60 protein-coding genes and 3 pseudogenes (1 of these 63 running past the window's edge) are annotated in these 55,500 nt (G+C 53.2%); 28 read left to right on the forward strand and 35 right to left on the reverse strand.

Annotated elements, in window-relative coordinates:
• Nucleotides 1–36 precede the first annotated feature (36 nt).
• Nucleotides 37–918, forward strand: coding sequence for a sigma-70 family RNA polymerase sigma factor (locus tag JMJ04_RS33750; protein ID WP_201374779.1), 882 nt, complete (start codon nt 37–39; stop codon nt 916–918).
• 168 nt (nt 919–1,086) lie between these two features.
• On the opposite strand, the gene JMJ04_RS33755 is transcribed toward JMJ04_RS33750, so the two are convergent.
• The 3 genes from JMJ04_RS33755 to JMJ04_RS33765 are packed head-to-tail and all read right to left on the reverse strand — an operon-like array spanning nt 1,087 to nt 4,619.
• The gene (locus tag JMJ04_RS33755) at nt 1,087–1,710 is read right to left on the reverse strand and encodes a helix-turn-helix domain-containing protein (RefSeq protein ID WP_201374780.1); all 624 of its coding nucleotides are present in this window, start codon (nt 1,708–1,710) and stop codon (nt 1,087–1,089) included.
• Nucleotides 1,604–4,033, reverse strand: coding sequence for a Tn3 family transposase (locus JMJ04_RS33760; protein ID WP_201374781.1), 2,430 nt, complete (start codon nt 4,031–4,033; stop codon nt 1,604–1,606). The genes JMJ04_RS33755 and JMJ04_RS33760 overlap by 107 nt, the downstream gene beginning before the upstream one ends.
• Nucleotides 3,936–4,619, reverse strand: coding sequence for a DUF4158 domain-containing protein (locus JMJ04_RS33765; RefSeq protein WP_201374782.1), 684 nt, complete (start codon nt 4,617–4,619; stop codon nt 3,936–3,938). Before JMJ04_RS33765 ends, JMJ04_RS33760 begins: the two co-directional genes overlap by 98 nt.
• Before the next feature lie 227 nt (nt 4,620–4,846).
• Between JMJ04_RS33765 and JMJ04_RS49115 the strand changes: the two are divergent.
• A pseudogene (locus tag JMJ04_RS49115) lies at nt 4,847–5,104 on the forward strand (site-specific integrase); the annotation flags it as partial.
• A gap of 142 nt (nt 5,105–5,246) precedes the next feature.
• A complete protein-coding gene (locus JMJ04_RS49120) occupies nt 5,247–5,525 on the forward strand; it encodes a site-specific integrase (RefSeq protein WP_420799561.1) in 279 nt (92 codons plus the stop codon).
• 200 nt (nt 5,526–5,725) lie between these two features.
• Here JMJ04_RS49120 and JMJ04_RS33775 read toward each other — a convergent pair whose 3' ends face one another.
• The 5 genes and pseudogenes from JMJ04_RS33775 to JMJ04_RS33795 all read right to left on the reverse strand — a co-directional run bounded on the left by JMJ04_RS33775 (nt 5,726) and on the right by JMJ04_RS33795 (nt 9,476).
• Entirely contained in the window at nt 5,726–6,064 is a 339-nt protein-coding gene (locus JMJ04_RS33775; RefSeq protein WP_201374784.1) for a hypothetical protein, read from the reverse strand.
• A 261-nt stretch (nt 6,065–6,325) separates the two neighbouring features.
• On the reverse strand, nt 6,326–6,973 hold the full coding sequence (locus JMJ04_RS33780) for a dihydrofolate reductase family protein (RefSeq protein WP_151757672.1): 648 nt from the start codon (nt 6,971–6,973) through the stop codon (nt 6,326–6,328).
• 137 nt (nt 6,974–7,110) lie between these two features.
• The gene (locus tag JMJ04_RS33785) at nt 7,111–7,797 is read right to left on the reverse strand and encodes a helix-turn-helix domain-containing protein (protein WP_201374785.1); all 687 of its coding nucleotides are present in this window, start codon (nt 7,795–7,797) and stop codon (nt 7,111–7,113) included.
• Between the two features lie 201 nt (nt 7,798–7,998).
• A pseudogene (locus JMJ04_RS33790) lies at nt 7,999–8,677 on the reverse strand (IS5 family transposase); the annotation flags it as partial.
• A 37-nt stretch (nt 8,678–8,714) separates the two neighbouring features.
• A complete protein-coding gene (locus JMJ04_RS33795; RefSeq protein ID WP_201374786.1) occupies nt 8,715–9,476 on the reverse strand; it encodes a glucose 1-dehydrogenase in 762 nt (253 codons plus the stop codon).
• A 195-nt stretch (nt 9,477–9,671) separates the two neighbouring features.
• Between JMJ04_RS33795 and JMJ04_RS33800 the strand changes: the two genes are divergently transcribed.
• The 3 genes from JMJ04_RS33800 to JMJ04_RS33810 all read left to right on the forward strand — a co-directional run bounded on the left by JMJ04_RS33800 (nt 9,672) and on the right by JMJ04_RS33810 (nt 10,896).
• Entirely contained in the window at nt 9,672–10,040 is a 369-nt protein-coding gene (locus tag JMJ04_RS33800) for an ArsR/SmtB family transcription factor (protein WP_201374787.1), read from the forward strand.
• A 75-nt stretch (nt 10,041–10,115) separates the two neighbouring features.
• A complete protein-coding gene (locus JMJ04_RS33805) occupies nt 10,116–10,424 on the forward strand; it encodes a transposase (protein WP_201374788.1) in 309 nt (102 codons plus the stop codon).
• A 73-nt stretch (nt 10,425–10,497) separates the two neighbouring features.
• Entirely contained in the window at nt 10,498–10,896 is a 399-nt protein-coding gene (locus JMJ04_RS33810) for an IS3 family transposase (RefSeq protein ID WP_201374789.1), read from the forward strand.
• A gap of 42 nt (nt 10,897–10,938) precedes the next feature.
• Here JMJ04_RS33810 and JMJ04_RS49125 read toward each other — a convergent pair whose 3' ends face one another.
• The 8 genes from JMJ04_RS49125 to JMJ04_RS33845 form a co-directional block, all read right to left on the reverse strand.
• Nucleotides 10,939–11,193 (reverse strand): IS66 family transposase, encoded by a 255-nt coding sequence (locus tag JMJ04_RS49125; protein WP_420799543.1) that lies wholly within the window; start codon nt 11,191–11,193, stop codon nt 10,939–10,941.
• Nucleotides 11,153–11,401: a hypothetical protein gene (locus tag JMJ04_RS33820; RefSeq protein WP_201374790.1), complete on the reverse strand. Its 249-nt coding sequence runs from the start codon at nt 11,399–11,401 to the stop codon at nt 11,153–11,155. Before JMJ04_RS33820 ends, JMJ04_RS49125 begins: the two co-directional genes overlap by 41 nt.
• Entirely contained in the window at nt 11,358–12,482 is a 1,125-nt protein-coding gene (locus tag JMJ04_RS33825; RefSeq protein ID WP_201374791.1) for an IS66 family transposase, read from the reverse strand. The genes JMJ04_RS33820 and JMJ04_RS33825 overlap by 44 nt, the downstream gene beginning before the upstream one ends.
• Nucleotides 12,483–12,671: 189 nt before the next feature.
• A complete protein-coding gene (locus JMJ04_RS33830) occupies nt 12,672–13,184 on the reverse strand; it encodes a transposase (protein ID WP_338001084.1) in 513 nt (170 codons plus the stop codon).
• On the reverse strand, nt 13,072–13,548 hold the full coding sequence (locus JMJ04_RS47365) for an IS5 family transposase (RefSeq protein WP_236038757.1): 477 nt from the start codon (nt 13,546–13,548) through the stop codon (nt 13,072–13,074). The genes JMJ04_RS33830 and JMJ04_RS47365 overlap by 113 nt, the downstream gene beginning before the upstream one ends.
• Before the next feature lie 880 nt (nt 13,549–14,428).
• Nucleotides 14,429–15,106, reverse strand: a complete 678-nt coding sequence (locus tag JMJ04_RS33835; protein ID WP_201374793.1) for a Type 1 glutamine amidotransferase-like domain-containing protein — start codon at nt 15,104–15,106, stop codon at nt 14,429–14,431.
• 38 nt (nt 15,107–15,144) lie between these two features.
• Nucleotides 15,145–16,143: an IS630 family transposase gene (locus tag JMJ04_RS33840; RefSeq protein ID WP_236038758.1), complete on the reverse strand. Its 999-nt coding sequence runs from the start codon at nt 16,141–16,143 to the stop codon at nt 15,145–15,147.
• A gap of 81 nt (nt 16,144–16,224) precedes the next feature.
• Nucleotides 16,225–16,806, reverse strand: coding sequence for a TetR/AcrR family transcriptional regulator (locus tag JMJ04_RS33845; RefSeq protein ID WP_201374794.1), 582 nt, complete (start codon nt 16,804–16,806; stop codon nt 16,225–16,227).
• A 173-nt stretch (nt 16,807–16,979) separates the two neighbouring features.
• On the opposite strand from JMJ04_RS33845, the gene JMJ04_RS33850 reads away from it, so the two are divergent.
• The 7 genes from JMJ04_RS33850 to JMJ04_RS33880 all read left to right on the forward strand — a co-directional run bounded on the left by JMJ04_RS33850 (nt 16,980) and on the right by JMJ04_RS33880 (nt 22,947).
• A complete protein-coding gene (locus JMJ04_RS33850) occupies nt 16,980–17,576 on the forward strand; it encodes a class I SAM-dependent methyltransferase (protein ID WP_201374795.1) in 597 nt (198 codons plus the stop codon).
• Between the two features lie 35 nt (nt 17,577–17,611).
• On the forward strand, nt 17,612–18,817 hold the full coding sequence (locus JMJ04_RS33855; RefSeq protein WP_201374796.1) for a serine hydrolase domain-containing protein: 1,206 nt from the start codon (nt 17,612–17,614) through the stop codon (nt 18,815–18,817).
• A gap of 116 nt (nt 18,818–18,933) precedes the next feature.
• Nucleotides 18,934–19,602, forward strand: a complete 669-nt coding sequence (locus JMJ04_RS33860) for a DUF998 domain-containing protein (protein ID WP_201374797.1) — start codon at nt 18,934–18,936, stop codon at nt 19,600–19,602.
• A gap of 126 nt (nt 19,603–19,728) precedes the next feature.
• The gene (locus JMJ04_RS33865) at nt 19,729–20,673 is read left to right on the forward strand and encodes a TIGR03621 family F420-dependent LLM class oxidoreductase (protein WP_201374798.1); all 945 of its coding nucleotides are present in this window, start codon (nt 19,729–19,731) and stop codon (nt 20,671–20,673) included.
• A 126-nt stretch (nt 20,674–20,799) separates the two neighbouring features.
• The gene (locus tag JMJ04_RS33870; RefSeq protein ID WP_201374799.1) at nt 20,800–21,435 is read left to right on the forward strand and encodes a hypothetical protein; all 636 of its coding nucleotides are present in this window, start codon (nt 20,800–20,802) and stop codon (nt 21,433–21,435) included.
• Nucleotides 21,436–21,720: 285 nt separating this feature from the next.
• Nucleotides 21,721–22,323, forward strand: coding sequence for a DUF2269 family protein (locus JMJ04_RS33875; RefSeq protein ID WP_201374800.1), 603 nt, complete (start codon nt 21,721–21,723; stop codon nt 22,321–22,323).
• A 264-nt stretch (nt 22,324–22,587) separates the two neighbouring features.
• The gene (locus JMJ04_RS33880; protein ID WP_201374801.1) at nt 22,588–22,947 is read left to right on the forward strand and encodes a cupin domain-containing protein; all 360 of its coding nucleotides are present in this window, start codon (nt 22,588–22,590) and stop codon (nt 22,945–22,947) included.
• A gap of 488 nt (nt 22,948–23,435) precedes the next feature.
• Here the strand turns inward: JMJ04_RS33880 and JMJ04_RS33885 are convergent, their stop codons facing one another.
• The 3 genes from JMJ04_RS33885 to JMJ04_RS33895 form a co-directional block, all read right to left on the reverse strand.
• Nucleotides 23,436–24,065 (reverse strand): hypothetical protein, encoded by a 630-nt coding sequence (locus JMJ04_RS33885; RefSeq protein ID WP_201374802.1) that lies wholly within the window; start codon nt 24,063–24,065, stop codon nt 23,436–23,438.
• Nucleotides 24,066–24,233: 168 nt separating this feature from the next.
• Nucleotides 24,234–24,599: a hypothetical protein gene (locus JMJ04_RS33890; protein WP_201376130.1), complete on the reverse strand. Its 366-nt coding sequence runs from the start codon at nt 24,597–24,599 to the stop codon at nt 24,234–24,236.
• 20 nt (nt 24,600–24,619) lie between these two features.
• The gene (locus tag JMJ04_RS33895) at nt 24,620–25,216 is read right to left on the reverse strand and encodes an LLM class flavin-dependent oxidoreductase (protein ID WP_201374803.1); all 597 of its coding nucleotides are present in this window, start codon (nt 25,214–25,216) and stop codon (nt 24,620–24,622) included.
• Nucleotides 25,217–25,427: 211 nt separating this feature from the next.
• Here JMJ04_RS33895 and JMJ04_RS33900 point away from each other — a divergent pair, with 211 nt between their 5' ends.
• Nucleotides 25,428–26,039 (forward strand): TetR/AcrR family transcriptional regulator, encoded by a 612-nt coding sequence (locus JMJ04_RS33900; protein WP_201374804.1) that lies wholly within the window; start codon nt 25,428–25,430, stop codon nt 26,037–26,039.
• 510 nt (nt 26,040–26,549) lie between these two features.
• Here JMJ04_RS33900 and JMJ04_RS33905 read toward each other — a convergent pair.
• Nucleotides 26,550–27,464: a peptidoglycan-binding domain-containing protein gene (locus tag JMJ04_RS33905; protein WP_236038760.1), complete on the reverse strand. Its 915-nt coding sequence runs from the start codon at nt 27,462–27,464 to the stop codon at nt 26,550–26,552.
• Nucleotides 27,465–27,832: 368 nt separating this feature from the next.
• Between JMJ04_RS33905 and JMJ04_RS33910 the strand changes: the two genes are divergently transcribed.
• Nucleotides 27,833–28,474, forward strand: a complete 642-nt coding sequence (locus tag JMJ04_RS33910; RefSeq protein WP_201374806.1) for a hypothetical protein — start codon at nt 27,833–27,835, stop codon at nt 28,472–28,474.
• Nucleotides 28,475–28,544: 70 nt separating this feature from the next.
• Here JMJ04_RS33910 and JMJ04_RS33915 read toward each other — a convergent pair whose 3' ends face one another.
• A complete protein-coding gene (locus JMJ04_RS33915) occupies nt 28,545–29,780 on the reverse strand; it encodes a hypothetical protein (RefSeq protein WP_201374807.1) in 1,236 nt (411 codons plus the stop codon).
• Nucleotides 29,781–30,463: 683 nt separating this feature from the next.
• Between JMJ04_RS33915 and JMJ04_RS33920 the strand changes: the two genes are divergently transcribed.
• Nucleotides 30,464–30,652 carry a hypothetical protein gene (locus JMJ04_RS33920; protein WP_201374808.1) on the forward strand — a complete coding sequence of 63 codons (189 nt, stop codon included), beginning with the start codon at nt 30,464–30,466 and terminating at the stop codon, nt 30,650–30,652.
• A gap of 21 nt (nt 30,653–30,673) precedes the next feature.
• On the opposite strand, the gene JMJ04_RS33925 is transcribed toward JMJ04_RS33920, so the two are convergent.
• Complete coding sequence (locus tag JMJ04_RS33925) at nt 30,674–31,411, reverse strand: GNAT family N-acetyltransferase (protein ID WP_201374809.1); 738 nt, start codon at nt 31,409–31,411, stop codon at nt 30,674–30,676.
• An 87-nt stretch (nt 31,412–31,498) separates the two neighbouring features.
• On the opposite strand from JMJ04_RS33925, the gene JMJ04_RS33930 reads away from it, so the two are divergent.
• Both JMJ04_RS33930 and JMJ04_RS33935 read left to right on the forward strand, forming a co-directional pair.
• Nucleotides 31,499–32,071 carry a GNAT family N-acetyltransferase gene (locus JMJ04_RS33930; protein WP_201374810.1) on the forward strand — a complete coding sequence of 191 codons (573 nt, stop codon included), beginning with the start codon at nt 31,499–31,501 and terminating at the stop codon, nt 32,069–32,071.
• 195 nt (nt 32,072–32,266) lie between these two features.
• Complete coding sequence (locus JMJ04_RS33935) at nt 32,267–33,472, forward strand: FUSC family protein (protein ID WP_201374811.1); 1,206 nt, start codon at nt 32,267–32,269, stop codon at nt 33,470–33,472.
• An 11-nt stretch (nt 33,473–33,483) separates the two neighbouring features.
• Here JMJ04_RS33935 and JMJ04_RS33940 read toward each other — a convergent pair whose 3' ends face one another.
• Nucleotides 33,484–33,651 (reverse strand): hypothetical protein, encoded by a 168-nt coding sequence (locus JMJ04_RS33940; protein WP_201374812.1) that lies wholly within the window; start codon nt 33,649–33,651, stop codon nt 33,484–33,486.
• Between the two features lie 20 nt (nt 33,652–33,671).
• Complete coding sequence (locus JMJ04_RS33945) at nt 33,672–33,959, reverse strand: MBL fold metallo-hydrolase (RefSeq protein ID WP_201374813.1); 288 nt, start codon at nt 33,957–33,959, stop codon at nt 33,672–33,674.
• A gap of 343 nt (nt 33,960–34,302) precedes the next feature.
• Between JMJ04_RS33945 and JMJ04_RS33950 the strand changes: the two genes are divergently transcribed.
• The 5 genes from JMJ04_RS33950 (at nt 34,303) to JMJ04_RS33970 (ending at nt 40,075) form a co-directional block, all read left to right on the forward strand.
• On the forward strand, nt 34,303–35,835 hold the full coding sequence (locus tag JMJ04_RS33950) for a zinc ribbon domain-containing protein (RefSeq protein ID WP_201374814.1): 1,533 nt from the start codon (nt 34,303–34,305) through the stop codon (nt 35,833–35,835).
• Nucleotides 35,836–35,951: 116 nt separating this feature from the next.
• Nucleotides 35,952–36,341, forward strand: a complete 390-nt coding sequence (locus tag JMJ04_RS33955; protein WP_201374815.1) for a secondary thiamine-phosphate synthase enzyme YjbQ — start codon at nt 35,952–35,954, stop codon at nt 36,339–36,341.
• Nucleotides 36,342–36,694: 353 nt separating this feature from the next.
• A complete protein-coding gene (locus JMJ04_RS33960; protein ID WP_201374816.1) occupies nt 36,695–36,934 on the forward strand; it encodes a nucleoside triphosphate pyrophosphohydrolase family protein in 240 nt (79 codons plus the stop codon).
• A 324-nt stretch (nt 36,935–37,258) separates the two neighbouring features.
• Complete coding sequence (locus tag JMJ04_RS33965) at nt 37,259–38,980, forward strand: M3 family oligoendopeptidase (protein WP_201374817.1); 1,722 nt, start codon at nt 37,259–37,261, stop codon at nt 38,978–38,980.
• A gap of 156 nt (nt 38,981–39,136) precedes the next feature.
• A complete protein-coding gene (locus tag JMJ04_RS33970; RefSeq protein ID WP_201374818.1) occupies nt 39,137–40,075 on the forward strand; it encodes a DMT family transporter in 939 nt (312 codons plus the stop codon).
• Nucleotides 40,076–40,215: 140 nt separating this feature from the next.
• Here JMJ04_RS33970 and JMJ04_RS33975 read toward each other — a convergent pair whose 3' ends face one another.
• From JMJ04_RS33975 to JMJ04_RS34000, 6 genes and pseudogenes are all read right to left on the reverse strand, one after another.
• Nucleotides 40,216–40,671 carry a DinB family protein gene (locus JMJ04_RS33975; protein WP_201374819.1) on the reverse strand — a complete coding sequence of 152 codons (456 nt, stop codon included), beginning with the start codon at nt 40,669–40,671 and terminating at the stop codon, nt 40,216–40,218.
• Nucleotides 40,672–40,892: 221 nt separating this feature from the next.
• Nucleotides 40,893–41,669: pseudogene (locus JMJ04_RS33980) on the reverse strand (IS6 family transposase).
• 329 nt (nt 41,670–41,998) lie between these two features.
• A complete protein-coding gene (locus tag JMJ04_RS33985; RefSeq protein ID WP_201374820.1) occupies nt 41,999–44,620 on the reverse strand; it encodes a family 43 glycosylhydrolase in 2,622 nt (873 codons plus the stop codon).
• Nucleotides 44,621–44,914: 294 nt separating this feature from the next.
• On the reverse strand, nt 44,915–44,992 hold the full coding sequence (locus JMJ04_RS49130) for a transposase (RefSeq protein WP_201376131.1): 78 nt from the start codon (nt 44,990–44,992) through the stop codon (nt 44,915–44,917).
• Nucleotides 44,989–45,282, reverse strand: a complete 294-nt coding sequence (locus JMJ04_RS33995) for a transposase (RefSeq protein WP_201374821.1) — start codon at nt 45,280–45,282, stop codon at nt 44,989–44,991. The genes JMJ04_RS49130 and JMJ04_RS33995 overlap by 4 nt, the downstream gene beginning before the upstream one ends.
• A gap of 259 nt (nt 45,283–45,541) precedes the next feature.
• Nucleotides 45,542–46,237, reverse strand: a complete 696-nt coding sequence (locus JMJ04_RS34000; protein ID WP_201374822.1) for an IclR family transcriptional regulator — start codon at nt 46,235–46,237, stop codon at nt 45,542–45,544.
• Between the two features lie 228 nt (nt 46,238–46,465).
• Here JMJ04_RS34000 and hppD point away from each other — a divergent pair, with 228 nt between their 5' ends.
• From hppD to JMJ04_RS34015, 3 genes are read left to right on the forward strand one after another with little or no spacing between them, the layout of a single operon-like run.
• On the forward strand, nt 46,466–47,569 hold the full coding sequence (gene hppD, locus JMJ04_RS34005) for a 4-hydroxyphenylpyruvate dioxygenase (protein WP_201374823.1): 1,104 nt from the start codon (nt 46,466–46,468) through the stop codon (nt 47,567–47,569).
• A gap of 1 nt (nt 47,570) precedes the next feature.
• Nucleotides 47,571–48,458, forward strand: a complete 888-nt coding sequence (locus JMJ04_RS34010) for a fumarylacetoacetate hydrolase family protein (RefSeq protein WP_201374824.1) — start codon at nt 47,571–47,573, stop codon at nt 48,456–48,458.
• A 52-nt stretch (nt 48,459–48,510) separates the two neighbouring features.
• A complete protein-coding gene (locus JMJ04_RS34015; RefSeq protein ID WP_201374825.1) occupies nt 48,511–49,668 on the forward strand; it encodes a homogentisate 1,2-dioxygenase in 1,158 nt (385 codons plus the stop codon).
• A 113-nt stretch (nt 49,669–49,781) separates the two neighbouring features.
• Here JMJ04_RS34015 and JMJ04_RS34020 read toward each other — a convergent pair whose 3' ends face one another.
• Entirely contained in the window at nt 49,782–50,162 is a 381-nt protein-coding gene (locus tag JMJ04_RS34020; RefSeq protein WP_201374826.1) for a hypothetical protein, read from the reverse strand.
• A gap of 236 nt (nt 50,163–50,398) precedes the next feature.
• On the opposite strand from JMJ04_RS34020, the gene JMJ04_RS34025 reads away from it, so the two are divergent.
• A complete protein-coding gene (locus JMJ04_RS34025; RefSeq protein WP_201374827.1) occupies nt 50,399–51,985 on the forward strand; it encodes an MGH1-like glycoside hydrolase domain-containing protein in 1,587 nt (528 codons plus the stop codon).
• A 152-nt stretch (nt 51,986–52,137) separates the two neighbouring features.
• Here JMJ04_RS34025 and JMJ04_RS34030 read toward each other — a convergent pair whose 3' ends face one another.
• The 3 genes from JMJ04_RS34030 to JMJ04_RS34040 form a co-directional block, all read right to left on the reverse strand.
• Complete coding sequence (locus JMJ04_RS34030; protein WP_201374828.1) at nt 52,138–52,527, reverse strand: response regulator; 390 nt, start codon at nt 52,525–52,527, stop codon at nt 52,138–52,140.
• 144 nt (nt 52,528–52,671) lie between these two features.
• Nucleotides 52,672–53,319 (reverse strand): DUF4291 domain-containing protein, encoded by a 648-nt coding sequence (locus JMJ04_RS34035; protein ID WP_201374829.1) that lies wholly within the window; start codon nt 53,317–53,319, stop codon nt 52,672–52,674.
• Nucleotides 53,320–53,473: 154 nt separating this feature from the next.
• Complete coding sequence (locus JMJ04_RS34040; RefSeq protein ID WP_201374830.1) at nt 53,474–54,043, reverse strand: COG4315 family predicted lipoprotein; 570 nt, start codon at nt 54,041–54,043, stop codon at nt 53,474–53,476.
• 295 nt (nt 54,044–54,338) lie between these two features.
• Here JMJ04_RS34040 and JMJ04_RS34045 point away from each other — a divergent pair, with 295 nt between their 5' ends.
• Nucleotides 54,339–55,211, forward strand: a complete 873-nt coding sequence (locus JMJ04_RS34045; RefSeq protein WP_201374831.1) for a cytochrome c oxidase assembly protein — start codon at nt 54,339–54,341, stop codon at nt 55,209–55,211.
• A gap of 73 nt (nt 55,212–55,284) precedes the next feature.
• Here JMJ04_RS34045 and JMJ04_RS34050 read toward each other — a convergent pair whose 3' ends face one another.
• Nucleotides 55,285–55,500 carry the 3' end of a carbohydrate ABC transporter permease gene (locus JMJ04_RS34050; RefSeq protein ID WP_201374832.1) on the reverse strand. Its footprint extends 681 nt past the window's final position, so only the last 216 of its 897 coding nucleotides appear in the window; the start codon falls outside the window, past its right edge — the gene reads right to left on this strand; the stop codon is at nt 55,285–55,287.

Below are 55,500 nucleotides of genomic sequence, written 5' to 3' on the forward strand. Positions count from 1 at the left end.
TTAATTATATAAGATAATAAAGCTAAGGAGTGCAACTTGACCCATAACGAAGACGAACATCAATGGCTGGCGGAACAGTTTGAAGCCTCTCGGAGCCACCTGCGAGCGGTGGCTTACCGGATGCTTGGATCTTTGAGCGAGGCGGACGACGCCGTGCAGGAGTCCTGGCTCCGTCTCAGTCGTTCCGATACCAGCGAGGTCGAGAACCTGGGCGGCTGGCTGACAACAGTCGTAGCGCGGGTCTGCCTCGATATGTTGCGCTCGCGCAAATCGCGGCGCGAGGACCCCCTGGACGACTACACACCCGACATGAACCGCGAGGACGGCATCGATCCCGAGCAGGAGGTGCTCCTGGCTGACTCAGTTGGCCTCGCGCTGCTCGTGGTCCTCAATACCTTGAGTCCCGCCGAGCGCCTCGCGTTTGTGCTCCACGACCTATTTGCTGTATCTTTCGACGAAATCGCGCCCATCGTGGGCCGCTCTCCTACTACAGCCAGGCAACTCGCAAGCCGCGCCCGCCGTCGGGTACGTGGAGGTACGTCAACGCCAGATACTGACCTCACGCACCAGCGAGAAGTTGTTAGAGCCTTCCTCGCGGCATCGCGCACTGGTAACTTCGACGCTCTTCTCACCATGCTTGACCCGGACGTCGTGTTCCGCCTCGAGCCAGCACAAGTGTCTCTGGATACACCAAAGGAGATTCGTGGCGCCGCAGCTGTGGCCAAGCAGTTCTCTGGTCGGGCCAGAGAGGCGCAACCAGCACTCGTAAATGGAGCTGTGGGTGTCGTCGTAGCACCGCGTGGCCACCTGCAACTCGTGCTCGGCCTCACACTTGCACACGGAAAGATCACCGAAATCGAGGTTATCTCCGACCCCGAACGCCTACGCCAACTCGACCTGGCGGTCCTGGACGACTAGCAAGCCATCGTTGGCTTGCAACTATGTATAGCCCGATGCTACTATAAAGTACGCGTCTACATATAATGCGCAGCCGACGATGGCTTGCAGCTATGTGATGTAGCGTCGGGCTTGATTCTGGCTACATCACGCTTTCTTCTCAGGACCTATGGATGATGCTCTTGTTGGTTACTCGCTTGCAAGGAGTTGTTTCACCTGTTCGCGCGCCTTGTCAAGAGTGACGCCTGATGCCGTAAGCAAGACCTGGCTGGCGAGATCCTCTATCTCCTCGCGCAGTATACCCAGCAACAAGTGCTCGGTACCTATATAGTGATGCCCAAGTGAACGCGCCTCCTGGACTGCCAGTTCGAGACTGGCTTTGCCTTGCTGTGTCATACCAAGCTGACCCTCAGCTACGGCTGCCTCCCCCTTTGGTCGTAATACTTCAAGCTCTGCCCGTACCTCCTCTGGCTGAACTTGTAGTTGCGTGAGGGCCCTGGCCCCAATGCCCCCACCTTCACTCATGAGTCCCAACAATATATGTTCTGGACCCACCCCAGCATGGAGATAGCGATGAGCTTCTTCATTGGCCAGCGATAAAACTTTCCGAGCGCGCTCAGTAAATTTAGTCATTGGATGATTGAGCCCTGGTACTGCGCTTACTATGATGCGCTGACTCTCTACAAAGCGCTCTACGTCTTCTTCCTTAAAGCGATACTCTCCAGCGATGCGATAGGCTATCAGTTCTCCCCGCGTAACCAGTCGTCTGACTGTAACAGGTTCGATAGATATGCTGGAAACGAAGCGGAGCAAGCCGCTCTACATCCTCTGATCTAACCTCTTGCCCACTGTTGCGCAGTTCCTCCAACGCATCTTGTATGTACCAAGTGTTCCACAAAACGATCATATTGACCATAAGCCCTAGCGCACCCAACTGATCCTCCTGACCCTGGTGATAGCGTTGACGTAGCTCACCACGCTGACCATGAAAGACATGTCGAGCAACACTGTGCCGTCCCTCTCCGCGATTGAGTTGGTTTTGAATGCGTCGGCGATAGTGCTCATCATCAATATAGTTGAGTAAATAGAGGGTCTTGGCAATCCGGCCCACTTCAGAAATAGCTCGTGCCAGCGTCGTTGGTCGACCGCCGCGTTGGAGAGCCTGGATAAGTGTCGAGGCATGCACGGTTCCGACCTTTAAGGATCCAGCGACACGTAAAATATCATCCCAGTTCGTGGAGATCAAACGTGTGTTGATTCTATGCCGTGCCAGACCGTTCAGAGGACCATAATTCGCTGCTGGATCAATCCGCCAGAAGCGCGTTTCTTTCATCTCAGCAAGCCTGGGGCTGAACTGATACCCCAGGCACCAAAATAAACCGAACATTAAGTCCGAATACGAGGCAGTATCACTCATAATTTCGATGGGCGTCAATCCACTTTCTTGTTCCAGGAGGGCTTCGAGCACATAGACAGAATCGCGGATCGTACCTGGAATGACCAATCCACCCAGGCCCGTAAATTGGTCAGAGGTATAGTTGAGATAGGTCACGCCTCGTCCTTGTCCAAAATAGTGTGGGCTGGGGCCGGTATTGGCAGATCGGATGGGGACCACAAAGCGGATACCATCTACGGAAGCGACGTATCCACCACCCCAAATCTGTGCCAATGGGATATCGCGTTGTGCCTGGACCAAGCAGGCATTAGCGCGGGTAATGGTTTCAGCACGGACAAAATGATGCCGGACCCAGGATAACCGATCCCGTGTGAGGGCCGGAATCTCCGGCTGAATAACTGGCCTCAAGCCGATGTTGCATGCCTCGGCCAGGAGGACGGCACTCAGGGAAAGGGGTAAATCTTCGACATGGGCACTACTGTCACTGACATGGGTAAAGTGAGAGAAAAAACCTGTCTGTTGCGCTACTTCGAGAATAACTTCTGGTAAATCAACAGGTGGCAAACGCGCTCCGATATACTCTCGCAAGCTGTGCAAACTCCCCGACTCCTCCAGGCGTTCGAGGCGCTCCAGGTTGGGAACATCCGCTCCATCACTCTGCTCAATCTGTAAGGCGGCGTTGCTGGGAACATGGGCTGCCGTTCGCTGATACGCTTCCTCCAACTGCTGTCCGAGGCTCTCCAGAGCACGTTCGGCGGATATCTCCCGGCCCAGCGTTTGACAGATCTGCGCTCGAATCCCTTCCCATTGTTCGGGTTGCAGTAACTTCGCACGCGGATCGCCCCAGTGTTCGCTGGGTTCGACAAAAACATCATGGCGGCGTAATCCTTCGTGCAGACGCTCAACAACACACACGGTATATGCTTGGTGATTCACACGTGTTTCTGGCTGGCCCGGTTCTGGCGAGGAATTGCGTTCCAGGACATAGCGTTGCCAGGATCGTGGGATCACGGCACGAGGAGCCCGTTGCATGAGTGCTCTCGATCTCCCTTCAATCCGCTGGAGAAACTCAACGGCTTGGAGGGTTGGTCTCCCTCCTGGAGTGGACTCGAATTCTAGGGTGTGCCAAAACGTAGGGAGAAATCGCCGCATCATGAGATAGCGGCCTAGCAGTTCTTGTGCGTAGTTGTCATCCGGTGGACGTGTGAGTTCTCCGACCGTGGTCACGGCTGCTCGCAAGTGTTCTGCAGGGACATCAGTGTAGATGCGCGTGAGCAGCGTGACCGGATCTTGTGTCTCATCAAGGACGATTTGACAGGCTTGGGCAAGAACCTGTGCTGCTGCGTCGAGATCGTGAATGGTGCGGAGTCGTTCTTGCTGCCCTTCCCGTGTCGCGGCAGAGTTCGTGGTACGCATGAGGAGATCAAAGAGGTCTAACGCATCATCATGAACGACGACTAAGTAGGTAGAGGTGAAGGCGAGTAAGGTCGCGATCCGACGATCGTGAGCGAGGTTGCGCAAATGCTGAACCAGAGCCGTTGTTGCATGACGTGCCAAAGCTTTGAGTCGCCCTCGTGGCACAAAAGAGAGGTCGAGATGCTCCATCTCGAAGAGGCGAATGGCTTCGACACGATGCAAGGCATCAACAAGTGCAGGACCACTCACCCGTGTGGGTCCACGACGGAGACGGTCCAGTGGAGTTTGTCGTTCTCCGGCGGGAACCTCCAGTAACGTTTCCAACAATGCCCTCTGAGGTGGGTGTCGGGATCGCAGCGAGAAGCTGCCAGAGCCTCCTGGACGCGTGTTCACGCACACTGGAAATGGCCCGCTCCAGCACACTGACCCCTGGGAGCAGCACTTTGCGGTCGATGAGATGCGCCATCGCCAGGTCAAAGAGCACCGTCAGACGTTCCTCACTCCACCAAGCGCGGGTATAAAGCCAGCGCAGGAAACGAAAGTGTTCCGGTTGAGAGGCGAAATCCTGATAGCCATACTCGGCCATGATTTCGTGGACGTGATCGTAACGCATCTCGCCTTCACGATAGCGAGAGAGCACCGTCACATCGGCAATATTGAGCTGGGAAGCAAGGGTAAGAACAACGTTGTGAGGAACATCAGTCGGATCGGAGAGAAATGTCCCCAGGAACCGAACGGTACAAAGCTGGAGGGCAAGACCCAGGCGTGTATGGGCGTGACGCCGAGGTTCCAACAAGGCACGGTCACGATCATCGAGATGAAAGTAAAGAACCAGTTGTTCTGGAGACGGTTCTCCTGCATAGCAACCATAGCGACTCCGTTGTTCCGCTGTCAAAAATTCAACTGGCATATTCTCCTGTCCCTTTCTACATTCCCCGTCAAACCATCTATACATTTACACACTTCTGCTAAAATACCTGAGCAGACATACCTTGTACAGATTTAAGCACGTACCATAGGACCAATGTCTGCTAATACTCGTCAAAATCGGGCAAAAAGCACTTCTGCTAATACTGGCAGGGAGCGTGATTGATGAAACGAACTGCGCAGCCGCTACTCTCTGAAGATGGCCAACAAATGGTGGACCAATACAGGCAGATACTCCAGCAACTGGAAGATCTTTCACCAGTGACCACGCGCAACTATCTGAGTGATCTGCGCCAATTTATCACCTGGTGTAAAGCCTATTGGGTTGAGGGACAACAGGGACAAACCTTTACCCCGCAAGCAGTAGCTCCTGCGCTCTTGATCCACTACCGAGAGTATCTCCAAACCACGCTCGTCCTAAAACCATCAACCGTCAACCAGACGCTCATGAGCCTGAAACGCTATTTCGCTTGGACTAGAAAAACGCATCTTATTCAGGCTGACCCTGCTGGCCCCATTAAATTTATCCCGAAGGAAGCATCTCCACGAGGCATTAGTTGCTATTGTCAATGCTGTTGGAACCCTTCGAGATCAAACCATTATCACGCTCTTGCTCCATATGGGCCTGCGTGCGCAAGAACTGTGTACCCTAACACGTCAGCAGATTCATCTCAGCAAGCGAAATGGGACACTGCGGATTCTGGGAAAACGCAAAAAGTTCGAGAGGTTCCGCTCAATACCACTGCTCGCTTGGCCTTATATCAGTATTTGGAGATGCTTCCACGAGAAGAACAGTATCTCTTCCATCAGAGAAGACATACCGCGCGCTTACAGGACGAGCACTGGGACATTTAGTGACGAAATATGCCACTCAGTCTCAAGTTTCTGATCTAAGCTCTCATGATTTGCGCCACCGTAGAAAGCGAGATTTCGCCCCGATGTCCCTGAGCGCATGCCACTCGTCGGCTCCACTCATGATGCGGCCAACAGAAATTGTAGGTACAGCCAACCAGCCACATTGCCCGCTTTGAGTGCCGCAAGGCGACGATTCGCGTGGCGAGAGCGACGGGTTAGACTGGTGAGACGCTCTCACATCGTCCCATTGAAGCGCTCAATAAACACAGTATTGGGTTGGATGCCTCCCGTCGGGAGAGCCAGGAGTTCCTCTGCCCGCTCAATGGTGCCTGGGGCCATATGTCGAATGACCTTGACCACCTGATGTTTCGCTGTTTTCTTGACGACTGTGCCAATCACGATCTCTGGCCACTCCTGCAAGCGGCAGCGTCCGCGTTTGTCTGATGGTTTGACTTTCTCGCGGAACGGCCGCCGGATACTGTTGGGGTAGGCATCTGGCGAGTTGCCATGGTGAAATGTACTTTGTCCAAACGTCAGTAATATATCTTTTCTTTGAATTTTCCTGTCCAACACTCAGCAGTTTCTTTCTCTCAAGAAACTGCTGAGTGTCAAAACCGTTGGGAAAGTGAGACCCAGGGGGGTGCAACGAGCTAGAGGGGAACTTCGGCGGTGTACCAGCTCGTTGCTTGCCCGCATGTGTCACGGCGTTTGTCAGTGCTCAAAACCAACGACAACCGCGACACATGCCCCTCCGCTCTCTCTGTAGGACGGTTTAGGCCACCGACAAACGCCGTGACGGCCAACGACGTTATCGCGACATGGTTCTTTCTGTTCCTACTTCTCAACATCGTATGTGACATGAAGAACGTTTTGAGAAGACGAGACCGTTTCCCTGATCTTCACCTTGATATCGGGGTTCATGTTCGCAAAGAGCGGGGTGCCTTGACCAAAAAGGACCGGCACATAGTGGATCGTGAACTCGTCAATCAACCCTGCATTGAGATATTGCTGGACCACGTTGGCTCCTCCCGCTATTCTGATATTTCCATTGCCAGCAACCTCTCGCGCTTGACGAAGCGCACTCTCTGTACCGTCGTTGACAAAGTAGAATGTCGTGCCACCGGGGCGCACCCACGGTTGGCGTACTTCTTTGGTCAGGACAAAGACGGGAGTATGGAAGGGAGCCTCCTCAGGCCAGGAAGGCTCGCCGCAACTGAACATAATCTTTCCCATAATGCTCACGCTGGTACGTTGAAAGGTTTTTTCCTGCATGCTGTTCTCTCGACCTGTCTCGCCACCTTCGCCAATTTTGAGATTCTCGCGAAAGAATTCCTGCTGAAACACATAATGCATGAGTCCCATCCATTTTTTCGACCACTGCTTGTATTCCGGGTCGTTCATATGGGCAGGATCCATCCCTTCTGGAGCGGTGAAGCCGTCCAGAGACATCACCATGTCGAAAAACACTTTGCTTGTTTGCATAGCTCAATTCTCCTCTGTTTTTGATTGATCATTTGTGCGCAAGTCTTCCCTCGAAAGAGGCTTGAGATGCGCAAACAATGGTCACTGGGAGGAGTATACAGCTCATCAAAAGGCTCTGTCTTGAACAAAATGGACAGCTAACCCAACTCCCCTTTGCTGCCGAGACGAGCAATATGAGCAGGTGTGTATCCGATGAAGTGCTTGAGCGCTCTGGTCATATGTGACTGATCGGCATAGCCCGCCTGATATGCTGCATTAAGAAGTGAAACACCCTGCTCCAGAAGCGTTGCTGTCTGCTTCGCCCGCTCGATCTGGGAAATCATCTTGAACGTTAACCCGCTTGCAAACAGGAAACGGCGCCTTACTGTGCGCAACGATATATCCTGGGGATGACCGGCTAAGACCGCCTTCACGACTGGATCTGACACCAGCAAACGCTTGCGTACCAGCCAGTCGACAAACGTCTCGGCATTGTCGTAGTCAGGAAAGTGAAAACGGGAGCCTGCAAGGCTGAAGGATGCATTCGCGGCAAAAGACAAAATGGCCTGCTCATCCAGGAGATCTCTTACGGGCGCAGCAGGCAAAAAGGTGCCAAGCGGAAACGTGATGCCGAACCAGGAGGTCCCCTCGGCCTGGGTGACAGGAATCGCCCTGGTCAATGGTCCCACAACCGTGACGTTGACGCTTTCATGCTGTTTAAGAAAGAGCAAATGCCAATGGCTAGAAGCCGGGCAAACAGGAGCATAATCGAGGCCGGCCTGGCCACGCCAGACCGCTTCTATATACGGGGAGTCCGACCCTCTTCCCTCAAAGAAAGAACTCATATTTTTGCCTCCAATGGACCAGACGTGAACACAAACAGGTTACCACAGGCTGACAAAAAAACTTCTTCAATCTTGCTCAAATCCGGGCGTCCGGGGGACGGCATGCTCTGTGGACAGAATGGTGAAGAAGATTCTCAAAAGAACCAGAAGCAGGCGGGAGCGATTGAGCCAGGAATGGGTGCGTTCCACGGTCCACCGTCAAGCGCGAAAGCCAGGAATGTGAGCCTTATCTTGCTTCTCTCTTGACCTCGCCCACGAATCTGAGGCACGTACTGAGAAGCTTTGGCCTGCTAATAACTGTCGGGATAGTCGTAGCCAGCATCCAGACACAAATGCTCTGGATGTTCGGGAGAAAGGTCCGGTCGGGTCACGACGATTCCCTCCAAGGTCGCAACTAACAACTTCATGTCATGGCGATTGGCTCAGGCAATGACTACTGTCAGAGGAATTCCCGCTCCATCGGTCAAAAGACTGCGTTTGACCCCTAGTTTGCCGCGATCCGTAGGATTTTTGCCGGTCGCGGTACCCCCAAAGGAGCTTTCGTCATCGCTCCATCAACCGCTTGCCAGTGCCATTGGATGCCGATCAACTCATCATATTCACTGAGTCCTGCTTGCCAAAGCGCCTTGAAGAAATCAGCCCGCCCCCATTCTTGAAAGCGATCATGAACGGTGGAAGAAGCCCCTAACTCCCGTGGCAAGGCGTTCTACTGGATGCCCGTCCGCAGGACATAGATGATGGCCTCAAACGCTTATCGATTGGGCATCCGGGGGCGTCCTCCACGCGCATGTGAGGGAGCAACAGGGATCAACGTCTCGACTTGCTCCCAGAATTGATCGTTGACTTTCCAGGGAAGGTTCGTTGCATATGCGCCCCTCAAAGGGGCGCATATGCAACGACTCTTAGATAAGAAGCCCCTATTGAATGATGAAGCCGCCGTCCAGAACAATATCATGACCCACGACGAAGGAGGCTTCCGACGAGCTGAGCCAGAGGACGGCATGAGCCACCTCTTCAGGAAGGCCAATGCGACCAATGGGCAACGTGCCTGCAACACGTCGATCTCGCTCCTCATCTGTCTCTGCTGCACGTTTGGATAAGGGGGTGCGAATTGGACCGGGGCTGACCGCATTAATCCGAATGCCAGATTGGATATATTCTAAAGCTGCTACTTGTGTTAAAGCGAGGACACCCGCTTTTGCAGCAGCGTAGGGAGCCATCATCGGCCTTGCGACATGTCCTCCGAGATTTGAAGACATATTGACAATGGTTCCACTCCCCTGGGTGAGCATCTGTTGAAGCTCGTATTTCATACTCAGCCAAGTTCCTTTGAGGTTACTTGCCATCGTCTCATCCCAGAGAGCCTCCTTGATCTCAGTGACGGCTCCTGTTCCTACAGAGCCAGCGTTGTTAAAGGCAATATCCAATCGGTCGTAGCGAGCCACAATCTGTTCAAGTAATCGAGCCATATCAGCTTCAACCGTGACATCAGCCTGAATGAAACAGGCATCGCCTTGCTCTGCTTTGAGCAGGGCAGCGGTCTTCTCCCCAGCTTGCCTTTGGCGACTAGTAATCACGACCTTAGCACCTTCACGGGCAAATGCCATTGCGGTCGCCTGTCCAATGCCCGTACTTCCTCCCGTGACGAGCACAATGTTGTCAGCAAATCTCTTCATCATTCAGTTCTTTCTTGTTCGCTCTGATTCTCAAAGAATCATCATTACCTGGAAACATCCCTTTTTCTTCTCTCGTTTCTGACCATGCTGTATCGCTTACTGTATCGAGGTCTATACATTCCAATTAAATTTGGAATGTATAGATAATACGCCAACAAATTCTGGAGTGTCAAGAGAATCTGTGCTATACTACCAAACATGGAAGAGGAAAAGAGGCCATCTCTGGCAAAAATCGCTGGGGCTCTGAGCGATCCGATTCGTTTACAGATTCTGGACATTCTTGCGAAAGGACGTGACGCTTCTTGTGTCTCGTCTCCGCATCCTTCTCTTCCTCAAGCAGTCTGTCCCTATCTCGATCTACTACCAAAGTTAGGAAATATTTCCACCTCGAAGCTGTCGTATCATCTCAAAGAACTTCGGCAGGCTGGACTTCTTGAGGAGTACCGTCTGGGAAAGCAGGTGTTTTATCTGGTCAATCACAAGACGCTGGAGCATTTGCTAGAAACAATCAAAGCGCGCTATCTTTCTCCATCGGTTCCTTTCCTTCATGATTCAACCGAGAAATAGCCACCCTGATTCTGTGTATAATGACCCTAGAAATTCAGACAAAATTTGGTCGGCTTGGAAGAGAATCACAGACACATGCAAAAACAGAAACGGAAGCAGTATACAGCAGAATTCAAGGCACAGATCGTCAAAGAGATCTTGAAGGAGGAAAGGACCGTCAGCCAGTTATCGGCAGAGTACGGGATTCATTCCAGTCAACTCTATAAGTGGAGAGATCAAGCCCTAGCAGGTTTGCCAGGTTTATTTGACGATCAATCAGAAAAAGCGCTGGCCGAAAAAGAGGCAGAGTGGCAGAAAGAGCGTGAAGCTCTCTACGCGGAAATCGGACGCTTAACCACGTTTTTTCCGTGGTTGGAAAAAAAATCTCGAACACTCTTTCAGTAGAGGCGAGCGACGGCAGCTGCTGGATTGGGAGTACAAGGAGCTGCCGATCACGGCTCAAGCCAGGCTGTTGCACTTGAATCGCAGTAGCTTGTATTATCAGCCCCAGCCCCCATCGGCTGAAGAAGTCGCGCTCAAACATCGGATTGACGAGATTTTTACCCAGTGTCCGTTCTACGGGTACCGCAAGATTGCTGAGCAGTTGCATCGGGAAGGGCGAGCCGTGAATAAGAAAACCGTCGCTCGGTATATGCAGGAGATGGGGCTCGCAGCCATTTTTCCCGGTCCCAATCTCTCCAAGCGAGCGCATCAAGCCGGGATTTTTCCCTATTTGCTGAAGAATATCAAGGCAGAAACATCAGATCATATTTGGGGCATCGATATCACCTATATTCGTTTACATGGGGGATGGATGTATTTGGTAGCGGTTCTGGATTGGTATTCCCGATATATTGTGAGTTGGGAGTTGAGGTAAGCTGAGGATACGTGTAAAACCCGTAACTGTTCAGAAGGGGAATCAAAGGGTTGGGAAAACCGGATGACCAGTAAGGGCCTCTTCCAAGGCAGCAAACACCGGCAGCCCTTGCTTGCGCAGGGTCGAGAGGTAGCTACGCAGGCGACAAAAGCGTGCGATCCCTTCGGGAGTGCGGAAGCAGCCCGAGATCTTTTGTTGCACCTTGATCATGCGCAGGTCGCGCTCAGCCTGGTTGTTATCAAAGGGCACCGCGAAATCAAGCAGGAAGCGCAGGGCATCCCACTTTGCGCTGGGCAAATCGGTCCAGCAGATTGCGCGCCGGGCTTTGTCTGGGCTTGCCTGGCATCCGCTTGTAGTGGTCCGACTTCTTTGGCTTCGCCAGCAGCGGATTGACGTGGTACCCAGCTTGAACCAGGTGGTCGTAGCGAGCGAGCAAAGCAGCAAGCACCGCTGTCTCCAACTCAGGCTGGCCTCGGACGCGGGCCTGTTCGACGGTCTCTTTCATGTCCAACAGCAGCTTTTTCATCTCCCGCGCCCAGTCTTGCTTGAGTTCCTCCTCGATGAAGGTCACGCAAGTGATGCACGTTGCACAATGCCTCGGTGAACTGGTAGCCATGATAACTGGGGAGGGCGTCGTGCACTGAGATGCCTTTGAACAGCGGTGCGATCCCAATCGCGTCCATGCCCTCGCGCCCTCGACTGGGGTGCGCCCCATAGTGGGTCAGGTGTTCGGTCGAGCACACATGCACCCACCAGCCGCTTGTGCCGCAACGCATCCCGGTTTCATCCTGATGAAGGACTCGAGCCTGGAGCAGCGCCGCTTTGAGCTTCGTTTCCCAATCGGCCAGATGTTGGTGGCAACCCTGAACAGAACGAGCAATGCTCGCGGGAGAGAGCTGGACGCCGAAGAGATCCTGGAGCAGTTGGCTGGCGCGTGCGTAGGGAACGGCCTGACCAGCGACCAGATACGTTGCCACGCTCTGAATGCTTGTCCCATACTGCGCTGGTGCCAGTACGTCTGCAGGAAAGGAGGCGCGGGTCAGATAAAAACAGGCGGGACACTGTTTCTCCTCGACCTGATGCTCCCTGACCCAGAGCCGTTTGACCGGCAAGTCGATCACCTGCCGGCGTTCGGCGATCCTCGCCGGACACGTTCCGAGGTCTTGGTGACACTGGGCACAGCACTTGACCCGATGGATCAGGAACTCATCCGGAGCCTCGACCTGACGCAAGGCGTGCCCCTCGTGCCCTGGCTGACCTCCGGGCTTTTTGCCGCTCTTCTTGCGCAGCGATTTGGGCGCGCGGGCAAAGCGATCAGAGGAGGGAGGCAGACTGCTGTTGTGGCTGTCTTTGGCCTGCCGCTGTTCAAGCGTGTTAGCTCGCTCCCGCAGGCCCACGATCACTTCGTCGAGGCTGGCGACCAGCCTCTGATATGCTTCCAGGTTGCTGATCGCCAAGCGCAAGCCAGCACGCAGATCGTCATTCGCCTGCCGAGAGCGGCGCAGGTCATCTTCCAGGTGCCGGACCTGCTCCTGCAAACGCTGGTTCGCTGCCCGAAGGTCATCGAGTTCTTCATCTCTGTTCATGCCTTTACCTTAACTGCCAGTCCGCAATGACATAGCCCTTCTGAACAGTTACAAGACGTGTGAAGCGAGTCTGACGGGCGTGCATGCCACATGAAATGTTTAAACCTCTTTGTGATTTGCCAAAATTTTTAGCCGTCTCGGACAACAATATGGGTCAATTTCATAAGTGGTCCAGACTGAGATAGTGTTTTAAAACGGTCGCGATGGGAAAGCTGGCACGAGCGTGGTGAGCATACGGTAGCTGGCAGAGAGCTTGATAAAGGCCTCACTGCTCTGTGGGAGCCCCTCGTGATCGCGGCAAAGCCTCCTCCAGCGCACGATCCAGGAGAAACTGCGCTCAATGATCCATCGCTTGGGCTGAGGCCGCAAGCCTGTGGGAAACAATGCGTCCCAGTCCACCTCCTCCCCTTCGGGCACGAGCAGGCCTCGTTTGGGGAGCGTGACTGCATGGATGGTCTCAATCGTCCAGCCCAGCGTTTCTTTCACCCAGGTCAGAAAGGTTCCGCCGTAATGACTATCGCCCCAAATGAGCTGCAGACGGGGAAGCGCATTCTTGAGTGGCTCGAGCAGGGCAGTGCCGCCCTGGTGATCAGAGGCCTGGGCTCCTGTCACCTTCACAGCCAACAGATTGCCCTGCGTATCGACGAATGCATGACGCTTGCGGCCCCACGTTTTTTTTCCCGACGGCGTAGCCCTTTTCAGGACCCCGAACCGCACTCGTTTTGATGGATTGACTGTCGATGATCGTCGCACTTGGCTCTTCCTCTCGGCCTTGCCTGGTGCGCATCCGCATGCGTAGGGTTTGCAGAATACGATCCCAAACGCCTTCGCGCTCCCAGCGGTGAAAATTGTAATAGACGCTTTGCCACGCGGGAAATTCATGGGGCAGCATGCGCCAGGGACATCCACTGCGCAAAACGTACAAAATTGCATTGACGACCTCGCGCCGCGAGACAAACGGCTTGCGGCCCTGCAGGGATGGTTGAGGGATCAGGGGTTCCAACAGTTCCCACTGCTCATCCGTCAGATCGGAGGGATAGGCTTTCCTCCCCAGTGTCACCTTCATACGCCTTCTGCACTTTCTTTCTGCTTCTTCGACTCGTTACATCAACCCCTTTCTTCTTCCTCTCGGCGAGATGACCACTTTCAAACACTATCTGAGAAACTGTTTTGGAATGCGAGGCGGTAATGCTACATGGCCAAAATAGCAAGATCGGAGAAGTTTTTGCGCAGATTTGACGGTAGAAGGGGTCAGCGTATCAAAACCTGAATTAACTCGATTCCCTTTCGAGAGAGACAACGACGTACACAACGAAGGATTTTTGAGCTTCTCTCCTTAGAGGAAGAACGGTTATCTTGATGCATATGATTTAGTAAAGCACGCATACTGAGAAGAAGAGGGGAGCGCACCAGCGCAACAACGGTTCACCAAAGATTCTCCGACAAGATCTCAGGCAAAATGTGACCATTTTTCACTCGAAGCAGTGCGAATCGTCTTCTCCGATGAAAAGCTCCTTGTCGGAGAATGGCTATTCTCCGCCGAGCATTCAGCGATGAGTTGACTGGAAGCCTTGCACCTGAACATGAACGACGTCCATGACTCTCAGTGTCTTTATGGGTGAAAAAGGAAAGGAAAAGAGCGTTCTCACAGGGTTTCCCGCCACTGCAATGTTTGCGCATCTCGACCAGGAATACGCGTGAATATCCCTTGTGGATGAGGGGACAACGCTTGCTGATCTGCTCGGCCTACAGCGGTCTTCACAAAAATTGAGCCAGCGATCACCAGGCTCCTGAAACCTTTCTGATGAGCAAGGCAGTTTGTGAGTCACGTTGATAATCGGTAGAAGTGGAAGCCTTGCCAGAACCATCCTTGACGAAGAGCGACGCAGAGTTTCAGCAGAAAAACATGTCTCACGGGGAAAACGAACTCCTACGATACTCGGCCCCTATGAAATGAGTACTACAGATGATGGAGGGAAGGTTCGTCGAGCGTCTTGATGAAAGACCACCACAGGTTCAAACCCAACGGCAAGCACCACGTCGTCTTGCACATATAACCCTGTTTTTTCGTCCAATGCAATGATCGGATGTTGCAAGCGCTCAGCAAAACTGCGGATCTGCTGATCATCTGTCGGTTGATAATGGCACCAGACGGAAGCGCCCTGAAGCAAATCCAGTCCAGTCGCGTCTTCCAGTCCAACGTCGTTCCGATCAAGCAATGATGCGGTGGAAATGTCTCTGCCGCAAATAATGGCCCCGGCACTGCCTCCATAAACGATGCCTCCAGAATGGAGGAAGTGCCGTATGACCTGATCAAATCTCGCTTCTTTGAGATCACGCAGGAGTTTAAATGTATTGCCTCCACCGATATACAGTGCTGCAAAGGGGTTCAGATCATCTACTGTCTTTGCCGAGACATCACTCCACATCGTGATGTGATCGAGACCTAAAGGGGTAAAGACCGATCCAATCCACTCGTAGCCAGAGGCATAGGGCCTTTGCTGAGGGTCCAGAGCCAGTGGTAAATAGACCATCGGCCCCTTGGCTGTGAGTTGAACGAGTAACTGATCAAGCAAGAGAGAGTCTTCCGCACTCCCCCCACCTGAGAGAAGCAAGCGAGGCATGTTTTTCCTCCATCGTTTTTGGTCCGAGACGATCGGCCTTACTGCTCACCACCCAACAGGAAAGCTTCTCTCTGAGAGGTCTCTTCCGCTTGGAAAGACGAAAGGGAGGTTGAGCGGTAACCACAATGAGTAAACCATCCAAGGGCATCGTGAGCGGTAACAGTGAGGAGCGCTTGTCCTATAGCTTCTTGTAACGTCTCTGGAGTGCGCGCCCCCACACGGCGTAAAAAAGCTTTCAGTTTCGAGAATGCCTCCTCAATCGGCGACAAATCGGGAGAATAGGCTGGCAGAAACAAGAGTTGGCATCCCCGTGCTTCGATGGCTTGCCGCACCTTTTCGCTGGTATGTGTGTTCAAATTGTCCAAGATAACCATTTGTCCTGCTTGTAAACTTGGTGCCAGCATCTGCTCAATATAGAGTTCAAAAACGGCAGTATCTGCAGAGCCTTCAAGAAGGAACGCCTCTCCCATTCCCAGAAGCGAGAGCGAAGCCAGAAGCGTGTTATTGGCTCGTCTATTACGTGGAACTGCACCATACACTCGTTTCCCTTTCGGCGATCGAGCATATAAGCGGGTTAAGGCAATGTTGGAGCCGCATTCGTCTACAAAGACCAGCTTGCCCGCATCAAGTGTCTGAGCTTGTGCTCGCCAGACCGCGCGATCTGCTTCCTTCTGCTCACTTGCTCGTAACGTCTTTTTCTTTCGGGTCCAGTTCAAACGTTGGATCGCTCGGCTCATCGAGGCTGTGCTTACCCGAATACCCTGTGTAGTTTCCCAGATCTGACAATGCTCTTTAAGTGTTACGTCTGGATGGGCATCGAGCTGCGGTTGGAGTCCAGCAAGCAGAGCAGTACCTTTCTTAGTAGGGCGCCCTGGAATGGCTTGGGGTTTGACATCGCCGGTCTCGCGTCTCAGTTTAAGATAACGTTTGAGTGTCGCTAATGAGAGAGCAAATATCGTCACGATTTCCGCTCGTGGTCGTCCTTGATCCACTGCGCGAAGCACGCGCTGTCTCAGATCATATGAGTAAGCTTTCATGTTTTTATTATGGCATAAAAGCTCAATCTTTGTGAAGGCCGCTGTAGCAAGAGAATCTCAGGTATGCTCGCCGATTGCTGCTTACTTTTCCTTGAGCATGGCCCACACGCCGGGTAGCGCCAGTTGCTGAAAAATGCTATCCATCTGCTCTGGTGGATAGGGCATATCAGCCGTGACCCACCACTTGAACAGTGTGAGAAAGGCCCCGGCCAGGTACTCGGAGACCACTGGCAGAGGAATCGGCGGAGAGCGTCTTTCTGCGCAAAGGGTGCTGAGCGTCGGTTCAATCATGCGGCAAAGCGCCGCCTGTAACGCGTCCAATAAGGGTTTGCCCGCGCTACTACATATCAGTGCCCGCAGCTGCTGATTCGCAGAAGCATACGCGTGCACAAAGAGTTCCAGACTAGGGATGATCCGTTGTCCCTGCGCGGCCTGGGCGATGTGACCAGTGAGCATCGCCAACTCCTGCTCTACAATATGGTTGAGCACATCCTCTTTATCGAAATAATGGGCATAAAAGGTCGTGCGACCAATCCCCGCGCGATCCAGAATATCCTGGATCAGAATCTTCTCATAGGATTTTTCTGTCATAAGTTCCGCAAAGGCAGCACTCACCAGGCGCTGAGTGCGTTGGGAACGTCGATCTCTTTTCTGCTGTTTCACGGATGTCACATCTTTTTTTGCGAACAATCAGGGGCATTTGTTCGGTAGAGAACGGTTCTCCTGATGTGTGCTTGGCTCCGAGGGCTCTTCCTTGTATTCTTCTCTCTAGAGAATATCACATTCGGTAGCAAATACGCTGTTCTTCAAAATGAACAGAGAAAGAAAAGAGATGTATGAAAGACAACTCCTCCACACTTGATGTGGAACTCTTCGAGCGCTGGGGATCGACGTACGAACGTTCCTGGATGCAGCAACGCCTGTTTGATCCGGTCCACACTGCCGTCTTACAGCAAGCAGCCAGCCACTTCCAACCGGCGAATGTGCTGGATATCGGCTGTGGGAGCGGGAGGCTCTTGCGGAAAGTCCATGCCTATTGGCCGGAGACACACCTTTTGGGGGTCGATCCGGCGCAAAAAATGCTAGAAGTCGCGCGCAAACTCACCCCGGAGGCTCACTTCTACCGGGGTTCTGGTGAGGCATTGCCCCTGGAGGATGCCTCGGTCGATCTCGCGCTCTCGACCATCTCGTTTCATCACTGGCGCGATCAGGCCGCCGGTGTGCGTGAGGTCGCCCGCGTGTTGCGACCCGGAGGCTACTTTCTGCTCGCCGATTTCACTGCCCCAGCCTGGCTTACATGGCTGTATCCACGTGTGCACAGTACGGCGCAGATGCGCGCGCTTTTTGAACAGGCGGGTCTGGAGGTACAGGCCCAGCTAGGTCCTGTTGCGCGCTTTGTGCGCATTACCATCGGCACACGCGCCAGCAAATGATTGATGCCGAAACATCGGTAAGGAGGAAAGAGATAATGAAAACCGAAAGTTTGTCCAGTGAGCGGCTGTTACACCTGGGCAGGATCATGGAGGGCTATGTGGAGCGCGGCGAGGTGCCTGGCATTGTCATGGGCGTTTGCCGACGTGGCGAGATCCATATCGATGTCGTGGGCAACACGTCGCTCGGTGGTTCTGAGCCGATGCGGCGCGACACGATCTTCCGCATTAGTTCAATGAGCAAGCCCATCACAGCGGCAGCGACGATGACTCTGGTAGAAGAAGGCAAAGTGCACCTGGACGATGCGGTGGAGAAGTGGCTGCCGGAACTGGCTAACCGCAAGGTGCTGGGGCGCATCGACGCGCCGCTTGACGAGACGGTGCCCGCGCAGCGTCCAATCACGGTGCGCGACCTGCTCACCTTTACGCTGGGCTTTGGACTCCTGTTGGCGCCAACAGGGGAATATCCAATCCTGAAGGCCGCCAACGAGTCGCAGATCGGGATGAGGCCAGCCGCCAGCCCCCAGGCAATGCCCGATCCCGATGAGTGGCTTCGCCGTCTGGGCACGCTCCCACTTATGTACCAACCTGGGAAGCGGTGGCTCTACGGGATAGGGTCCAACGTGTTGGGGGTGCTGATCGCGCGCGTCTCCGGTCAGCCCCTGGAGACATTCCTGCGCGAACGGCTCTTCGAGCCACTTGGTATGAAAGACACCGGCTTCAGTGTTCCGGCTGACAAACGAGATCGACTGGCAAGCAGCTACACCTCCAACCCGGCCAGCGGGGCTCTCGAACTCTTTGATAGCGTCCAGGAGAGCCAGTGGGGCCATCCACCCGCTTTCCCGTCCGGGGCCAGCGGGCTGGTCTCGACGCTTGACGACTACCTGGCCTTCGCTCAGATGATGCTCTCAGAAGGCAGGCATGGCAGCGAACGCACCCTGTCGCGGCTCTCGATTGAGGCTATGATTACTGACCAGTTGACGCCTGCCCAGAAAGCGGTGTCGAGCCCTCCGCTTCCTGGCTTCTTCGAGACGCATGGCTGGGGCTTCGGGGTCTCTGTGGAGACCCGGCGAGACGATCTTGCCTCGGTTCCAGGCCGCTATGGCTGGGATGGTAGTCTGGGCACCTCCTGGTTTTGTGACCCCAAAGAGGTTTTGATAGGCATTATACTCACCCAGCGCGCCATGGCCCTCGACATCTCCCGCGATTTCAGCACTCTGGCTTACCAGGCCATCGCTGATTGAATGGGAGGAAGCGGTCAGCACACCCTGGCCTTCTTCGGTATCTTCAAATGGGAAAAGCGTAGGTACGAGACTTTCTAGAGAATGGTTCTATGGTCTTACTGCAAAGGAAAAAACACATGAAAACTTTAGCGCAAAGTACTGGAGAACAGTCAACGGCGACGGGACTGCTCCTGGTTTGCGGTGCCCTTGGTTCGCTGTGCAACATGCTTGTCCTTCTCATCCTTGGAGCCACACGTTCTGGCTACAATGCCTGGCAAATCCCCGACAGCTCGCTCGAACTAGGGCCTGGTGGGTGGATCCAAATCACCAACTACATCGTCAGCGGAGTGCTCCTGCTCGCTTTTGCCATCGGGCTCAGGCGCGTCCTGCGCACCGGACGTGGTTCTACCTGGGGACCCATCCTGCTCGGCCTCTTTGGCCTCAGTTTCATCGGGATTGGGATCTTCGTGACCGATCCGGTGCTGGGGTACCCATCCGGAGCGTCGAGCATTACAACCATTCCCGGAACCATTCATAATCTCTTTGGTCAGCTGCAGTTCATCTCGCTGGCTGCGGCTTGCTTCGTGCTGGCACGGCGCGAGGCCGCCGATCCAGCCTCGCGTGGCTGGGCCTGGTATTCGGTTGCCACAGGTCTGCTGGTCGTCGCCTCTGATGTCGTCTTCGTCCTCACCTTCAAATTGTTGGACGGGGGTCCAGTAGGACTCATTGCACGAATTGGCATCATTGTGAGCGGGTGTTGGATCGCACAGCTTTCGATCCGCCTGATGCGCAAAAGGCCTCGATAGCTTGAGCCGTGGAACAGCCCAAGGAGCAGGCATACGTAGCCTGGCAGGTGATAGATCATGTTTCATTCGCTTTTCTGGCACATCGAGTACCGAAAACTTTAACTATAGAAGGAAGAGAAAGATCGTATGAGTACGACCCATCCCTTTCGTTTTGGGGTCACATTGCTTGGGGCCGCCACCAGGCAGGAATGGATCGCCAAAGTTCACAACGTCGAGGATCTTGGTTACGCAGTTCTGCAGGCGCCAGATCACCTGGGAAACCAGTTCTCTCCCACGCTAGCGCTCATGGCAGCAGCAGAGGCCAGCACAACGCTGCGTTTGGGAACGCTGGTCCTCGACATCAATTACCGGCACCTTGCTTTGCTTGCCAAAGAGGTTGCTACACTTGATCTGCTCTCCGAAGGACGCTTCGAGCTTGGACTGGGTGCAGGATGGATCGCCAGAGAGTCCCAGATGGCAGGCATTCCCTTCGATCCCGCAAGTCAACGTGTGGGTAGGCTAGAGGAAGCCGTTCAAGTGTTCAAAGGTCTCTTCTCCGATGGGCCGATGACCTTTGCTGGTCGCTCCTACTCGCTGAACAGATTTGAGGTCTTTCCCAAACCTTTCCAACATCCCCATCCCCCTCTGCTGCTCTCTGGTGGAGGGAAACGGATGTTGTCGATTGCTGGCCGCTACGCCGACATCATTACCCTCAATCCTCCTGTGGCACCAGACGGCAATAGCCTTGACATGACCGAGGCGACGGCGGAGGCAACGACACAGCAAATCGCCTGGATTCGCGAGGCGGCAGGAGACCGCTTCGCCCAGATTGAGCTTGGCAACTTTGTGATTGGAGGGGTCAGGACAGAGACAGAACAGCGACTCGATCCAAGGATCTCTGCGCTCTTTCGGTCTCGGACCACCAGAGAGCAGCAGTCCCCCCAGGGCATTTATACCCTGGTTGGCTCGGTGGATCAGATTTGTGAACAGGTGCTGGCGAACCGTGAGCACTTTGGCATTTCTTACATCAGTGTCTTCGAACCGGACCTGGAAACCTTTGCTCCCGTTGTCGCACGGCTCTCGGGCAAGTAAACGCAGGCGACGAGTGAAACAGAAATGATCAAGAGTGCATTTCACTCGCGCCGTGACCCGCGAGCGGAGAACAGACAACGTGAGCAAGAGAAAAACGATGTCAAACAAGGAGAGAGGAAATACACTATGTCATCAACAACACTGTATCGCTTGAGCGGGATCAGCTTACTCATAGGGGGCTTGTTCGCTGCTCTTGCTGCCGTTCCCGTCTTCTTCACGGGTGAAGATCCTACCAGTCCTATCGCCGCCACAGCGGCTCTGCTTCGCATCATTGGCGACATGTTGATCGTCGTAGGGTTGCCTGGGATGTATAGCAGACAAGCCCAACGAGTAGGTCTCTTAGGGCTGATCGGTTTCCTGTCCACACTTGTCTACGTTCTCATCACGGGAGTAGTTAATGATACCATCGCAGCCGTCATTCTGCCGTTCCTCGCATCGGCGGCCCCTTCCCTCCTGAAAGGGTCGCCCCCACAAGGATTACTGATCCTTTTTCTTGTCGGAAGTCTGCTGGGAGTAGTGGGTAGCGTGTCGCTCGGCGTAGCGATGCTGCGCACCACCGTCTTAACGCGCTGGGTAGGTCTACCGCTCATCCTTGGGGTAGTGCTCAACTTAGGCGGGAGCTTCCTTCTCCCGGCAGTTGGCACGACTGGCACTGTGCTATTCCTCCTCGGGTTGGCCTGGCTCGGTTTTGGGGTGTGGTCGTCTCGACAGCCCACGAGCCAGCCTGAGCTTCCACCAATGCCATTCGGGCCTGAGATGTGAAACACAGGCACGGCTCTCCGGCAAGGAAACGCTCTCTCAGCGAAAAAGGCGTTGATCTAGAATTCATTGAGAAAGAGGGCCTGTCCCATTTGTTCCAGTTTGCGCCTATCCCCGAAGCAAAACCCGTGATTGATCGTTACGTCGAGCGTCTCAAACATGCTACCGTGTCCCCCTCTTAAGCACACATTGAGGTATGAGTAGGATCTCTGCCAAAGTGACTTATAGTGGCAACGTGAACAGAAACTGCTGGCGCAACTGCCTGAAATGCTGTTAAGGAGAAAGATCATGAGCATCTATACCATCGTCCTGTTTGTGCATATCATCGGAGCCATTGGCTACTTTCTGAGCATTGGTAGCTGGCTGTTCATTCTGGTGGGCCTGCGGCGAGCACAGCGCGTCGAAGAAGTGCGTGCCCTCATGTATGTGAATGACCTGTCAGGCCCGTTCGGCGACGGCAGCGGACTCGTGCTGCTCATCGCAGGACTCTACCTGGCCCTGTCGGTCTGGAGCTTGCTGACGAGCTGGATTCTCGTCGCGCTGATCAGCTTGATCCTGGTCCTCCCAACCAATGCTGTGCTCATCGGGCCACGGAGAAGAGCCCTCATCAAGCAACTGGAGCATTCAGCCCCAGAGGGGAAGATTTCTCTCGCGCTCTCTCAGCACATCTACAACCCCATCCTCTGGACGACATCGCAAACCACGGCGGTTCTGCTGCTTGGGATTGTCTTCCTGATGACGACCAAACCAGACCTGGGAGGCTCTCTCATTGTGATGGCTGTCGCTCTGGTGTTCGGGCTACTCTCAAGCTTGCTCATCTCTCGGAGAAGACATACTTCACCACAGGAGGCGGCGGACCACCGGGTACCGAACAACGTGTCGGCTAGCTAGCAGTCTGTCGGAGAAAAGGAGTCCTGCCACGTTTCTTCGAGCCTGTAAAAAAGAGGCACTACCTCTATAGGTGGTCTTTTTTGCCAATGGTCATTAACCATTCTGCTGCTATAAAATGGAAACACGCTGGAGACAAGGAAAGAGAGAGACCATAATCTTGGAACAGGCCCATGGTACGAGCACGCCAGCCGTCGCTTCAGGCTCTCCTCATCTGGCTGGGGAAGAATGAAACGAGATATACATAAGAAAAAAAGGAGATGGTTCATGGAGAAAGTTCGCCTCACTGAGAAATTCGCATTGTTCGAGCAGCATTGGACTCCGAAAATTGTTGGGGAGTTGAATGACTCATATGTCCTTCTTGCGAAGCTGAAAGGCGAGTTGTTCTGGCATATACACGAAAGGGAAGATGAGCTCTTTCTGGTGATCAAGGGCAAATTGCTCTTGAAATTGCGTGATCGTGATGTCAGGTTGGAAGAAGGAGAGTTTTTTATCGTTCCGAAAGGAGTTGAGCACCTGCCAATAGCAGAAGAAGAAGCCCAAGTGTTACTGCTGGAACCAAAATCTACAATGCATACCGGCAATGTGGTGAATGAGCGGACGGTGATGGACTACGAACGTCTTTGAGCGTATTTTACAAACGCTTCATCAAGATATGCTGGTAAGTATAAGTAGAAGATTCAAAAAGGGGGACTACGACCAGGCGCTTGATCTGGCAGTGGGGCTGGGCGACTGTCTGCCACCTGAACATCTGGCGCGCTTCGTGTGTCCGGGACATGTTTTGAAAAGAAAACAGGCCATGTATGCAGTCTGATATGAGCAATTAGGAACTGCTCATCAGGCTACATTTTGGTGAGATGGAGGTTCCTCAGAGCGAGCAACGAGGTCTTTTCCTCCTCATGAAAGTTTCTGCTAGATAATACATGAGTTGTATCAGAACACCAGACCCCTGCATTCCCGCTTGGTGTCTGGTGTTCTGATGCAAGCATGCGAAGGCCACCCAAGCTCGGCAATGAGGTGACGGTAGCGCTCAAAGGTAGACTTGGGCGTATCATCACCACGGAATAAGCCGAACTGAAAATGCTTGTCGGATTGCGAACAGAAATCCGCTTCCCCTATGCAAGATGATAGAAAATGGGCATGGCCCCAACCTGGTTCACATTGAGATTCGCCTGCATATAAGTCCTGAAGCTCTTCTTAGTAACCTGCTGCCACAGAAAGCTCAACAGTCCATTCCAGCGCGCGTGGTTGATGATGGTATAGTCGGACTGCTCTCCCTCCAGTGGGAGGAGGAGGGTGGAATTGTCCATCCCTGTCTCCACGGCATACCAGCCAGCCAGATAGTCCCAGAGGGCCAAAGTCACTTGTGAGTCTTCACCTACAAAGTAGTTGAAGAGAAAAATCCCTTTGCGCCTCTTCTCGACATCCCCAACGCGCTTCACGTTGCGTGCGACGATGCTGTGCAGATCACTGGCTTTGCTGCTAAGAGCATCAACCAGCATGGCATATTCTTCCGTCTTCTGCACCTGGCGCGCGGTTTCAGGTGACCGTGTCTCAACAAGCACGACGATGTCATAGCGAGGAAGATGAATCGAGTCGCGGTGTTGCTTAACATAACCACTGGATGGTGCCATCACGATGGCGTGAAAGACGGTCGCCTTCTCGACCGCTTCAAGCTGTTCAAGCTGCTGCGCGAGGTACTTGAGCCTTGCAATCAGTTGGCCTTTCTCGCGTCTGATGGGCATGAATGGTGCCTGGCGAGGCTGTACAACTGCGGCGAGATGAATGTACCCAAGCGTTGTCGGCTCAATCAGCTTGACCGGGGATATTTGGAATTCTCGTTGACAATGTGCAGTTCCATGATTCCCTCCTCTTGGAAAACTCAGATGGTTTGCGCGGACTTGGCGTTGAAATCACGCTTCACCTTGGTCTAGTAGCTCGAGAACCGTCTTGAACCACTCCAGACGAGCGATCGTGTTGGGCATAAGCCAGAGCTGGGCATGAGAGAGGCCCGCGCGAGCATAGCTACGGAGTATCTCGGCAACTTCCTCAGGTGACGTTGGCCCCGGTTGCTTCCCCTGTGCAGAAGAGTGAGACCATCCCTGTGCCATGGGGAGTTTGACCACCACGGAGGCACTGCGACCAAGCGTGGCGGGGTCACGTCCAATAGCGGTACACGCGGCATCACCTGCGGCTTGCTGTGAACTGATCTCCTCAAGGCCTTGCAGTGGCCCCTCTGCATTCCAGAGGTCGGCATAGGTCGCAGCCAGGCGCAACATACGAGGCCCTTTGGCACCAATCAGGATCGGAGGGCCGCCGGGGCGTGCCCCGCGGGCCGTAGTTCGCAGTCCCGCGCCTGGTAGTACTTGCCTGCGAAATCAACTCGCCCTGTCCGCAGCAGCGGAACGATGATCTGCAACGCCTCCTCGAAACGGTCCACGCGATGGTCGGTCTTGATATCGAATGCCTGTTGCTCAGGTCCATCCCATCCGGCACCGAGTCCGAGGATCAGGCGTCCCCCACTGATCTCATCGATGGTATCAACCATCTTGGCGAGCAGTGCCGGATTGCGGAAGGCCGTACAGGCGACGAGCGAGCCCAATTCCACACGATGGGTCACGGCGGCCAGCGCAGCCAGCAATGACCAGCACTCCCAGATCCCTTGTGTGTGTTCCTGCCATTGGAGGAGCAAATGATCAGGCACCCAGAGGGAGTCAAAGCCAAGCACTTCCGCCTGTGAAGCTATGGCGAACAGATCTGCCCACCTTGCGGTCTTGCCAGCCAGAGCACCTTCGGTGATTGGCAGGTTGATCCCCACCTTGAGCGGGCGGGAGGTGCGCACCACCGTATCCATTTTCGTCCTGGTGTCCTCGGCAGATGATGGATCTTCAGTCATGATCTTCTCTTTTTTCCTTTTTCAGTCCAATGTGCGAAAGATGAGAGCTGACCCGTCTTCCAGAAGTGGAAACGTGCCAGCCGCCATTGTCCATGGTGCTGGACTCCTTGACAGACGTTTCCTCATCCAATATTTTGGATAGACAGGCTGTCTAATAAATATTTTGGATAGACAGACCATACAATAAAATATTGGAGGATGTCAAGTCTCTATGAGTCCACGTCCCTATCAACTCGGTCAGCGTCAAGCGGCCAGCGAACAGACCCGATCCCGCGTTCTCCAGGCGGCTCGCGAATTGCTGATGGAAAGCGCCAGCTTTTCCGGCTTCTCCATCGAAGCGGTTGCCCGTCGAGCCGATGTGGCCCGCATGACGGTCTATCATCAGTTTGGCTCCAAAATAGGTCTGCTCGAAGCACTCTGCGACTCTCTGGCAGTGACTGGCGAAATGGAGCAGCTCGCTTTGGCGTTCCGTCAACCTGATCCGCGTGAGGGGGTAGATGAATATATTCGCATCTTTGGTCATTTCTGGGAGGCTGATCGGCTCGTCACTCGTCGTCTGCGCGGTCTAGCGGCCCTTGATCCTGATTTCGAGCAGGTGATACGAGCACGGGACGAACGGCGACGGAAAGGTCTTCGGGTTCTCGTACAGCGCATCGTAGGGGAACACGACCATGCAGATCCAGACGCACTCAACGAGCTCGTTACTGTGCTCTACGCTCTCCTTAGCTTTGAGTCCTTCGAGGCTCTTGCTGGCCCTGCACGTCGTCTTGAAGACGTCGTTCCTCTGGTTTGCCGACTCGCTCACGCAGTGCTCAGCCTGTAGAAAAAAGCATGACGACAGAAAAGACGTGAGGAACTTTTCTCCTGGCAACGCTGTGATGAAGGCGGGCAAGTTTGAAACAAGAGATAACGCACCATCGCGAAGAAATCAGCTTCGATGGCGAACGCTTTCTTATCTGCTCGGTTTTTTGAGCTTCGTTGCGCATTCCGTGGGTGGAAACGACTCAACAGATGGCGGTATGCAGGATTCCCTGCCGCGCTCAATGGCATCGGCCTTGCGAGAAAGGTTTTCACAGATCGTACTGAGCATCTCTAGGAGTTGATTGCTCTGCTTGGGGTCAGCGCATCCCAGCCTTAGCGTACAGAATTCAGGTTTGGGTGCGCTGACCCCAAGCAGCATGGGTCCTTTAGGCTATTTTCCTATTCCAATTTTCTGTTCCAACTGTGGGCAAACCCCAGATTGTCCAGGCGGCATTCATGCAGTGTAAACAGAAGGTGATGCCAGGTTTAATTTCTCAGCATCGCTTAGATTTCATACGCTAAGCGCTAACGTCTAGTAATAGGTGATGTCCCAGTGGCTGCCTTCATCGGCGTAGCGATTGCCGGAGACATCATCATACATGGGTGCGCCATCGCCGCGCAGTCCTTTATAGGTGAAGTGATTGTGGATATAGTTTGTCACACAGGTCGTATGCGCAACGTCCACCTTGTAGCCGTTCCAATGGGAGTAGGTGCCACTCGCATGTCCCGTCTCGGTGCCGCCAGTAATGGTGATCGCGCAACCGCTCTGATTCTTAAAGGCGATAACACCATCAATCGTCCCTCTGCGAATCTGGTCAAGCGAGGTGCAACTTGCATTATTGCGATCAGTACAACCACCCGAGGATGTAACGCTGATGCCAGCGCTGCTGAGCAAGCTCGCGGCCTGGCTCTGCGAGAGTTTATCGCCATTGCTACCGCCACTTCCACTGCCACCAACCAGCTGGCTCCAGGTGTCAAGGCCCGCGATACCATCCGCGCTCAAACCTTTGCTACTCTGAAAGCTCTTCACCGCCGATTCAGTCGCCGGGCCAAAAGCGCCATCGGTCGTGAGGCTGGCACCATGCGCGTTCAACTGCCGTTGCAAAGCCGTGACAGCGCTTCCATTGCTGCCATTCTGAGTGGTGACACTAAGCTTTTCCCAGGTTTGCGGACCCACAATACCATCTACCGATAAGCCATTGGCGCTCTGAAAGCTCTTCACGACTGAGGCCGTCCCCGAGCCAAATTGCCCATCGACTGCGAGGCTATAGCCGCGCTGCACAAGCATATACTGAATAGAGCGAACATTTTCTCCACTTGAGCCAGACTGATAGGTCGGCCAGATTCGTGCGGCATGCGCCGTCAAAACGACACCAAATAGCGCGACCACGATGGCCGCGACAAATAGAGGAGAAATACGCCAGAAGAGGGATACGGGTTTTCGCATTTCCTTGCTCGCTTTCTCTACACACATAGACGGGTACATCCATGCACCTGCGCATCCTGCATACCATCCCCAGGTAAGTGCAGGACACAAAAAATGGAGTCGCGGTTTATAGGAATGGTATCTACAACCCTTATAGTCACGTCTTTTATGACCGCTATGAACAAGCATAAACAACTTTCTCTATGAAAATCAAGGCCTCATGACTTATCCACAATCGCTGCACACCCTCTGAGGAAAAGTTCGTGGATAAATGGGTTGTATCCATCCTTCCTCAGCAGGTATACTTCGCTTGTGATCACACACTGGCGCGCTTCCAGCTCTATTTCGCAGAACTTTTACTTTGTTCATTGCAAGCAAGGAGGTTGATCATGTCCGCGACCCTTGTTGAGGAAGCCCTGGATGCGCCGGAAGTGCCAGAATTCACGCAGATTGTTCCTCGTAGTCTCGTCATTCGTCGCCGTCCCCTTCAGGAGAGCAATCAGGTTCGGGCCGTCCAAACGCCGCGTGCCTCCTCTCAAACTCGCACAAGGCAAATATCGAAGACAGCAAATGCAAAAGCACAGTCAGCGCCAGTCACCCAGGCAAAAAGGCATGTGGATTCAGGCTCCTGGCTACTCTATATCGGCCTGGGAATGATCTGCGCGCTCGCGCTTGCTTACCTGGGGCAGCTCGGCTATAGCTGGGGAAGCACCACCCTCGACGATATTCGCTATGGGCGTCCGCGTACTACACAGGTCGATCACTTCGTTGGTCACGAACTCTCTAGCACGCCAACGCACTTCACCGCCATCAACCTCAAAGGACAAATCTATATTATCGAACTTCCCGGTGGTGATCCTGCACACACGCGCCTGCTCACGGGACCACACCTGGCGGGTTCGGGCATTGATCTCGCTCCAGTCAGCCTGGACTTTTCTGGCGATCCCTACCATCCAGACCTCGTTGTAGAGGTCAGTACCGTGCAGGTGCGCTTCCATAACACAGGCCAGGGCTATGAAGCTGCTCGATAATAGAAAGGAAGGCCAGGCTCTATCCAAGAGAGCCTGGCCTTCCTGTTAAGTCGCTTCAGATGCTCATCAGTTAGCAGCCGTGGGCGACATCAGAGTAGTTATTCAGGTAGGTGAAGTACCCTTGAGCGGCACGCGATGGCTTCTCGCGTGCGAACCAGGAATAATGTACCTCGTCCTCGGGATGATAATCTACTCCATTAGGCATATGCACAGTAAAGCCATAGCCAACTACCGGATCGCCGGTCTCTAGGTCGCTGGTACAACCGTACTGAGGAGCGGTCGGCGTCACCCAGGGATTAATGCTGTTATTCACGAAGGGATCATCCATCCACTCCTGGACCTCGTGGCTCAGGCCATGAATGTCTTGGATGTAGGAGAACGAATCGCCGGGGTTAGCGCCGAAGATGCCAGGGTCACTATAGGAAGCAAACATATAAGTGTTTACCTGCTGCTGACCATTGCCATTGGCCGAAGTGGTCGCCCCATGATAGCCAAGCACACAGCAGTTGCTAGGCGTGGTCTCATAGAGGAACGTATTGTAGACCAGGAAAATGGGCAGGACATTAGGACTGATGTGCAGGTTGCGCATAGTCTCGTTCAGGCGATTGGAGAACCAGTGGTAATCCATCAACCCGATGTGAGCATGCGAGCGGCTACCAATCTCAATAAAGCCCTGATTGCTAGGCACACTGTAAGAGACAGTTGGGAGAATGGTTGGCTGGCTGAGAAGGACATGATAGTTAGAGCCTGATTTCCCCCACTGCGCGCGGTAGATCGCATCGCTGGCCTCTGTCACATCGCTGGGCTCATTGACAGGGCGAGCGTTGGCTGGTGCGACACCAGGAAAGGTTGGAGGCGCACTTGCCGTGGCATTAGCGGCGGCACCGATATCAGCCTTCTGGAACATGGGAGACTGAGCAGTGAGTGTGGATTTTATCGAGCCATCAAGGACAGTGTTATTGGGATCGGCTGACTGCACAAAGGTAAAGCGGAAAGGAATAATCACCGTTGGAATCGTCGTAGTAACGTCGCCTTTCGTGGGATTCGTGCCTACCATGGTGAAAGGATAGGTAACCCCATTAGTCGGATCGGTGAAGGTGGAGCCCCAGTAAGGAATGGTATTGGCATTCGCTGAGAAATTAGACGCGCTCTGATCGCTCTTAAACTGAGGCGTGCCAATGCCATCATCATCAGTCGTCGCGCGAGCGACACTCGTGCCTCCATGGAAATAGAACACAGCTAGGACGAGACTTAGTAAAACAAGAGCCGCTGCCACAGTCTTAAACAGACGTAATGTCCTCTTCATGAAGAGAATCCTTCCTAAATTTTGTGAACGCTGTATCCAACAATGTTCGGAGTCTACTTTGAAGTCTGGAGTATCCGATGCTTCAAAGCGAACCGTTGTTTCTCTTTGGGCTGCTTTCCCCTCCTCTCTCTAGTTACTAGCGCGCATTCTAGCTGCCGCCTGTACTTCCCATTAAGTCCGATCAACCTCTGATCAAAACCATGCATGCGCATGCATTAATGATAAGCGCGTCATGGTTTAGCCCGGAACAAGCGCGTTACCCTAAAATGGGGTCATACTCTATAGTTGCTTTTTTCGCTAATTTAGTTATGGCTTTATGCAGATATTTTCTTCATCTGGTTTAGTACCTATCCATCCTCCTAGCCAAAGAGCATACTATCAAGTAGGAAGGCTGAGGCTGAGCTCCAGGTATGCAGAGGCGGCACATCATCTGGCCTTGATAAGTGGCGCGACAACACACGAGGGTCGTGCGTGACCCGCCCCTGGCGTGTTATTGATCGTTAATCTCTGACTACTTCGCAGCCAGAACAGCAGGAGAGGGAATTTAGTTATATCGCTAAACTAGAAGGCTCCAGTGTCGTTCGGTGTACCCAGGCCAGTGGGGCCATCATAGCCCGTATCAGTTGTACAGAGATACGTAACTCCTGGAGCCAGAGCCAGTTGGGCGTAGGGTCCATGCTGGCATGCACTCTGCATCACGGGTGCAACGCGCCCTCGAGCTGCTCAAGCAACAGTTGCTGGCCTGCTGCCACTTTGAGCTGGACCACCGCAGGCATATTATCAACTATCAATCACACTGTGGCTGCTGCCCCACAACATCCTGTTGCGCCGAACCAGGGACTATGCATATCACGGTGCGCCAGCGAAAATAGCTGGAGCATGCAGCCAGGCTCTCATCGCCCTTGTGCTCGGTACCAGTACTGATAGGCTTCCTGGAAACCCAGTTTGGTGTACATCTGCTGGGCCGCCAGATTGTCACCTACCACCTGTAGGTAGGCAGACCTGGCCCCCTGTTCTCTTCCCCAGGCGAGCATCCCTTTGATGAGTTGTGTCCCATAGCCCTGCCTGCGCTGTCCTGGATCGGCCACTATGTCAAAGAGCCCCAGGGCCTCATGCTCCAGCACGCCCAAGCCGCAGGCGACGGGGACGCCTTGCTGGTAGAGTGCCGCGTAGAGATGCGGAGACGGGATACGCTCCAGCAATTCGCGGTGCAGGTGGTGTAACTCGATATAGCGCTCACTCCACTGAAGATAGATCGGCAGCCAGGTTTCGAGGGAAAGGATGTGCAAGTCCGGATTATTGGAGCCCTCATCAGCAGGCAATTGGGCAGACCAGACAAATGTACGGTCAAGATACTGATACCCTCGCTCAGCTAACATTTGATCTAGTTGCTGACTTTCCGTTGAGAATGAGGGGAGACGAAAAATAGTCGGTAGCTGTTGCTCGGCATACAAGCGCTCGCAATAAGCGATTTTTTCCTGAGCTGTGAGCAGCGAGGGATAGAGTGGCGTCACCGAATTTGCGCGTTTGGTATATCCCTGGGCAAAGCGCACGATCCAGCCATCAAAAAATAGTTGCTGAAGGGCGGGCCAGCTATTGAGTCCAGCCTCTTCAATACGTCTTTCAAACATCTAGACATACTCCATATAGATAGTTTTTAATATAGTTGGAGTGTACGCTATTTTCTATGTTATTTCCATCCTAAGGAGAGAGAATACATGCCATTCACTGTGCTGGAGACAGAACGTTTGCGCCTACGACGTTTTACAGAGTCCGACCTGCCACTTTTCATGGCCTATCGCAATGATCCTGAGATTGCCAGATATCAGGGGTGGGAGGGAATAAGCGAGGCTGAGGCCTGGGCCTTTATCATAGAACAGAAGGTAGCACAACCTGGCGTGCCTGGCGAGGGATTCCAGATCGCCATTGAACTCAAGGAGACGGAAACGTTAATAGGTGATTGTTTCTTCAAGGTCAACGCCCACGATAAGCTACAGGCCGAGATTGGGTATACCCTGGCGCGAGCCTGTCACGGGAAAGGCTATGCTACTGAGGCGGTCACCTGCTGGCTCAACTATGCCTTCCAGGCCTTTCACCTCCATCGCGTTATCGCCATTGCCGACTGCGAGAACCACGCCTCCTATGCCCTGATGGAACGTCTTGGTATGCGCCGCGAAGGACACTTTATTCAAAACACCTGGTTCAAGGGCCACTGGTGCGATGAGTATCTCTATGCCATTCTCAGAGAGGAGTGGCTGCGCGCTCATCCAGTTGCAAACGATAAAAGCTAAGGCAGAGAAAAGTGTCAGCGACTTTCCTGTTCGCTGATTTGGCGGGTGTGCGTCCCTCCTGGCGATGATACGTCTACATAGGTAGTTAAAGCGTCTTGATTGGCTTTATACGCGAGTTGAAGCGGTTTGGAGCGGTGGTACAATGAATGCTATAGATGCCAAGGTCTCTCTAGCGCACCCCTTAGAGAAGAAGATATGCGAACACTTGCCTGGACACGTCGCCACAATCTCAGGTGGCGTAAAGCCCTCGCTATAACCTTATTTGGTCTAAAATGTGCGCTCTCTGCGGCGCTTGCCTGGCAGGTTGCGTATCTGATTGCCGGAAAGGAGGCGGCAGCGCTGGCGGCGGTCTCTGCCGTCATTGTCTTGCAGGCAACAAGCTGGCAGACGATACGCAAGAGTATCGAGCGTGTCCTGGGCGTCTTTATTGGGATAGCGCTATCGGTGATCATTGTACATCTCCTGGGCCTCTCCGCCTTGACTATTCTCCTGACCGTCTTTGCTGCGGCCCTCTCTGGCCTCTTATTCAAGCAAAAAGGGGCCTACTTGGCGACACAAATTCCTATCAGCGCACTCCTGGGCCTGGTTGTTGGCGTGGGTGAGGAGAGCTATCCGTCGCTACGCTTACTGGGAGCGTTGATCGGGGGCGTGATTGGAACCGTATTAAGCCTCTTCCTCTCTCCTCCCATCTATGCGCAAAAAGCACAGCGCACTCTGGTAAACTTGCTGGAGGAGGTAGCACAAACCTTGCCCACCCTGGCCGATACGGTCGGGGGCACCGTTGCATGCTCGCGCCAAGCTGCTATCTATGAGCATATGCATGCTGTTGAACGCAAGGTGCGCTGCTCCGAGCGCGAATTGGCTCTAGGCAAAGAGAATTTACGCTTGAATCCCTGGGGGCGGGCGCTTCAGGATGTGACAGAGAGTCAACCATATCTGCTGGAGGCGTTGGAGAAAGTGACGCGCCAGATGGAGCGTATCGCCTGGACGGTGCAGGAGACAGGCCAGGCATGGAATGAGCTGAGTAGCCTGCACTGCTGGGCCAGGCGCTATGCCGAAATACTACGGATCATGGGCGAGATGCTGGAGTTTGTGGCTGAACGTGTTTATGTAATAACGCAGCAGGCACAAAGTCAGAGCGCCACCTGGGAGTATCCCCATCACAGCGAAGAGGAGGCCTTTGCTCAACTGGCGCAGACCCAAGAGCGCCTCAAGGAAGAAGAAGACGCGCTCCTGGAGGAAAAAGAAGAGTTGCTGTTTCCAGTACGAAATGTACCGCAGACGACTACGCGGGCCTCTTACCGCGCGGTTGTGCGCAGTTCTCTGCTTATGGATCTGCGCCGTATGCTCGACGAATTGGAGGACATGCTGGTAGCAGTCCGCCAACTCCAGGCAGGGTAATAACTGGCTGCCTACGCCGGGAAGTGGCCCTCCAGCGCCTGGATGTAACGCTCGGCTGAGCGCTGGACCGCTTGGCTGGCATCTCGCGGTACAATAGCCTCGAACCAGGCGACATAGAGACGGTCGAAGGAATAGTGCGAAATAGCCTGGGAGATATCGCGTACAGTAGAGGCTGACAAGAGGAATGGAATTCGGATAGCTATACTATGAAGGTGACCCGGTTGCGATCCGCGACCACATAGATAGTATCGCCAATCAAAAGTACACCCTTGCCCTCGGCTCCCTTGCTCCAGTACAACGCACAACTGCCTGGATAATGCCCTCCCAGGCGAACCAACGTGCTCCTTAAAAACGTTATGATACCCTTCCTCATATAGTTGCTCAAGTGTTGTCCATTGCTGACCTTTGCGCCCAACATATTGCCGCTGGTCAAGACATATTGGGCACGCGCTGGGGGGCCGCTCACTCTGAGGATACGGTGTGCCACAGGTCACGCAAATCCAATGCTCCATCTTTGTCGCTCCCTTGTTATATTTTCCATTTTGCTCATAATAATTTTTGGGTACATGGTTGCTCTATTTTACAGGCGAGCCTGTAAAATAGAGCAACCATGTACCCCTTAAAACCTTTCGCCTGGGATGGGCGTGCTATGACTGGATAGGGCTTTAGCCCGCCGCAAGCCACGGTTCTTTAGACAATGGTGAGGCGTGTTATTAGGCTTGAGCCCTTGTACAATAGAGTACTCTATAGAACGCATGTTTGACAATTTCAAATCAGTCTAGTATTCTCTAAGAGAGATACCATATATTTTGCGAAAGGAGGTACTGAACATGGCAAAAGCCACGAAAACCATCAGGCAGGCGTTACACTATCCACCGCAGTATGCTGCCTACTTCGCGTCAAACCAGATCCTCTTCAATCGCGTCGTGGCCTTTTATTTTGAAGTCATCCAGGCACACGAAGGTCTTCTTGCCCTCAACAATAAGGAGGCCCTCACGGCCCTGGAGAAACTCACGCATACAACGGAGTCCAACCCCCATCCAATCATGCCACTCACCGATCTCGCGCCAGATATCCCTGCTCTGTTCCGACGCGCTGCTATTAATGCCGCGCTCGGCTCGGCTCGCTCCTTCTTCTCCTCTCTCAAAACATGGCGAGCACGTAAGGAGAAACACGAAGCCAAACAAACGAAGAAGGGCAAGAGTAGGCCGTTCAGGGGGCGGCCACCAGTCCCGCCCCGATCATGGAAGAAGTCAGCTCCCTTCTACGCAAGCCTTTGGCGCGAGCGTTGTACCCGTTCTATCATGCTCAAAGTCTGGACCGGCTCATGCTGGTCCTGGCTCAAAATACACACGCTCAGTCGCGATCTCCCTGATGGTGATTTGATGGGCAGTCCGCAACTCGTCCGTAAGGGAGATCGCTGGTGGTTGCATACCCCTATCGAAAAGACCTTCGAGGCGCCGGCAAAAGTCAGAGAGCAACTCACCGCCGCCCAGGCACGTCTCTGCGCGGTGGATCTCAATCTTGATCATCACGTAGCCGTGTGCAGCGTCCAGACCGTTGACGGCACCATCCTGGCTACTTCCTTCATTGGGAATGGCACAGCGGTATCGGGCTGTAGGAAGAAACTGCTTGGACGTATTGCGCGCAACCGATCTCAGACTGGCATCATTGCCGAGAATGAACAGGACAATGCCGACCTCTGGGCCAAAATCAGGCACGTGGACGAACAGATCGCGCACCTGGTGAGCAGCCGCATTGTCCAGTTCGCCACCAAGCACGAGGCGAGTATTCTCGTCTTCGAGCATCTAGGTAACCTGCGACCAGAGCAGGGCACGTATTCGCGTCGGGGCAATACGAAACGGGCCTACTGGATGAAGGGTCGCATTTTCCGCTACGCAACGTACAAAGCGTGGCATGCAGGCGGTATCATCACGGCCCGTGTGAATCCGCGCAATACAAGCCGGGAATGCCATCGTTGTCATGGCCTGGTCGTGCGCTACAACCAGGGACAACCCCAGGAGGGCTATACTCCCGGCGCCGCCCTCTGCATCTGCCCACAGTGCCAGATGCGCGATCATGCCGACAGAAATGCCAGCCTGAGAGTCGGACAGCGCTTGATCGAGCGTACGCAAGCACCTTTGAAGGAAAAGCCTCATGCTCTGACGCGACGTGCGAAGAGGGAGCCGAAAGGCTCAGGTGTTGGGATCTCCCAGGATGCCAAACGCCAGTGGGGACCATCTCTCCCTGCGGCAAGGCGTGGAGATCATGCCAACGGGCATGGCACCGCCCAGAGAGGAAGGCGCCGGATGGGCGCGCCTCTCCCAGATATTGCGTCCCAACTACGGATTCACTTTGAGTAGTGGCTACGCCACATCTCTCACGAATCCGACTACGGCACAGTGTCAGAAGCTGCTCGGCTTGAGCCGACGCGGAGTGTCACTAACTATAACACGTAATCATCTCCTGGAGGCATAGGATGAAGACCATTAGCGTAAGAACTCAGAAGAAAGACCAGGTAATTGATATTACTGACACTATTGAACGCTATCTGCGCCAGGAAGGCCCGGAGGATGGACTCTGCTCCATCTTTGTCGCCCATACGACCTGCGCGTTAACCACGGCCGACCTGGACCCGGGAACGGACCTGGACCTGCTCGATGCCCTACGCCATATGCTCCCCCATCTCTCGTATCGCCATCCACATGACCCACATCATACTCCCGATCACCTGCTCTCGTCGATTCTTGGCCCCGGTCTCGTGGTCCCTTTCTCAGATCGTCGGCTGATGCTCGGTACCTGGCAGAGCGTAATCCTGGTGGAGCTAGATGGTCCCCGCGAACGAACCCTCCATCTGCATGCCTTTTAAAAATGGCCACACTTGGAGCAATGTGAATACTCTGTTAAAAGACTGTTAAAAGTGTGCAATATACACTTAGTGTGTGACCTCGCCCCTGACGTGTTCGTTGAATAGAGTGAGTGGAGAAATATAGAGCCTCCACCGTGATTGAGGCTTGGTCCCTCAAACTCGCATCCACGTACTGCCTCCTAAGATAAAAAAGAGAGCAAAGCCGGAAAGGGCCGGTTGGGAGCGGGGAAGGAAGTATCAAGTACAGGCTTAACCGTCAGGCCAGGAACATCAAGTAAGAGATCATTGCGGCTCAGCGATCAAGGACGTTCCTTGGTGTCACCTTCTCTTGTTTACAAGCGAAAGGAAACATCATGAGCCTACTTGCTCTCTTTCGACGTCAAATGACACAACCTCCGATGGAGGTCATCCAGGCGGCATGTGAGTTCTATGGGCACTCCCCTGAACGTGTGCCAGCGTTGCGTGCGGAGAAACTGCGTGCGCTCTCCGACGACGTATGGGTCGTTCGCCTCAGCGAGCGTGAAAGCGCAGTTGTCGCGTATACGCCCGGTGCGCGCGATGGCGCGGCAATAGCTGCCCCATGGTATGAGTAAACCGCCTGGAGCAAATTGAGAGCATCGCAATGGGTCCCCCTCTGGTTCAATGGCCAGAGCGGGGACCCATTTTCGTCCTTATCGCTATGATAGCGTGCTATTCTGCCTGATGTTGTATACTATGCAGGAGTAAAAAAGGCAAATATAACTAACAAACCTCGTGTGCAAGTTATTTCGGGTAGTGGGTGTGGAGCGTGCTGGCTGCTATAGGTAGACAACACGCTCCACACCCACTACCCGGGCGAGCGCCGCAGGCGCGAGAAGTCAAACTAACTTAAGGCTTGCTAACCTTCCCTGCATTTTAAAAGAGAAAGGTTATTTCTTATGTATGCATCACTTCCCCAGACAAGCGAAGAATTTGAACAACGAAGTTGGGCAGAGATCGAACCCTGGTATCAAGAGTTATCCTCAACCACCCTCTCAGCGGAGGCGCTCTCTCCCTGGCTATTACAGTGGTCACATCTTAGCGCCCTCGTTGACGAAACCATCACGCGCCATGAGATCGCCTGTACACAGAATACAGCCGACCAGGAGCGCCTTTTGCAGAAACAGCGCTTCCAGGATGAAGTCTATATCTATATCCAAACCTATGATCAGCAATTGAAACAACAACTGTTAGAAAGCGACCTGGAACCAGAGAATTTTGCTATACCATTGCGTAATCTTCGTGCCGAGGCCAGCATTTATACCGAGGCGAATGTAGCCTTACTGAATGACGAACGGAATGTGGGTATTGCCTATTACAATATCGTCGGTGAACAGACGGTACAGTGGGAAGGAGAGGAGAAGAGCCTTGGTTCTCTCTATCCTGTCCTGCGTGATCCTGAGCGCGCACGTCGCGAAGAGGTATGGCGCACGATGAGTGCGCGTAAACTGGCTGACCGGGAGGAGTTGGGGAAATTATGGGCTCAGGGTATCCAGGTTCGTCAGCAAATTGCGCAAAATACTGGCTACGACAGCTACCGCGAGTATCGCTGGCAACAATTGCACCGTTTCGACTATACTCCCGATGACTGTAAGCATTTCCATGAGGTGGTTGAGCAGGTATTTGTGCCCGCCGCCAGTAAGATCTGGGAGCAGCATCGCCAGCGCTTAGGGGTTGAGACCCTGCGTCCCTGGGATCTCGCGGTCAACTCGCGCTCAAGCCAGGCACCGCGCACTGTCTCCGACGTACAGAGCTTCTTGCAGCAATGCCAGGGACTCTTTCAGCATATCGACCCCCAGCTTGGTGCCTATTTCCAGACTATGCTTCAAGAGGATCTCTTTGACCTGGATGATCGTCCCTCCAAGGCGCCTGGTGGCTATAACCTGGCGTTAGAGGTCAGACAGGTTCCCTTCATCTTTGGGCGTGTCACGCTCTTAAGTGATGGCATAGGGCTGATCTCTCACGAGGCAGGGCACGCCTTCCACACCTTCGAGATGCGCCCGCTCTCGTACCTGCAACAGCGCAAAGAGTCTTTCCTGCCCATGGAGTTCGCGGAAGTCGCCTCGACAAGCATGGAATTTATCGGCTCCATGCATCTGGATGAGGTAGGGTTATGTACGCTTGAAGAGGCCGCCCAACTTCGCATTGAGCACCTGGAAGGGATGGTTACACACCAGTTCATCATGGTCGCGCGCGGTGATGCCTTCCAGCACTGGGCCTATGAACATCCTGAACTAGCGACAGATCCCGCTCGCTGTGATGAAAAATGGGTCGAACTCTCGCAACGCTTCTACCCTGATGTGGACTGGAGCGGCCTGGATGCAGTCTACCGCTCTGGCTGGCAGAACACGCTCCACTTCTTTACTGACCCGTTCTACTATATTGAGTATGCCTTCGCGGCCCTAGGCGCCATCCAGGTCTGGAGCAACTACCTGCACAATCCCCAGGACGGGTTACAAAAATATCGCTATGCGCTCTCTCTTGGGGCGACCCGCACCCTTCCGGAACTGTTCGAGGCCGCCGGAGCAAAATTTGTCTTCGATAGGGAAATGCTCCAATCAACGCTTGTACTCTTGACTGATACACTTCATGAACTGGAAGTAGCGCAAAATCACGTGTAAATTGGCCTTTTAAGGTCTAGATGCCAGAGAGTGTGAGCGGGCCAATATGCGCAATTGCGCATATTGGCCCGCTCACACTCTCTGGCATGTTGCAATTTTGCTCAACTTCTGTTAATACTTAATCTCAAGCAATTACTAGTAAAGGATAGCGCACTCGTGACCATATCAACCCCACCACCAGTCATAGAGAATGCCGTTGCATCTGCCCTCCTCCCCCTCACACCCAGGCGAAAGTATCTGTATATCACGCTCATGGTGCTGGCAACCATTGTTTGGGGTAGCACTTTCCTCGTTGTGCAGGAGACCATCAAACTGACAGGCGTCTTCACCTTTCTGACCCTGCGCTTCTCATTGGGAGCGCTAACCCTGATCCTGATCTTCCATAAGCGACTGCGCCACCTGAATCGCTATGAACTGGGCGCAGGAAGTTGCATCGGTCTCTTTCTCTTTGCGGGCTTTGCGTTGCAAACATGGGGATTGCGCTATACAACATCCAGCGAGGCCGCTTTCATCACAGGGCTCTATGTCCCCTTTGTGACAATCCTCTCGCTCTTTATCCTCAAACAGAGACCGACCCGTATGGCGATTATTGGGGTCGTAATCTCCTTTGTGGGCTTAACATTGATATCTTTCAATAAGAATCTCGTGTTGACCTTTGGTTTAGGTGAGCTACTTGTGCTGGGCTGTGCCGTTGCCAATGCGCTTCATATCGTAACGATAAGCAAATTTGCCCCGAAGGCCGATCCAATGAACCTCGCGATTGTGCAAATCGCGCTTACCGCTCTTCTGAGTGCTGTGGCGATTCCCCTAGCAGGAGAACCTCTGGTCTTGCCTCCCGCTCCTGTCTGGCTCTCCGTTCTCTTTATGGGGATGATTGCGACCGCCTTCTGCTTCGCGGTGATGAATTGGGTGCAGCAGTCAGTTAGTAGCACCCAGGCTACCCTCGTCTATGCACTAGAACCAGTCTGGGCCGGTGTCTTTGGTTACACTGTTGGTGAGATGCTCACGCCTCTTGGCTGGTTCGGTTGCGCCTGCATCCTTCTAGGCATGGTCATCGGTGAACTCCGCCTCTGGCCACGACGCAGTCGCTCATAGAAGATCTTTCTCATTCCATCCACCTGAAAGCCTGATCAATAAGAGCATTGGACCTCATATTCCAGGCAAGGAAAAGGGCGCGCCAGTTTAACTAGCCCACCCTCGTCTACTTATGGTTACTACTTACTCTTCAAGGTAATCTACAGAGATAGCCAGTCTTCAATCATCTGCCTATGCTCGGCGTAATGATGCCCCGTATTGTTGGCGAGATGTTCAAAAAGTTCGTCATTTGCTAGTTCCACTTCTTCAAGGTTCTCTAGCATAGCTACTATTTGGCTGTAAGAGCTTGAGAACTCAGAGAGAATAGCAGCCAAAGGGGTGGAGCGCTTCGCTTCAACTGTAAGCGCATTAGCACGCTCGGTTGACCAGGGTTCGCCCTGGAGACCGGGATCCAACTCAATGCCATGGACAATTTCGCTCATCATGGCCTGCTCCCACCAGGTAAGATGAGCCAGGATATCCTTAATTGACCAGCTTCCCGCTACGCCGCTTTGTAGCATCTGCTGCTGGCTAAGCGGCTGGAGGAGAGCCTCTAGCCGGGCATGCTCGCTTTGTATCAGGCTCAAAAGGCGCGCTTTTCGTGTAAAGTCAAACATTCTCTATTCTCCAGTTATGACAACAACAATTTGCTGAAGGCAAGATTTTCTCCTTCAGAAACAGCCTTTTTTCGATACCAACTCCCTTTCATGAAAAAGGAGAGCTTGCTCTATTTTGTTGATGCGTTGCTCACCACTGGAGCCACTGCCTGATAATGCATAACTGCTTCCCTCTTGACCATATGAATTCTTCCTGAGCATCGTGCTCTAAAGCAAATATATCATATTAATCCCATTAACCTGAGAGCTCCCCGCGAAAGCAGCGGGGGTTCCAGGGGTTCATTCCACGCTTCCAGTCTTGCGTGCCGAAGCAGAAAGGCTGGCTCTAATGTCGATTCCCCCGGACTTTGGGCATTGGCAACCAAAGAAATCAGGCTTCTTACACCCCCTTTTTCTACGCCTTGCATTTGCCCTTTCCTGAGCATATTCATGCTCTCAAATCCTTGTAATGTTCGCCATGCCGTCTCAAATGAGAAGAAGCCTAATCCAGGTTTGGTCAACCGTTTGGTGAATCGATGGTCTTGCTCGATAAGATTGTTGAGATATTTGACTTGCCGTAATTCGCAGGTTGCAGGGACATGTCCTTCTGCTTTTAACTCAGCAAACGCTTTGGGTTATGCAGCATTTTTATCTACATTGATAATACGTGGTTCGCTGCTATGAGAGACAACGAGTGTCTTGAACAAGAAGTGTTTTGCAGCTTTGGCATCTCTCGTAGGGCTCAAAAAGAAATCGAGCGTGTTTCCCTGCGCGTCCGCCACCCGATAGAGATAAACCCATCTCTTTTTCACTTTGATGTAGGTTTCGTCGACACGCCACGAATCGGTGGTGAACTTCACATGATGGCGACAGCGTCGTTCGATCTCAGGAGCATACTGCTGAACCCATCGATAGATCGTAGTATGATCCATGTGCAGTCCTCTCTCCAACATTATTTCCTCAAGGTCACGGTAGCTTAAAGCATAGCGCAGGTACCATCACACACACAAGAGAATGATGTTCGACTGAAAGTGGCGCCATTTGAAGGGATTTTTGCTCTAGCTACTCATGATGGAGGCCTCTCTTTTGCTCTTTTCTCTTCACTTTAGCAGATCAGTTTCCTTCTTTGCAACACAACCAAAATCCCAATGAGAGCGCGCGGGGAGAGAACGCTTACTTCCTCTTTGGCTACCTGATCCAGGCCAATGCATGACTACAGGAATATCACGCCGTCACGTAATAGGAGGTTCGGTGTACGCTGTAAAGCGTATCTACCCTTTATCAACAAAACCGGAGAAGTCGGAATGGCCCGACTTCTCCGGTTTTGTTGATAAAGGGTCAGGGCTAACTAGGGTTGATTATAGACGCGGACATAATCAAAGTACGCGGGAATGGTATTGACAGGTCCAGAAGAGAAGCCAAACAGGCCAATCTTGATGGGGTATGCTGACGATACCGGGCTAAGATCCCATGTATTCCCTCTGATCCAGTGAACACCGTCCACGCTGCTATAGGGCATATAGGCATTCCCATTACGATAGACACGCAACCAAGTGGTTACAGTCGGCTTTGTCGCCGTACTACCATTCTGGGTCGGATGGGGATTTGAGAGGTAATCCCAACTCTCGCCTTCCAGTGGACATTGCTGCGTGGTATAGATCTTGACAGCAATGTTGCTGGTGGGCGATGGCTGTACATCGCAGGTCTTTTGATCGCCTGGAGTGGGATCCAGCGTTTCATGACCAGCGATGACTTTGTTTAACGATTCATGGTGCGTCACGCCAACTTTAATATAGTGATCATCATCACTATATATGAGCAGACCTGCTTGCTGGTAATTAGTATTTGGATCAAATGTGAGTTTGGTTTCCATCATATAGTTACCAGCAGGCTGATTCTCTAGCAGAAGATTAGTTGCACTGTTTTGATTGCGATAAAGATCACCATTGATAGTGATTGAGAGTTGCCCATTGACGAACGAGTGTCGGGTTGTATCTTCATGTACCCATGACCACTGCGGTCCCAGTTTCTCGTTGAACTCGTCAGAGTACGGCGAGAGCAGAGTACCAGCCTGTGGTGTTTGCTGCGGTGGCGCTACATGATGGTTCAAGGGTGCGGTGGCAATATTGTCGAAGTCGGCCTGCGCATTCTCAGTGATAAAGCCAACCTTGCCATCATTCACACGGAAGGAAGCAGGTAGCGTTCGCTCCTGTACCGCAAGCGGATCGCGCTGCGTGTCAGAGAGCGTAAAACGGAAGCGCGCCTGACCTGACTGGCCGCTTTCATCATCGATGATCAGGTGATGCCAGTCTGAGGGGTCGAAATTGGCAGGCAGCGGCGTGGCCTGCTCACCCTGGATAGCGTGTCCATTCTGATAGGGAACGGTCACCAGCGTATTGTGAGCGGAATCAATGAAGGCCGCAATAAAGGCAGAATTATTGTCCCCTTCCTGGCGATAGGAGACTACTCCTCCATAGCGCCCGGCAGGTCCAGCCTTTTCCAGACGGAGATCTAGCTCTGTACGGTACCCCTGGGGAATCGTCATCTGGCTGATGAGCAAGCCTTGATCATTCTGCCCTGTTTGCGTGACAAAACCGCCAGTGGTGGCATCTCCGGCATTGCTCTGCCAGTTTCCGCTCAGCCTATTCCAGTTCACATTCAAAGAGCTGTTCGTCACATTAAAGTTATCACCAAAGGTTGGCGTGGTAACTGGAGCAACATTGGTGAGCGATGGCCCCTTGCCATCGTTAACAATCGGCCAGCCATCCGCCGTCCAGTCCACGCGATCCATAAACAACTGACGAAATGAGATGCCTGAGCCTTTTACCCAGCCATCATTCTCATCGACACCATGATAGATGATCCAATCCTGCCCGGAGAGGTCCGTAATCATGGCGTTATGTCCAATACCTCGCCACTTGTTACCATTCTGCTTGAGCGTGGGGTAGCCACCACCCTGGGCTCCACTGTTGACGCCGGCGGGATCAGTAGAGGGACGCTGAGTTGGTACAGGCTGTGTGGACGGCGTCTCCATAGGATAGCCATTCTGATCGACAAACGGTCCTAACGGCGAGGTGGCGCGGCTAACTACGACGCTATAGGGGCTTTCGGGGCCATTGCAACAATTGCCCGAGGAAGAGAAGTTGTAGTAATACGCCTTGCCGTTGACATCATGGCGTATCACATAGGTACCTTCATAGCGGTCCCAATGTCCAATCTGGTACGAAGGTCCAGTCACTTGTAGACCGTCAGGTGCTAATTTCTGAACCAGGGTGCCGCCGAAAAAGCTGCCGTAGTACATATAGCGCTGACCGTCGTGGTCGGTAAAGACAGCTGGATCGATAGTCCAGTAGTAGCAGTTAGGGTCGGTATTGAAGACACAGGCACGTGGGGGAACAATCGGCCCGTGCTGGAAACTTCCACCAGCCGAAGCGCCCGCGTCCTGCCATGGCCCAGCCGGGCTATCAGCCACCGCGACGCCTATCGAGCTGGGACCAGCCGTCGTGCCATACTTGGGCAAAGCCTTAGTATTCGACACGGTATAGTACATATAGTACTTATGATTAAAATACTGGATATCAGGTGCCCAGAGGCCAGCAGTGGGATCAACCCAATCGGGCCGAGTCGGGAACGCATCGCCCACAAATTGCCAGTGAACGAGGTCCATTGAGCGCTGGATGGGAAGAATGTGGAACGAACCATCGGACCAGAGATCCGAGGTCGCAACAACATAGTAATATCCATCAAGCCCCTTGGTAATCGTTGGATCCGCGGCTGTCTGGGCAATGATCGGATTACTATAGGTATTGTCTGCCTGCTCATTTGCTTGTGCCTGGGCGCTACGCGTTACGGAAGCGGCCTGGGCACTAGCAGAAAGCGGAAACAACAGTAGTATAATCAGCAGAGCAATGCTATAGCGGGGAAAACGTTTAAATAGCGACGATTTCGCTATTGCAAATAATCGTGGCATGTGCAACTCCTTTGCCTGAGGATGCCTCCTTGCAAGTTTATCGTCTCCGCTTTTACAACGTTGTAAACAAATGTACCATGCAAAATTTGTTTTTGTCAATATATGTAGGAAGATATCCCAGGGCTTTTTAATACTGTTTCGCGGTGATAATGATAGGATAGTCTGGGTACCCTCAGCCCATAGGGGATAGTTGGTGAGGTGCAGCAGAATCGTTGAATTGGCTCAGAACCTCTGCAACTCCTCCATCAAGGCTGTTTGCAAGGCGTCGAGGTCTGTAAACAGGGCGTTGGAGAGTCATTTGCGCAGATGTCGAAAGACTTGCTCCACCGGATTGAGTTCGGGACTGCATGGCGGCAAGTAGAGCGGCTTCATTCTCCAGTAGGCCAGATGACCTGTCCACTTCGATGACTACCAGAACTATCTAAGACGACACCAATCGTCTCCGCTCCAACTTCCTTTCTCAAATGTTGTAAGAACGGCGCCAAACACTCCCCGGTTACCTCTGGCAGCAAAATAAAATGTCCAGTCACCGTCTTTAGCTCAACGGCGGCATACAGCCAGAATGATTCGTAGCGATCATCAACGATCCAGGGAGGGTGGATACCTTTGGGACACCAGCGCCGATGAAACCAGTTCTTGAGACCAAAGCGCTCTTCATCCAAGGCGACCAGACACGTTAAGTGCTGCTCTCTGATAAGGCTTCCAAAGTTTTTTAAAAGTATCTTGTTGCTCCTGATTAGCTTTCCAATGCCGCCTGCGCCCCGTTTTCCACTTGATTTTGCGCTGTTTGAACAGCCAACTGAGCGCATTGACTACACAAGCATCAATGACTGGGGCTTTCTAGCCACTATCTCTGTAAGTTTTAGAGCAAGATGCTTTTCTGATAAAAGTAGTAATAGAATTAGTTGCTTAGGGTCAACTTTAATGTAGTTGTAGTGAGATGGCGTGGGCAGCCGCTATAATGTGCGGAAAGACAGTATCCTCATCTATGTCTCCCAGGACAATGATGCCAATGCTCGCTTCAACAGGACGGCCCGCGACGTGAATAGGGGCCGCGATCCCGCTCGCTCCCTGCTGGATCTCGCTGCGACTGACCGCGTAGCCTTTCTGGCGCGCCCGCGTCACTTGCGAACGCTCCCCACTTTGCGCCTCTCGCCCGGCAAGGATGGCGATGCCCGAGGCCGCCTGGTCAAGGGGGTGGCGAAAACCTGTGCGATATACGACATGCATATGGGTTCGACTGGGTTCTATAGTTGTAAGCACCACAGCTTCACTTCCGTCAGCGACGGTGAGGTGTGCGGTTGCTCCCAACTCTTCGGCCAGGCGGGTGAGTTCAGGTACGGCGACGCTCTGTAACTGTGGCTGTACGCTACGCGCCAGGGAGATCAAGCCCATTCCCAGGCGATAACGTCCATCGTCCATCCTCTGAACCAGGCGATGCCCTAAGAGCGTGTTAAGCAAGCGATATGCTACTGTGCGATGCAGGGCAAGCCTGCTCGCCACTTCCTGGGAGAGGAGCCCTTCTGACTCCTTCGCCAGTAATTCAAGCACATGTAGTCCTCGATCAAGCGTCTGGACCGTCTCTCCACGTGCTGTCGATGCTTGTGGTTCTAACATATCTCCTCACCTTTCGCGCCTGCGGCGCTCACAGGTATGTGTTATTAGCGTGAAGTATTCATAGATGCCAATATTTCACGCTAATAACACATACCTGCAAAATCTTGACATTTTACTTTGTATGAGGTACACCTAATAGAGGATCTATTATCGGAAAGCGAGTTCGATTATCGAACGTTCTATAGAAGTATACAATGTTGTAGCCCTAAAAGGGAAGGAGCCACGCTCATGGTCGAGCAAGATTTCATGCCCATTCAGAACTTTGACTACATTGAAATGTATGTCGGCGATGCCCGACACACCTCGTATTATTTTAGCCAGGCCTGGGGCTTTGTGCCTGTGGCCTATGCCGGCCTGGAGACCGGCGTTCGCGACCACACAAGCTATGTCCTGGAGCAGGGCAATATTCGCCTGGTGATTACCGCGCCCCTGAGTCCTGAAGGCGAGATCGCCGAGCATGTACATCTACATGGCGATGGCGTGAAGGATGTGGCTTTCCGCGTTGAGAACGTCGAACGGGCCTATCGCGAAGCTACCAGCCGGGGTGCCCAGGGTGTTCTAGAACCTACCGAGCGTCGCGACAGCTATGGTTCGGTCAAGCTAGCTGCAATCAAAACCTATGGCGATACCATTCATACCTTTGTCGAGCGCCAGGATTATAAAGGTGTCTTCCTGCCCGGCTTCAAGCCTCTGGAGAGCAATCAACCACGCCGCGCTCGCCCCGCGGGCCTGGCTGGAATCGATCACGTTGTAGGCAACGTTGAGCTAGGTAAGATGAATGAGTGGGTCTCTTTCTATGAGCGGATCATGGGCTTCACGCAGATGATCCACTTCGATGATCGCCAGATCAGTACCGAGTACTCCGCTCTGATGTCAAAGGTTATGCAGAATGGTAGCGGACGCATCAAGCTGCCTATCAATGAGCCTGCCCAGGGTCGCAAGAAATCCCAGATCGAGGAGTACCTGGACTTCTACCGCTCGCCTGGCGTACAGCACCTGGCCCTGATCACCGACGATATCGTCTCAACCGTACGCAACCTGACGGAGCGCAGCGTCGAGTTCTTGCGCACACCACAGAGCTATTATGAAGATGTGCTGGATCGTGTAGGTCATATCGATGAGGACCTCCAGCAACTGGCAGAACTTGGCATTCTAATCGATCACGATGAGGAGGGCTACCTGCTCCAGATCTTCTCCAAGCCCGTCGTGACACGTCCAACCGTCTTCTTTGAGATCATCCAGCGTAAGGGCGCACGCGGCTTTGGCGAGGGCAACTTCAAAGCGCTCTTCGAAGCCCTTGAGCGTGAGCAAGAGTTGCGAGGCAACCTGTGATATGAAGCTTGTGACCTTTCGTGACAAGCAAATACAGGCGGGAGTGATACGCGACGAGCGTGTCATTCCCCTGCCCTATCCCTCCCTGCTGGAGTTATTGCAGGATCCGCACGGGATGACGAGGGCGCGAGAAGCGTTGACAACCTCCACGCACGACCTGCCGATTGATGCGGTGAAGCTCATGGCCCCAATTCATGAGCCACCCACCTTGCGTGATTTCTACGCTTTCGAGCAGCATGTCAAGGCGGGTCGTGCCACACGCGGGCTAGAGATGATCCCCGAGTGGTATCAGGTGCCAACCTTCTACTTCTCCAATACCAGCGAGATCTATGGTCTCGACGAGCCGGTTCCCTATCCGACTGGAAGCCAGGAGCTGGACATCGAGCTGGAGATTGCCTGTGTGATTGGGCGCGAAGGCAAGAACATTTCCGTGGAAGAGGCCGAGAGTTATATCGCTGGCTACACAATCATGAACGACTGGAGCGCGCGTGATTTCCAGCGCCTGGATATGAAGCTCAACCTGGGGCCCGGCAAGGGCAAGGATTTCGCGACCTCGCTTGGTCCCTGGCTCGTGACATCGGATGAACTGGCAGAGCGCCGCTCCGGCAGTGGGGAGGGCGAGCGTTACGATATGACCATGCTGGCACGCGTCAACGGACAGGAGATCTCGCGCGGCAACTTTCAGCAGATCTACTATAGCTTCCCACAGATGATCGCCTACGCCTCGCGCAACGCTCGTCTACGCCCAGGCGACGTCATAGGCTCCGGCACTGTTGGCACAGGTTGCTTACTAGAGATTGGTACCTCAGTGCATCCCTGGTTTCAGCCTGGAGAGACAATTGAACTTGAAATTGAGGGTATCGGGATTCTACGCAACACCATTGTCTAGCGCGTTTGCAACGTGACGGATGTGAATGGTCACACCTGCCAGGAGGACAATAATGCCACCTTATCATCGCCTGGGTAAGATTCCGCCCAAACGGCATACGCAATTTCGTAAGCCAGATGGAACACTGTACTCGGAAGAGCTGTTTGGAATCGAGGGCTTCTCCAATAACTACTCGAACATCTACCACTACTATCCACCCACGCGCGTAAAGAAGATAGAGCACTTCAGCGAGCGTCACCTGGAGGAGTGGAAGGTCGATGTCCAGCGCCATCATCATCTGAAGACCTCCCAGTTGAAACCTGGCGGCGACACTGTGCTGGGCAATCAAATTCTAATGTATAACCAGGACCTCACCATTGGTATTGCGCTACCAAACGAGCAGATGAACTACTTTTATCGCGATGGTAGCGCGGACACCATGTACTTCGTCCACGAGGGGCACGGCGTCCTGGAAACAACCTTTGGCCTGCTCCCCTACCATGAGGGCGACTATATCATTATCCCACGCGGCACGACCTATCGCTTTAACATAGGCGAGGACAGCCCGCAGGGCCGCTTCCTCATCGTTGAAGCGTACGGAAGTATTCAGCCACCACGTCGCTATCTCAGCCCCAATGGACAGTTGCTTGAGCACTCGCCCTACTGCGAGCGCGATATTCGCAGACCCGAGGAGCTGATAACACACACGGAGCAGGGCGAGTTTGAAGTGCGCGTCAAAGTTGGGGACCTCATCTCTAGCTACTGGTACGATTTCCATCCCTTGAATGTTGTGGGCTGGGATGGCTACGAGTATCCCTGGATTTTCAACATCGACGACTTCGAGCCGATTACTGGGCGAGTCCATCAGCCCCCGCCAGTGCATCAGACCTTCCAGGGGCCAAACTTCGTGGTCTGCTCGTTTGTGCCACGCAAGCTCGATTACCACCCGCTCTCCATTCCCGTGCCTTACAACCATAGCAATATCGATAGCGACGAGATGCTCTACTACGTCAACGGCAACTTTGGCAGCCGGCGCGGCATCGAACGCTCTTCGATCTCGCTGCACCCACGTGGTATCCCACACGGACCGCATCCGGGAGCCGTCGAGAAGAGCCTGGGCGTCGAACGCACCGACGAGTTGGCAGTAATGGTTGATACCTTCAACCCTCTCAAATACACCTCTTTCGCCCATACTATCGATGACAGCAGCTATCCCTATAGCTGGCAGTAACAAGGATAAGATGATGTGAGGCGCAGCGGCAGCCACAGGCTGCCGCTGCGCCTCACATCATCTTACCCAGGCGATCGCCGCAGACGGGAGAAGTCACGCCAACGACACACTGACTATACTATTGTCTTGCGTTGAAAGACTGGCTTCACCGAGCGATCTAGAAAGATATAGCCTAGCGTAATCGCGCTCATCAAAATGCCAAAGAGAGGACCAAGCAAGTGTAACCCTTTATATTCAGGCTGCGTTACCAGGAAGAGTTCATACACAATCTCCACGGTCTCATATCCAGCAGTAAACCAGAAGGCCCAAAATTGCAGAGTCCAGAGACCATATACGACCACAAACCCAAGCAGCGCCCCCACGATCAAAGCGATAAAATCACGTGAACCAACAGCAGTAAAAACGAGTAAGCCAAGGCAACTCAGTGCACCACCAAACTCGAATACAGCCATGGTGGTAATACCCGAGGGACGTTTATAGTGAGTCAGTTTCATCGAGACCTCATACCTTTAGCGAGAGGGCAGTTTCCTCCCCAACCTCCACAGAACGACACATATATCTCTACAATTTATACGCCTTTCTCCTGGCTACGTCAAAACAGGCAGTACTATTTATCGGAATACCCTCACACACAATACCTTTGTAGCCTCTGCATTGATGTCTCTCTGTTTCACCGTGTTTTATCCTAAGAATGTGCATATGTCTGAAGCGTTACGAGAAGGAGCAGAGCATGCAAAGCCATACGCGACATCCATTCCTGGCACGCCTCTGTCTGCTAATGCTCTTGCTTTATCTACTTCCCCTCTCGCCAGCCCTCTCACGCTCAACCCGCCTCGCCGATGGTGGCAATCCCTATCACTATACGCTGGAGCAACTCCAGGCGGCGCTCCCTCAGCCCATACTAGACAACCATCCCCAGTGGATCACCATGTACTGGGGTGCCTGGCAGATCCTTACCAAGCACATCCTGGCGGGAACGCCCGAAAATGGCTTTGTGAGCTACTATATGGACCCGGCCTTCAATGGCGACATTTTCCTGTGGGACACCGTCTTCATGAGTATGTTCGCACGCTATGGACGCGACCTCTTTCCCGTCACCGCCTCCTTCGATAACTTCTACCGCAAACAAGATGCCGATGGCTTTATCGCCCGCCAGTTTAAAGGTACCAGCGGACTGCCCTATCAGGGGAAAAACGATCCCAACTCAATCAATCCACCCATTCTCTCCTGGGGCGAGTGGGAATACTACCAGCTCAGCGGAGACAGCAGCCGCCTCAAGACAGTCCTGCCCAGGCTGATAAAGTTCTATACCTGGGTCAAGACACATCGCACCAATAGCGACGGCCTCTACTGGAACACAGGTGTGGGCAGCGGCATGGATAATTCTCCTGAGCATACCGTCTGCGACACCTGCATTGAGCCTGGCCAGGACTGGATAGATATGTCCGCGCAACAGGCTCTCAATGCCCTCTCTATCTCGCGTATCGCCCAGGCGGTTGGCAACACCCAGCTTGCCAGCCAGTTTCAGCAGGAGTACGCCCACTTAAAGAATCTCATCAATCAGCGCATGTGGAGCAAGCAGGATGGCATGTACTATCCCATCAAGGATGGCCAACAACGCCTGGTGAAGACCATTGGCTCATTCTGGCCTCTGCTGGCGCAACTCGCCGACACCAACCAGGTCTCCCGGCTCATCAAAGAGCATCTGCTTAACCCAAACGAGTTCTACCGTGAACACCCCTTTGCCTCGCTGGCCGCGACCGATCCTCACTATAACGCGGCGACAGGAAACTACTGGAATGGAGGAGTATGGGCGCCAACAAACTATATGGTCGAGCGGGGGCTAAAGCTCTATGGTGAGGAAGATACCGCCTACCAGGCTGCACTACAAGACATAGACAACGTCTACCGGGTCTACCAGCGCACTGGTACCCTCTGGGAGAACTACGCGCCCGACTCGGCCTCACAGGGGATTCCTGCTCGCCCCAACTTTGTCGGCTGGTCCGGCAACTTCGCGATCAGCGAACTGCTTGAAGACATCATCGGCCTGCGCGTCGACACCCCCGCCCATACCCTCAACTGGCGACTGAACCTGACCGAGCGCAATGGTATCACCAACCTGCACTTTGGCCAGAATGTGGTATCACTCGTGGCAGAGCAACGCCAAAACGCCAGCGATACGCCCCACCTGACTGTTCAAGCGCTACAGCCCTTCACACTCAAACTCTCACTCCCAGGAGGGAAGACATTTGCACAGACCTTCACCTCTGGAAAATGGCGCTGGACACCAGATTCAAAGGAGCTTAAAGATAGCTGACTATTAGTTGGCTCCTTACATTAGATATGAGATATGCAGCAAGGCAATAGCTGACAGGAAAAATAGGGTGCATAAATATGGGAGTAGGGACAGTCTGCCCCTACTCCCATATTTATGCACCCTATCTCGTAGACACCATAGGCACGCTATCCTTAAAGCAGCTCTTGCAAGAGATAAAGAAACTCATCGAGCTCGATTGGTTTCTTCATGCGCAGGAGCTTTTTATGCTGTACAGAGATAGCCATGAGATCCGGCATGGCGCTGATCAGGATGACAGGTGTATCATCGTAGCTCTCCATAGAGCGAATGACCTGGTAGAGTGTATAGCCGTCCATATCAGGGAGGCGATAATCGCAGACAAACAGATCTAGCTGCATGCGCTTAATGTGATTTAAGGCATCTTTTCCGGTGGTCGCGAGTGTAGCAGTATGTGGAGTCTCCTGCTTAATGGCCTCCGTCAAAAACAGGCCAATTTCTGCATCATCTTCCACAACCAGAATATTTTTTGCGGTTTTACCGGGCTGTTCTGCATAGTTAAACATGGGCTAGTCCTCTTCTGATGTCGAATAAATCAGGTTATGCTAATCTCACGCGCCTTCTCCGTAAATCGTCTCAAACCTACACCAGAAGTCCTCCCTATTAACCTTTTTCAATTTAAAACTTCTTATGCAAGGAACTATTATCTATTACATTATCATTCCCAGTCTTGCAGCTACATCGGAATCCACGACTGGATAGACCCGTTCAGCGGGCATAATCAACTGATCGAAAGCTCCTGACTCGACATAGAGATGTTGCTCATGCACAAACTGCGAGATATCTTCGATATCAAGAACCCACTCGCGGGCATACTGTGCCAGGACTGACCCGCGTAAACCCAGTTGAATGGCCCGACGTTCGAGCTTCGCGCCCTTGGGATCATGATCAGGGTCCCATTGCAAGCGCACATGTGAGGTCTCCAGGGCCTGCTTCCAGGCCTCATGACTTTCATACAACGCTTCCTTGTAGGTCGAATGCACAGCCTGCGCCAATATTTCGTCAAAGGCGGAGCGCTTAAGGCGTACTGCCAGCACAACCTCCTGGTGCTCTTTCTGCGCCCAACCACTTCGGTACATCATCCACAAAAAATTGGGCTTCACCCAGCTCATGCGCTCGAGCGAGAAGCCTCCGCCAAAATAACCGCGCCTGGCGGCAAAACGTCCAATGGCTGGCCTGTATGCCTGGTACACCACGACTGATGCCTCATCATATTGCGCAAGGATGTGCTTGCCCTGCTGAGGCCATACTTTAAGCTGATCTTCGTAACGCTCGGTGAGGAGATGGATTTCGCTCATAAATTGCTCTCCAGAGATATGCATTCGTATCAAATATGTTCAATATATTATAAAGGAAAAACGCATTCACCGCGCATCTACATACACAAAAAATGTCACGAGAGGAAGCTCTCGTGACACAGCTGGCGGAAAGTCAAACATGGTAAGAGAGTTTTTATGCTTTGTTTTGCCCCAGGTCAACGGTCGCGACAAACCACTTGCCGCCAACCCCCTGACCATTGGTCTGTCCCGCAGCCGAATCGCCGCTATATGTATACAAAGGGTGGCCATTATAGACGACTTGCTTCCCACCGTTAGCATCCAGAGTAGCCAGTTGTCCTGATAGCTTGCTACTGGCTTGAGGCGTGTCAGAACCTGAATAGAGGAGCGGCGGCCAGCTCTGCGCGCAGCCATCCGTGCAGGCAACCTTCGATGCCGTGTCAGGCGTGAAATAGTAGAGCGTCATTCCCTTCGTGTCTGTCAAGATGGTTGCGGCCTTGCTCTCAATCGTGGCTGAGGCCGTCTTGATCACGACACCGCTTGTTCCACCACTATTCCCTCCACTACCATTGCCATTGCCATAGCCATCCCCTCCAGTTGTAGGCGTAGGAGTCACCGCGTTCGACTGAGGAGTAGTATAAGCATTAGAACCATTATCGCCGTTGGCTGTACCACCACATGCCGCCAGGAAGAGTAGCAACACAAACACCATACTATAGAGAAGAGTATGTCTTCGTAAGCTCATAAAATGTATCCTCCAAAAAGCACAGGTCTTCAAGCATTGAATGCAGGGACTGTCGATATATAGAAGCGAATCACTTCACATTGAATGAATACATCAGCTTCCTGAATTACACCTGAAAGGGGAGTGATAATATGGTCAGGGGTGGTCAAGTTGACAGAAGTGCTCTATGATATAAGCAGAAATTTTCAGCGACAAAGGGAGAAGGCTAGAGCCATGTGTAGCACGACGCGTGCTTTAGCAGCGTCACGCAACCACTCTCCCCAGCGCCGTTGCAACTATAGAGGATATAGACAAGATGCTTGAACACATGCGGGAAATGGGCCTGGATTTCTCTAAGCCCTGGTACATTCAATGGACATGGGACCCCATCTTCCTAGTCTTCCTCCTGGTCATTATCGGTCTCTACCTGTACGCCATCGGTCCCTATCGGACAATGGTCCATCCCCAGGCGCAACTCAAGCGCGGCCAGACCATTGCCTTTCTCCTGGGTGTCTTTGTGCTCTTCGTGGCATTGATTTCGCCTCTCGATACCTTTGCGATGGTCTCCTTCACGGGTCATATGACGCAACATCTGCTGGTATCACTCATCGTCTCGCCCCTCCTCGTGATCGGTATCCCCGAGTGGCTAGCACAGGCGATCTTAAAAGGCAAATTTGCGCAGACGACCTGGAAATGGCTTACATTCCCGTTTATCGCGCCTGTGCTCTTCAACGCCAACATCTGGCTCTGGCATGCACCGCCCATTCTCAATGCCATGATGTCCAACCATAACCTGCACGCACTGGCCCAGGTCTGCTATCTGGTTACTGGCATTATCTTCTGGTGGCCGCTCTTTGGCGCCAGGATTGAGCGTGCATACGAACTCAACCTGCTGGAGAAGATGCTCTATATCCTGCTCAGTGATATGCCCATGGTGGTCATTGGCGCTGGCCTGACCTTTATGCAGCCCCTTTACGACATCTACAAACATAATCTAATCGGCCTCTCGCCCGTCACAGACCAGCAACTGGGCGGCTCTATCATGTGGATTCCAGGCGCCATTTTCATGATCGTGATGGCCAGCATCCTCTTCCTGCGTTGGATGCTCCAACTAGAGGCCAGGCAGAAAGAGACCGACGCGGCGCTCGCCTTAGCCCTGGAACAAGGCATGGAAGACGAAGAGGAATAGATACCACTTCATTACAACTGCAAAGAGGCCGGGTCCCCAGGGGACCCGGCCTCTTTGCAGTTGTGATTATAATCTACCCCTTCAGGCCACTTTGTCTGTAACCCTCAACGATGTAACGCTGGAGCACGAAGAAGACGATCACCAGGGGCAGAATCGCAATGGCCGCACCGATAAACAACTCATGCAGATTGAGTACCTGCGCATTCAGGAAGTTCGAGAGCACGACCTGCACGGTATAGGCTGTAGGGTCCTGACCAATCACCAGGGGCCAGAGGAAGGAGTTCCAACT

Source organism: Ktedonobacter robiniae (assembly GCF_016587375.1).
Lineage (GTDB): Bacteria > Chloroflexota > Ktedonobacteria > Ktedonobacterales > Ktedonobacteraceae > Ktedonobacter > Ktedonobacter robiniae.

Coding starts and splice junctions, on each gene's coding strand:
- JMJ04_RS33955 (WP_201374815.1), top strand. CDS start 35,952: ATGAAGACCATTAGCGTAAGAACTCAGAAGAAAGACCAGGTAATTGAT.
- JMJ04_RS33975 (WP_201374819.1), bottom strand. CDS start 40,671: ATGTTTGACTTTACACGAAAAGCGCGCCTTTTGAGCCTGATACAAAGC.
- JMJ04_RS33895 (WP_201374803.1), bottom strand. CDS start 25,216: ATGACTGAAGATCCATCATCTGCCGAGGACACCAGGACGAAAATGGAT.
- JMJ04_RS33780 (WP_151757672.1), bottom strand. CDS start 6,973: ATGCAAACAAGCAAAGTGTTTTTCGACATGGTGATGTCTCTGGACGGC.
- JMJ04_RS34010 (WP_201374824.1), top strand. CDS start 47,571: ATGAAGCTTGTGACCTTTCGTGACAAGCAAATACAGGCGGGAGTGATA.
- JMJ04_RS33965 (WP_201374817.1), top strand. CDS start 37,259: ATGTATGCATCACTTCCCCAGACAAGCGAAGAATTTGAACAACGAAGT.
- JMJ04_RS33880 (WP_201374801.1), top strand. CDS start 22,588: ATGGAGAAAGTTCGCCTCACTGAGAAATTCGCATTGTTCGAGCAGCAT.
- JMJ04_RS33950 (WP_201374814.1), top strand. CDS start 34,303: ATGGCAAAAGCCACGAAAACCATCAGGCAGGCGTTACACTATCCACCG.
- JMJ04_RS34025 (WP_201374827.1), top strand. CDS start 50,399: ATGCAAAGCCATACGCGACATCCATTCCTGGCACGCCTCTGTCTGCTA.
- JMJ04_RS33930 (WP_201374810.1), top strand. CDS start 31,499: ATGCCATTCACTGTGCTGGAGACAGAACGTTTGCGCCTACGACGTTTT.
- JMJ04_RS34045 (WP_201374831.1), top strand. CDS start 54,339: ATGCTTGAACACATGCGGGAAATGGGCCTGGATTTCTCTAAGCCCTGG.
- JMJ04_RS33850 (WP_201374795.1), top strand. CDS start 16,980: ATGAAAGACAACTCCTCCACACTTGATGTGGAACTCTTCGAGCGCTGG.
- JMJ04_RS33865 (WP_201374798.1), top strand. CDS start 19,729: ATGAGTACGACCCATCCCTTTCGTTTTGGGGTCACATTGCTTGGGGCC.
- JMJ04_RS33835 (WP_201374793.1), bottom strand. CDS start 15,106: ATGCCTCGCTTGCTTCTCTCAGGTGGGGGGAGTGCGGAAGACTCTCTC.
- JMJ04_RS33765 (WP_201374782.1), bottom strand. CDS start 4,619: ATGCCAGTTGAATTTTTGACAGCGGAACAACGGAGTCGCTATGGTTGC.
- JMJ04_RS33875 (WP_201374800.1), top strand. CDS start 21,721: ATGAGCATCTATACCATCGTCCTGTTTGTGCATATCATCGGAGCCATT.
- JMJ04_RS33885 (WP_201374802.1), bottom strand. CDS start 24,065: ATGCCCATCAGACGCGAGAAAGGCCAACTGATTGCAAGGCTCAAGTAC.
- JMJ04_RS33900 (WP_201374804.1), top strand. CDS start 25,428: ATGAGTCCACGTCCCTATCAACTCGGTCAGCGTCAAGCGGCCAGCGAA.
- hppD (WP_201374823.1), top strand. CDS start 46,466: ATGGTCGAGCAAGATTTCATGCCCATTCAGAACTTTGACTACATTGAA.
- JMJ04_RS33935 (WP_201374811.1), top strand. CDS start 32,267: ATGCGAACACTTGCCTGGACACGTCGCCACAATCTCAGGTGGCGTAAA.
- JMJ04_RS33820 (WP_201374790.1), bottom strand. CDS start 11,401: ATGAAAGAGACCGTCGAACAGGCCCGCGTCCGAGGCCAGCCTGAGTTG.
- JMJ04_RS33925 (WP_201374809.1), bottom strand. CDS start 31,411: ATGTTTGAAAGACGTATTGAAGAGGCTGGACTCAATAGCTGGCCCGCC.
- JMJ04_RS34030 (WP_201374828.1), bottom strand. CDS start 52,527: ATGTTTAACTATGCAGAACAGCCCGGTAAAACCGCAAAAAATATTCTG.
- JMJ04_RS33800 (WP_201374787.1), top strand. CDS start 9,672: ATGGAAGAGGAAAAGAGGCCATCTCTGGCAAAAATCGCTGGGGCTCTG.
- JMJ04_RS33910 (WP_201374806.1), top strand. CDS start 27,833: ATGTCCGCGACCCTTGTTGAGGAAGCCCTGGATGCGCCGGAAGTGCCA.
- JMJ04_RS34040 (WP_201374830.1), bottom strand. CDS start 54,043: ATGAGCTTACGAAGACATACTCTTCTCTATAGTATGGTGTTTGTGTTG.
- JMJ04_RS33785 (WP_201374785.1), bottom strand. CDS start 7,797: ATGAGTTCTTTCTTTGAGGGAAGAGGGTCGGACTCCCCGTATATAGAA.
- JMJ04_RS33860 (WP_201374797.1), top strand. CDS start 18,934: ATGAAAACTTTAGCGCAAAGTACTGGAGAACAGTCAACGGCGACGGGA.
- JMJ04_RS33985 (WP_201374820.1), bottom strand. CDS start 44,620: ATGCCACGATTATTTGCAATAGCGAAATCGTCGCTATTTAAACGTTTT.
- JMJ04_RS34020 (WP_201374826.1), bottom strand. CDS start 50,162: ATGAAACTGACTCACTATAAACGTCCCTCGGGTATTACCACCATGGCT.
- JMJ04_RS47365 (WP_236038757.1), bottom strand. CDS start 13,548: ATGAAGGTGACACTGGGGAGGAAAGCCTATCCCTCCGATCTGACGGAT.
- JMJ04_RS34015 (WP_201374825.1), top strand. CDS start 48,511: ATGCCACCTTATCATCGCCTGGGTAAGATTCCGCCCAAACGGCATACG.
- JMJ04_RS33825 (WP_201374791.1), bottom strand. CDS start 12,482: ATGAACAGAGATGAAGAACTCGATGACCTTCGGGCAGCGAACCAGCGT.
- JMJ04_RS33905 (WP_236038760.1), bottom strand. CDS start 27,464: ATGCGAAAACCCGTATCCCTCTTCTGGCGTATTTCTCCTCTATTTGTC.
- JMJ04_RS49130 (WP_201376131.1), bottom strand. CDS start 44,992: ATGAAGCCGCTCTACTTGCCGCCATGCAGTCCCGAACTCAATCCGGTG.
- JMJ04_RS34000 (WP_201374822.1), bottom strand. CDS start 46,237: ATGTTAGAACCACAAGCATCGACAGCACGTGGAGAGACGGTCCAGACG.
- JMJ04_RS33855 (WP_201374796.1), top strand. CDS start 17,612: ATGAAAACCGAAAGTTTGTCCAGTGAGCGGCTGTTACACCTGGGCAGG.
- JMJ04_RS34035 (WP_201374829.1), bottom strand. CDS start 53,319: ATGAGCGAAATCCATCTCCTCACCGAGCGTTACGAAGATCAGCTTAAA.
- JMJ04_RS33960 (WP_201374816.1), top strand. CDS start 36,695: ATGAGCCTACTTGCTCTCTTTCGACGTCAAATGACACAACCTCCGATG.
- JMJ04_RS33840 (WP_236038758.1), bottom strand. CDS start 16,143: ATGAAAGCTTACTCATATGATCTGAGACAGCGCGTGCTTCGCGCAGTG.
- JMJ04_RS33870 (WP_201374799.1), top strand. CDS start 20,800: ATGTCATCAACAACACTGTATCGCTTGAGCGGGATCAGCTTACTCATA.
- JMJ04_RS33795 (WP_201374786.1), bottom strand. CDS start 9,476: ATGATGAAGAGATTTGCTGACAACATTGTGCTCGTCACGGGAGGAAGT.
- JMJ04_RS33805 (WP_201374788.1), top strand. CDS start 10,116: ATGCAAAAACAGAAACGGAAGCAGTATACAGCAGAATTCAAGGCACAG.
- JMJ04_RS33915 (WP_201374807.1), bottom strand. CDS start 29,780: ATGAAGAGGACATTACGTCTGTTTAAGACTGTGGCAGCGGCTCTTGTT.
- JMJ04_RS33890 (WP_201376130.1), bottom strand. CDS start 24,599: ATGTTGCGCCTGGCTGCGACCTATGCCGACCTCTGGAATGCAGAGGGG.
- JMJ04_RS33920 (WP_201374808.1), top strand. CDS start 30,464: ATGCACTCTGCATCACGGGTGCAACGCGCCCTCGAGCTGCTCAAGCAA.